A 57,671-nucleotide genomic window follows, 5' to 3' on the forward strand; every position below is an offset into this window, starting at 1 on the left:
GTTCCGTGTCAGTGGTGGCGCATTATAGGGAGTTATTTCTGCCTGACAAGAGGAAATTTAAAATAATTTTCTGAGTGTCTCTTTTTTCATCAACGGCGTGCTTAACGTGCCATAAAATAAGCAAATTGCCGTTATTGCAACTGCAATCACACTTCCAGGTGGCATACTAATAACCAAACGAAAGAGAAAGGAAGAACATTCATGCCTTTAAGCGCACAACAATTAGCCGCACAGAAAAATCTATCCTATGTTCTGGCTGAAAAGCTGGCGCAGCGGATATTAAAGGGTGACTACGCCCCCGGTACGATTCTTCCCGGCGAAATAGAACTGGGCGAGCAGTACGGCGTAAGTCGAACGGCAGTTCGCGAAGCGGTGAAAACGTTGACGGCTAAAGGTATGGTGCTACCCCGTCCGCGCATTGGTACGCGGGTGATGCCGCAGGGAAACTGGAACTTTCTGGATCAAGAGCTGCTGACCTGGTGGATGACGGAAGAAAATTTTCATCAGGTGGTAGATCATTTTCTGGTGATGCGTATTAGCCTGGAGCCGCAAGCCTGCCTGCTGGCGGCGACTCTTGGCACACCGGAGCAGAAAGCGCGGCTTAATGCCTTAATGGAAGAGATGGTCGCGCTGAAAAAGCATTTTAAGCGTGAACGATGGATTGAAGTGGATATGGCATGGCACGAGCATATCTACGAAATGAGCGCCAATCCCTTTCTAATCTCTTTTGCGACGCTATTTCATTCGGTTTATCACACTTACTTTACCTCAATCACCTATAACGAGGTGGTAAAGCTGGATTTGCACCAGGCCATTGTTGATGCCATCGCTGATGGCGACGGCGAACGCGCTTTCCAGGCCTGCCAGGCGTTGTTAATAGCGCCCAATGAAAGACCAGATAATTAACAGGATATTGAATGACCAGCAAAAAAGCGCGCAGTATGGCTGGCCTGCCGTGGATCGCGGCGATGGCCTTCTTTATGCAGGCGCTAGACGCCACCATTTTGAATACCGCTTTACCGGCTATTGCGCATAGTCTTAACCGTTCACCACTCGCCATGCAGTCCGCTATTATCAGTTATACCCTAACAGTAGCTATGTTAATTCCGGTAAGCGGCTGGCTGGCTGACCGCTTCGGTACGCGTCGCGTCTTTATGGTTGCCGTAAGTCTGTTTACGTTAGGCTCGCTGGCCTGCGCGCTCTCCAGTTCACTATCTGAATTGGTTATTTTTCGCGTCGTACAAGGCGTCGGCGGAGCGATGATGATGCCAGTGGCGCGGCTGGCGTTATTGCGAGCCTATCCGCGTAGTGAGCTGCTGCCTGTTCTTAACTTTGTCACTATGCCGGGGCTGGTAGGTCCGATTCTGGGGCCGGTATTAGGCGGCGTACTGGTGACCTGGGCAAGCTGGCACTGGATCTTCCTGATTAATATTCCCATTGGTGTTGCAGGCATTCTGTATGCCCGCAAATATATGCCCAACTTCACCACGCCGCGTCGCAAGTTTGACATGACCGGCTTCTTTCTTTTTGGGTTAAGTCTGGTTTTATTTTCCAGCGGAATGGAACTGTTTGGCGAAAAGATTGTGGCGACATGGATCGCATCCGCCATTATTTTTTGCAGTATCGTTCTACTATTGGCCTATATCCGCCACGCCCGCCGTCATCCGACACCGTTAATATCACTATCGCTGTTTAAGACACGCACATTTTCCGTCGGTATTGCCGGCAACCTCGCCACGCGTCTGGGGACAGGCTGCGTACCTTTTTTGATGCCGTTAATGCTACAGGTTGGTTTTGGCTACCCGGCTCTGATCGCCGGCTGCATGATGGCGCCGACAGCTTTGGGTTCTATTATCGCGAAATCGACCGTAACGCAGGTTTTGCGACGTTTGGGATACCGGAAGACTCTGGTCGGCATTACGGTATTTATCGGTCTGATGATTGCCCAGTTTTCGTTTCAATCTCCCGCCATGCCGATCTGGATGCTCGTACTGCCGCTATTCATTCTTGGAATGGCGATGTCCACTCAATTTACGGCAATGAATACAATTACTCTTGCGGATCTGACGGACGATAACGCCAGCAGCGGCAACAGCGTTCTGGCGGTTACGCAGCAATTGTCTATCAGTTTAGGCGTGGCGATCAGCGCGGCGGTGTTACGTATTTATGAAGGTTTTGCGGGCACCAGTACCGTGGAACAGTTCCACTATACCTTTATCACGATGGGGGCGATCACTATCGTGTCCGCGCTGATGTTTATGCTGCTAAGAGCCAAAGACGGCAACAATCTGATTAAAGAACGGCATAAATCTAAACCGACCCACGCACCGTCAAAACCGGAGTAAGCTGAAGTCGCTGTTGTTGCAAGGCGGGCTGCGCCATCCGATGAATCAACACATCAATAGCCAGCTCGCCCAATTCATCTTTCGGCTGATGGATAGTCGTCAGCGGCGGCGTCATATAGCGCGCCAGCTCAATATCATCATAGCCAATGACTGCCATATCTTGCGGGATACGAAGCCCCGCCTGATATAGCGCCTGATAGGCGCCGACAGCCATCGCATCGTTTCCGGTAAAAACCGCTTGCGGTCGCTGTTGATGGGCGAGTAACGCCTGCATGGCGTCAAAGCCGCCGCCAAATTCAAAATCGCCGGTGATCTCATAGCCTTGCGGAATAGCCAGCCCTGCGCGTTTCATCGCCGCCCGATACCCTTCCAGCCGCAAACGCGCTGGCGTTTTGTCCAGCGGGCCGGTAATACAGGCTATTCGGGTAAATCCTTTATCGATAAGGTGTTGGGTGGCAAGATCGCCGCCTAACAACGAATTATCCTGAATGAGATCGCTATCGCCCTCACCATCAAACGGCGACCAGTCCATCATGACGGTAGGAATAGACGGATAACGCTCCATGATTTCACGAGAAGGCTGATGCGTTTCGGTACACAGCAGCAGTAAACCGTCTACCCGTTTTTGCATCAGCGTCTCCAGGTTACGGTTCATCCGTTGCTCGTCGCCTTCGGTATTGCACAGCACCAGACTATAACCGCGCTCAAAACAGCTTCGCTCAACGCCGCGCACCAGTTCGGAATAAAAAGGGTTGGTACTGGCGGTAATTAGCATACCAATCGTGCGGGTCTGGTTTAACTTGAGGCTTCGCGCCAGCGCGGAAGGCGCATAGTTAAGTGATTTAATCGCCGCTTCAACTTTTTCGGTTATCGTCTCACTCACAAAGCGATCTTTGTTAATAACGTGAGAGACCGTCGATGTAGAGACTCCCGCCAGGCGGGCAACATCTTTCATAGTAGCCAAGCGTTACCCCTGCTGATGTAAAAACGCTTCTATCTCTTCGCGCCACGGAACGGAAGGTTGCGCGCCTTTACGCGTTACGGCAATCGCGGCGGCGGCATGAGCAAAGCGAATCGCTTCCGGCAACGGCGTCTCCTCCAGTATCGCGGTGATAAAGGCGCCGTTAAACGTGTCTCCGGCGGCAATGGTATCGACAGCCTCAACGCTAAATCCAGGAACGCGGCGGCCCTCGCCGTTTACGCTGGCCCAGACGCCACGGCTTCCTAAGGTAATTAATACGGTTCGAATGCCTTTATCATGCAAAACCTGCGCAGCTTTCGCGGCATCGTCGTCATTTTCCACACGCACGCCCGTCAGCTTTTCAGCTTCCGTTTCATTTGGCGTGATGATGTCCACCAGCGCCAGCAGTTCATCCGGTAGCTCACGGGCAGGCGCCGGGTTAAGCGCAACAGTAGTATGATGTTGATGGGCGATTTTAGCCGCCGCCAGTACGCTTTCCAGCGGCGATTCCAGCTGCATCAGTAACGCATCCGCCTGCGCGATACGTTCACGTTGCGCATCAACCAACGCCGGCGATAACGCGGCATTCGCTCCGGCATGAATACCGATGACGTTCTCGCCTTCGCCGTTAACGAAAATCAGCGCCACCCCGGTAGACTCGCCTTTAATGACGCTAACTGGCGTGATATCAATACGATCGCTGACTAATTGTTTACGAATACTGTCGCCAATATCGTCATCGCCTGTGCAGGCAATAAACGCAATATTTGCCCCGCTACGCCCCGCAGCAACCGCCTGATTCGCGCCTTTCCCGCCAAACGCGACCTGATAATGGCTACCGGTTACCGTTTCACCCGGGGTAGGGAAGGACTCAAGATTAAGGATATGATCGGCATTAATGCTGCCAAGGACGATGAGATTACCTGCGGTTTTCATATTCGGGGTTCCACGTCAAAGTGCGCCACCGGTTAGGGTGGCGCGTGCCCTGCTTTTCTTTTTTTACGTTCACCTCAGCGGAGGCTCGCGTATTTCTGTCGCCATCAGGCCATAGTTGACCCGTGTCGTTTATTACTGCTTGATGACCAGTTTCAGGTCAACCGGATATTTGGCCTGAACTTTTTCGCCTTTCAGCACCTTATCCGCCACTTCAACGCCTTTGGCGCCGATTTGATCCGGTAACTGAGCGATAGTCGCTGCCAGTTTGCCATCTTTTACGGCCTTTTCGCCATCCGGCGTACCGTCAAATCCAACCACCATCACATCTGCTTTACCGGCAGTTTGCAGCGCGCGCAGTGCGCCCAGCGCCATTTCATCGTTCTGGGCGAAGACAGCCTGAACATCCGGATGCGCGGTCAGCAGGTTCTGCATGACGTTCAGACCCTTAGTACGGTCGAAATCGGCAGGCTGGCTGGCCAGGACATTAAATTTGTGGGCGGCTACCGCCTGCTGGAAACCTTCGCCACGCTCACGCGCCGCGGATGTTCCGGCAATGCCTTGCAGCTCAATCACTTTGGCGCCTTCACCAGCTTTTTTCGCGATATAGTCGCCAGCGATCTTACCGCCCAGCACGTTATCAGACGCGATATGGCTGACGACATCACCTTTGGTTGCCTGGCGGTCAAGTGTGATAACCGGAATCTTCGCCTGGTTAGCCATCTTCACCGCGTTACCCACCGCATCGGAGTCAGTCGGGTTGATCAGCAAAATTTTGGTCCCGCGAACGGTTAAATCCTGCACGTTCGCCAGCTCTTTGGCAGGGTTGTTCTGGGAGTCCAGCACCACCAGGTTATAACCCAGTTTATCCGCCTCTTTTTGCGCCCCGTCTTTTAACGACACGAAGAAGGGATTATTGAGGGTAGAGATCACCAGCGCAATGGTGTCCTTCGCCATTGCATTCGCGCTCACGGTGGCGCTCAGCGCAACAGCAGATACCAGGGTAGCCAGTTTTTTCATGTTCATATTTCAGATGTCCTGTAGTCGTTGTTACTGCTTTTTGTTGTCTACCAGTACCGCCAGCAAAATCACCACCGCTTTGACGATCATCTGGTAATAGGAGGAAACACCTAACAAATTCAAACCATTATTAAGGAAGCCGAGAATCAATGCGCCGATCAATGTCCCAACAATGCGTCCTTTACCGCCAGCAAGGCTGGTGCCGCCCAGCACCACGGCGGCAATAGCATCCAGCTCATAGCCGGTACCCGCCGTCGGCTGCGCGGAAGAGAGGCGCGCCACTTCAATGATGCCCGCCAGCGATGCTGTCAGGCCGCAAAGTGAATAGACGATAATTTTCACTTTGCTCACGCTAATGCCAGACAGACGCGTCGCCGCTTCGTTACCGCCCAGCGCGTAGATATAGCGTCCCAGACGGGTGTGATGCAGCATATACCAGGCGGCGATAAAGACGATGGCCATGATCCAGACCGGCGTAGGAACGCCCAGCGGACGGCCGATACCGAACCAGCCAAACAGATCGGCGTTATCGGTAAAGCCGGTGTTGACCGGGCTACCGTCGGTGTAAACCATCGTCACGCCGCGCAGTAGCAGCATCATCACCAGCGTAGCGATAAACGCCTGTACGCGGCCTTTCGCGACGATAACGCCAGTAACGGCGCCAATCGCAGCGCCCAGCGCCAGCGCGGCGGCAACCGCGACCAGCGCATTCACTTCAACGCCGACGATTGAAGCGGCAACCGCGCCGGTGAGCGCCAGCAGGGAACCGACGGACAGATCGATCCCCGATGTCAGAATCACCAACGTCATCCCCACCGCCATAATGGCGTTGACGGAGGTCTGTTGAAGAATATTGAACAGATTATTAACGGTAAAAAAGTTGGGGCTCAACGTCGAAACAATCGCGATCAACACCAGCAGGGCAATGAGCGACTTCTGCTCAAGAAGCCACGCTTTAGTGAAATAACGGCGACCAGAAACAGCCTGGGTTGTCATCTTTTTTACTCCTGATTCACGCGATTAAGCTTGCCCACTGCGGCAGCCATTAACACTTCCTGGGTGGCCTGCTCGCGAGTAAATTCACCGCTGAGATGCCCTTCATGCATGACGATGATGCGATCGCTCATGCCTAATACTTCTGGCATCTCAGATGAGACCAGAATGATGCTCAGGCCGTCGGCCTTAAACTGGTTGATAAGCTGGTAAATCTCTTTCTTGGCGCCGACGTCCACGCCGCGGGTCGGCTCGTCGAGAATGAGCACTTTCGGGCGCGTCATCAACCCGCGGGCAATCGCCACTTTTTGCTGATTACCGCCAGAAAGCAGGCCTATCGCCTGTTCCATTGACGGTGTCTTGACGTTGAACAGACGGATAAAATCCCCCACCGCCTGTTGCTCATCTTTGTGTTTCAGGCTTCCGCCAGCGCGGCTGAAATAGTCCAGCGCCGTCAGCGACATATTCTCTTTAACTGACATGCCGAGCACCAGTCCATCGCGCTTACGGTCTTCAGAGATATAAACGATGCCATTGGCCAGCCCGTCCTGCGGAGAACGCGTCACCACTTCGTGTCCATCAAGCGTCACGTAACCGCTGGTTCGCGGCATCGCGCCGTACAATACTTTCATCAGCTCGGTGCGACCGGCGCCCATCAGGCCGGAAATGCCAAGAATCTCGCCTTTTCGCAGCACAAAAGAGACATCATTCACGCCCGGTCCGCACAGATTATCGACCTTGAGGCGAATCTCACCCGGCGCGTTATCCAGATGCGGGTACTGATCTTCCAGCTTACGTCCCACCATCATTTCGATAAGAGAATCTTCGGTCAACGTGGCCACTTCACGCTCGGCGATAAATTGCCCATCGCGGAAGACCGTCACGTCATCGCAAATTTCGAAGATCTCTTTCATACGGTGGGAGATATAGACAATGCCGCGCCCCTGCGATTTTAATTCGCGGATAACGCGGAACAGAGAGTCGGTTTCAGTGTCGGTCAGCGCATCGGTCGGTTCATCCATAATGATGACTTTGGATTCGAAGCTCAGCACTTTGGCGATTTCCACCATTTGCTGATCGCCGATAGAGAGTTCGCCCACCAGCTTATCGCTCTTAAAGCGCAGATTGAGTTTGTCTAAGAGGTGGTCGGCTTCGGCATACATCTTTTTCCAGTCGATTTTGCCAAAGCGATTCACAAACTCACGGCCCAGGAAGATGTTTTCCGCAATGGTCAACTGCGGGATCAGGTTCAGTTCCTGATGAATAATGCCGATCCCGGCTTCCTGAGACGATTTAGGCCCGTTAAAGGTGGTCTCTTTACCCAGCCATAACAACGATCCTGCATCTCGCGTATAGATGCCGGTTAATACTTTCATCATGGTGGATTTTCCGGCGCCGTTTTCCCCCACCAGCGCCATAACGCGGCCAGGATAAACGTTTAACGCGGCGCCGGAGAGAGCCTTCACGCCGGGGAACGCTTTATCGATCCCTTTGAGTTGCAGTAATGCGTCCATAGCGGCCTCAGAAAGTGACGCCAGCGCAAAGAATGACGTTCGCATACGGGGAACACTCCCCGCTGCGAATCACCGCCTGACTGTCTGCAGTCAATTTTTTGAATTGTTCGTGTGTCGTATAACTAATTTTTATGGTGTTTCCCTGGTGTTGCTGCAGTTGCTCAAGGTGAGTGAGCAACGTTTCGTGGAGCTGCGGATTCTGTTGTTTGATTTCCGTTGCAAGAATCGCCGCCTCAACCTGCATTTCCCGGGTCACAACATCCACCACCTGCATAAAAGAAGGTACGCCCTGGGTTAGTGCCATATCGATACGCGCGGTGCTATTCGGGATAGGTAAACCCGCATCACAGACCACCAGAGTATCAGTATGCCCCAGACGGGAAATGACCGACGAGATTTCAGAGTTGAGTACGGTGCCTTTCTTCATTTTTCTGCTCCACTAGCGAAACGTTTCGCTGGCCGCAGTGTAACCCTGGATGTGTTCATAAAACCATCATGACGTAACAGAATTGTGATCGCCGTCGAAACGTTTCGCTAGCGGAAATCAGGCGATTATCGTGTGGGAATCTACGGATTGGCCAAGCCGGGCAAGCCAACGCGGCCCCCGGCATGGTGATGGGAGGTTAAATCTCGACCTGAGTTCCTAACTCAATCACGCGGTTAGGCGGGATCTCGAACTGATCCGGCGCGCGCAGGGCGTTGCGTTGCAGCAACAAATACAGCTTGCCGCGCAGACGCAAATACCACGGGCGTTTGCCGACAATCAACGACTCGTGCGACATAAAGAACGACGTTTCCATCATCCGACAGCTAAGCCCTTCCAGACCGCAGCGGTGGAACACCTCTTCAACGTTTGGCGTTTCGCGCCAGCCGTAGCTGGCCACCACGCGCCAGAATGTCGGAGACAACTGCTCAATCTGCACCCGGCGAACGTTATGCACATAAGGCGCATCTTCCGTACGCAACGTCAGTAAGATTACGCGCTCATGCAACACTTTGTTGTGCTTCAGGTTATGCAATAAAGCAAAAGGGATCACACTGAGCGCGCGCGACATGTATACGGCAGTACCCGGCACCCGAACCGGCGGTGACTTCTCCAGTGAAGCAATCATCGCTTCCAGCGAATTACCGTGTTCATGCATACGACGCAACAGGCGGAAACGCTCGCTCTTCCAGGTGGTCATGATCGTGAACATGATCAGGCCCAGGCTCAGCGGCAGCCAACCACCGGACAACAATTTGTCGAGGTTAGCCGAGAACAGCGGGATATCCACGCACAGGAACGCGATGAGGATCAGCGCGACAAAATATTTGTTCCAGTGCCAGTTCTTACGCGCCACGGTCGTAGAAAGAATAGACGTCAGCACCATCGTGCCGGTCACGGCGATACCATAGGCCGCCGCCAGGTTGCTGGAGTGCTCAAAGCTAACAATAACAACCACGACCGCGAAATAAAGCAGCCAGTTAACGAAAGGGATATAGATCTGACCGGACTCCATCTCGGAGGTATGGATAATGCGCATTGGCGACAAATAGCCAAGACGCACGGCCTGACGCGTCAGCGAAAAGACGCCGGAAATGACCGCCTGGGAGGCGATCACCGTCGCCAGCGCGGCCAGAATCAGCAGCGGAATTAACGCCCAGTCCGGCGCCAACAGGAAGAAGGGATTTTTAATCGCTTCCGGATGCTTTAGTAGCAATGCGCCCTGACCAAAGTAGTTCAGTACTAACGACGGCAGTACCACGGTAAACCACGCCAGGCGAATCGGGAACTTACCGAAGTGTCCCATATCGGCGTACAACGCCTCTACGCCGGTAATCGACAGCACCACCGCGCCCAACGCAATAAATGATACGGTTTTATATTCAAGGAAAAAACGTACCGCCCAGACAGGATTCAGCGCATGTAACACTTCGGGATTGGCGATAATACTGCGCAGGCCAAGTACCGCCAGGATTAAAAACCAGGTCAGCATAATCGGCGCAAAGAGTTTCCCTACCATTCCCGTACCGTGCTTCTGAATCATAAACAACAGAGTCAGCACAATAATGGAGAGCGGGACAATCCAGGTATCCAGCTGCGGCGCGACAATCTCCAGGCCTTCAATCGCCGACATCACCGAAATCGCCGGCGTAATGACCACTTCGCCATAGAAAAAGCTGCCGCCTATCAGTCCCATGATAACTAACATGGATGTAGTGCGCGCCGAGGTATTACGCCCGGCAAGCGACATCAGCGTCAAAATTCCACCTTCACCCGCGTTATCGGCGCGCATCACGAAGGTGAGATATTTGATGGAAACCACAAAGATGAGTAGCCAGAAGATCAGCGACAGAAAACCAAACACGGCATCTCGTTCAACGCCAAAACCAAACTGACCGGACAAACATTCACGAAGCGTATAAAGCGGGCTGGTACCAATATCACCGTAGACAACCCCAATAGCTGCGAGGGTAATCGCAGGCAACGATTGCTTATTATCAGTGCTCATAGACTCATCTTTCGTTTATACACGTCACCCTTCACGCTACCTCCTTGTCGGCTGCATTCGCTTACCCCAGTCACACGTTTAAGTCAGTGCCAGGGGATTCACTCCTTTGCCGCCTTGATGTAGTTTGAATGAATGAGTGTATAGATATGAAATGTGTGCTTAGTCCCTTGGCCCACAAAAAAGCGCACAGTATGCACGATTAATCATAAAATCGTACCCCTAAATGAAGCCAGATTAACCTGGCTCAAAGAAAAATAAACAGCGCATCAGACGATTATAGCCCCGGTGGTGAAACGTCTATACTCGCAATTAGCATGATCCATTTGTCGAAAGGACGCCTCTTTATTATGGCTCACCCACATTTATTAGCGGAAAGAATTTCCCGTCTGAGCAGCGCCCTTGAGAAGGGGCTGTATGAACGTAGTCACGCCATACGCCTGTGCCTACTGGCGGCGTTAAGCGGTGAAAGCGTCTTTTTGTTGGGCCCGCCCGGTATCGCCAAGAGTCTGATTGCCCGCCGCCTGAAGTTTGCTTTCCAGCGCGCCCGCGCTTTTGAATATCTGATGACACGCTTTTCCACGCCGGAAGAGGTTTTTGGCCCGCTCTCTATTCAGGCGCTGAAAGATGAAGGTCGCTATGAACGCTTAACGACCGGCTACCTTCCCGAAGCCGAAATCGTTTTTCTGGATGAAATCTGGAAAGCCGGGCCCGCTATCCTGAACACATTGCTGACCGCCATTAACGAACGCCATTTCCGCAACGGCGCGTTTGAGGAAAAAATTCCGATGCGGCTGCTGGTGGCGGCCTCTAACGAACTGCCCGAAGCGGACAGCAGCCTGGAAGCCTTGTACGACCGAATGTTGATTCGCCTGTGGCTGGATAAAGTTCAGGATAAAGCCAATTTCCGCTCCATGCTGGTTAGTCAGCAGGATGAGAGCGATAACCCGGTCCCCGCCTCGTTACAGGTTAGCGACGAAGAATATCAACAGTGGCAAAAAGATATCGGCGCGATTTCACTCCCTGATCCGGTCTTTGAGCTGATATTTACTCTGCGCCAACAGCTGGATAATTTGCCGAATGCGCCTTATGTCTCCGACCGTCGCTGGAAGAAAGCCATCCGCCTGTTACAGGCCAGCGCCTTCTTTAGCGGACGCGACGCGGTTGCGCCGATTGACCTTATCCTGCTAAAAGATTGCTTGTGGTATGACGCGCAGAGTCTGAATCTCATGCAACAGCAACTGGAAATATTGATGACCGGACACGCCTGGCAGCAGCAGGCCATGCTGACTCGCCTCGGCGGTATCGTCCAGCGTCGCCTCCAGTTGCAGCAACAGCAAAGCGATAAAACCGCTTTCACCGTCATTAAAGAAGGCGGTATATTCAGCCGCCGCCCGCATTACACTTTACCGCCGGAAGCCAGCGCGTCAACGTTGACGTTATTGCTACAAAAACCGCTAAAACTGCATGATATGGAAGTGATCCATATTACCTTTGACCGCAGCGCGCTGGAACTTTGGCTGACCAAAGGCGGCGAGATCCGCGGCAAACTGAACGGGATCGGCTTTGCCCAAACGCTGAATATGGAAGTCGATAACGCTCAACATTTGGTGGTGCGCGACATCAGTCTACAAGGTACCCGTCTGGCGTTACCGGGAGCGGCTGAAGACAGTATGCCTGCGGAGATCAAACAGCAGCTGGAAACGTTAGAAAACGACTGGCGCCAGCAACATACCCGCTTCAGCGAGCAGCAACATTGCCTGTTTATTCACAGCGACTGGTTAGGGCGCATTGAGGCCAGCCTGCAGGATGTAGGAGAACAGATCCGCCAGGCGCAACAATGCTGACGCTGGATACGCTAAATACCATGCTGGCCGTCAGCGAAGAGGGAATGGTCGAAGAGATGATCCTCGCGCTACTGGCTTCCCCACAGCTGGTCATTTTCTTTGAAAAGTTTCCGCGTTTAAAAAACGCCGTGACCGCCGATCTCCCGCGCTGGCGGGAAGCGCTACGCAGCCGTCTTAAAGACGCACGCGTTCCGCCGGAACTCACGGAAGAGGTCATGTGTTATCAGCAAAGCCAACTTCTCTCTACACCACAGTTCATCGTGCAACTGCCGCAAATACTGGCGTTGCTTCATCGCCTGCATTCACCGTATGCCGCGCAGGCGAAGCAGTTGACGGAGAGCAACAGTACATTTACCCCTGCGCTACACACGCTTTTTTTGCAACGCTGGCGGTTAAGTCTGGTCGTGCAGGCCACCACGTTAAACCAGCAACTACTGGAAGAAGAGCGCGAGCAGTTGCTGAGTGACGTTCAGGAACGGATGACGTTGAGCGGGCAACTGGAACCGACGCTGGCGGAAAATGATAATGCCGCAGGCCGCCTGTGGGATATGAGCGCGGGACAGCTTAAACGTGGTGATTATCAACTGATCGTCAAATACGGCGAATTTCTCGCCGCCCAGCCGGAGCTAATGCAACTGGCGGAACAACTGGGACGTTCGCGGGAAGCCAAATCGGTACCGAAAAAAGACGCGCCGATGGAAACCTTTCGTACACTGGTACGCGAACCCGCTACGGTGCCGGAGCAGGTTGACGGTATTCAGCAAAGCGATGATATTCTGCGCCTGTTGCCGCCAGAGCTGGCGACGCTCGGCATCACCGAGCTGGAATATGAATTTTACCGCCGGTTAGTGGAAAAACAGCTCCTCACCTATCGCCTGCATGGCGAAGCGTGGCGTGAGAAAGTGACCGAACGGCCGGTAGTACACCAGGATGTCGACGAGCAGCCGCGCGGACCGTTTATTGTCTGCGTCGATACTTCAGGCTCGATGGGGGGATTTAACGAGCAGTGCGCAAAAGCGTTCTGCCTGGCGTTGATGCGCGTTGCGCTGGCGGATAACCGCCGCTGCTTTATTATGCTGTTTTCCACTGACGTTGTGCGCTATGAACTCTCCGGCCCGGAAGGTATCGAGCAGGCCATCCGCTTTTTAAGTCAACGTTTTCGCGGCGGCACGGATATCGCCAGCTGTTTTCGCGCCATTATTGAAAGAATGCAGGGACGGGAATGGTTTGATGCCGATGCGGTGGTCATTTCGGATTTTATCGCCCAGCGCTTGCCGGATGACGTGGTGAGCAAAGTGGGAGAGTTGCAGCGTCTTCACCAGCATCGATTCCATGCGGTGGCGATGTCGGCGCACGGCAAACCCGGCATCATGCGCATTTTCGATCATATCTGGCGCTTTGACACCGGGATGCGAAGCCGCCTGCTGAGACGCTGGCGGCGCTAACGGCTTATAAAATAGCAGGAATGCTTTCGCGAACCTGCGCGGGCCATACGCCGCACTGCACCTGACCAATATGCGGCAATTGCAGCAGCAACATCGTCAGACGCGACTGCCCAATCCCGCCGCCGATGGTCTGCGGCATTTCGCCGCGCAGCAGCGCCTGATGCCACTCCAGTTGCAAACGATCTTCATCACCGGTCAACGCCAGCTGGCGCATCAGCGTATCGGCATCTACGCGGATACCCATAGAGGAAAGCTCAAACGCATCTTCCAGCACCGGGTTCCACACCAGGATATCGCCGTTCAGACCGGCGTAGCCCAGCTCAGATGCGGAGCTCCAGTCATCATAATCCGGCGCGCGTACATCATGGCGGTGGCCATCGCTCAGTTTACCGCCGATCCCCACCAGGAAAACGGCGCCAAGTTCTTTGGCGATCGCGCGTTCGCGCCCTTTCGCATCCAGATCCGGATAGCGAGACAACAGCTCCTGGCTGTGAACAAACTGAATTTGCTCTGGCAGGAACGGCGCCAGACCAAACTGTTTATGCACTTCCGCTTCCGTCGCCTTAATACCTGCCCATATAGCCTCTACTGTGCTTTTCAGGGTGGAAAATTGGCGCTCGCCATCGCCCATGACACGCTCCCAGTCCCACTGATCCACATAGACCGAGTGGAGCGGAGAGAGTCGGTCTTCATCGGGGCGAAGGGCTTTCATGTGCGTGTACAGCCCTTCGCCCGCGCTGAAGTCATGCTGCCCCAGGGTTTGACGTTTCCACTTCGCCAGTGAATGCACCACTTCGAACTGGGCGTCAGGCAATGCTTTCACTTTTACCTGCACCGCTTTTTCACAGCCGGACAAATTATCCTGCGTACCATCTCCTACGCGACTCAGGATCGGCGCCTGGACCTCAATCAGACCCAGACGCTCCTCCAGCTGGCGAGAGAAATGTGATTTCACGAAGCTAATTTGACGTTGTTTGGCAATGTAAGCGGTTTTCATTTTTTTACTCCTGCGTCCTGTTGCCTATGATTAAGCAACAAAACGAGAGCACTATTCAATAATCAACAGACAAAAAGCTAACTTAGATTTTGATTCGTTAAAAATAATGGCTAAAATAGAGATAATCATTAATCTGCATAAGAAAAAGCGATGGAAAATTATCAGATCGACAATCTGGACCGCGGCATACTTGACGCCTTAATGGAAAATGCCCGCACCGCCTACGCCGAACTGGCCAAACAATTTGGCGTTAGCCCTGGAACCATTCACGTTCGCGTCGAGAAAATGAAGCAGGCCGGGATCATTACGGGCGCACGGATTGACGTCAGCCCTAAACAACTGGGCTACGATGTGGGCTGCTTTATTGGCATCATCCTCAAAAGCGCCAAAGACTATCCCTCCGCACTGGCCCGGCTGGAAAGCCTGGATGAGGTGACGGAAGCGTATTACACCACCGGTCACTACAGCATCTTTATAAAAGTGATGTGCAAATCAATCGACGCGCTTCAGCACGTACTTATCAACAAGATCCAAACAATTGATGAAATTCAGTCCACTGAGACACTGATCGTCTTGCAGAACCCGATCATGCGCACTATCAAGCCATGATCGGCTTTTTTAATCCCACATTTTTCCACAGGTAGATCCCAGCTCGTTCACAGAGTACAATGCAGCCTCTTTACCTGAGCGAGCGATCAATGGCAGACATTACTCTTATCAGCGGCAGCACCCTGGGCGGCGCCGAATACGTCGCGGAACATCTGGCGGAAAAGCTGGAAGCTGCCGGTTTTTCAACCGAAACGGTGCACGGTCCGTTATTAGAGGATCTGTCAACTTCCGGGATCTGGCTGATAATCAGCTCAACGCACGGTGCCGGAGACATTCCGGACAACCTGACCCCTTTCTATGAAGACCTTCAGACGCAGAAACCCGATCTTTCCGCGGTACGTTTCGGCGCAATTGGCATTGGTAGTCGAGAATACGACACGTTTTGCGGCGCGATTGAGAAAATAGAAGCGGAACTGAAAGACGCTGGCGCAAAACAGGTTGGGGAAACACTGAAGATCAACATCCTTGAACATGAGATTCCGGAAGATCCAGCGGAGATTTGGCTCGGATCCTGGATTAATTTACTCAAATAAGTGTAAAGATCGTGCGATCCATTGTGGATAAATCTGGTGGAAAGCTTGGATCAACCGGTAGTTATCCAAAGAATAACCGTTGTTCACTTTTTGAGTTGTGTATAAGCACCCGTTTTGATCCCAGCTTATACGGACCACGATCACCGATCATTCACAGCTAGTGATCCTTTCCAACGCATTGATCTTTATTACAGGATCCGGGTTATCCACAGCCTGGCGCGATCCTAATAAGAGATCACAATAGAACAGATCTCTAAATAAAAAGATCTTCTTTTTAATAGCCCGGATCCCGGGGCTTTCTCCATCGGCTAAAGTTGAGTAGAATCCACCGCCCGGGCTTCAATCCATTTTCACACCGCGTTATGCGAGGCAATTACCATGTTTTATCAGGATCCTTTTGACGTCATTATTATTGGCGGGGGTCATGCAGGCACTGAGGCCGCGATGGCCGCGGCGCGTATGGGTCAACAGACTCTGCTTTTGACACACAATATTGACACGTTGGGACAGATGAGCTGCAACCCGGCGATCGGCGGTATTGGAAAGGGACATCTGGTAAAAGAGGTGGATGCGCTCGGCGGTCTGATGGCGAAAGCGATTGATCAGGCAGGTATTCAGTTTAGGATACTAAACGCCAGCAAAGGTCCGGCCGTTCGCGCTACCCGGGCTCAGGCGGATCGAGTCTTATATCGCCAGGCGGTGCGTACCGCGCTGGAGAACCAGCCGAACCTGATGATCTTCCAGCAAGCGGTTGAAGATCTGATTGTCGAAAACGATCGCGTTGTCGGCGCCGTGACCCAAATGGGGCTCAAATTCCGCGCGAAAGCGGTGGTGCTGACCGTCGGAACCTTCCTGGACGGCAAAATTCATATTGGTCTGGATAACTACAGCGGCGGTCGTGCTGGCGATCCGCCATCCATCCCGCTATCTCGCCGTCTGCGTGAGCTTCCGCTACGCGTCAGTCGCCTGAAAACCGGCACACCGCCGCGTATTGATGCGCGTACTATCGATTTCAGCGTGTTGGCTCAACAGCATGGCGATAACCCGATGCCGGTTTTCTCGTTTATGGGGAATGCTTCTCAGCATCCGCAACAGGTGCCGTGTTACATCACGCATACCAATGAGAAAACCCATGACGTGATTCGTAATAACCTCGATCGTAGCCCAATGTACGCTGGCGTGATCGAAGGGATCGGCCCACGCTACTGTCCTTCGATCGAAGACAAGGTGATGCGTTTTGCCGATCGTAACCAGCATCAGATCTTCCTTGAGCCGGAAGGACTGACCTCTAACGAGATTTACCCTAACGGTATCTCCACCAGCCTGCCGTTTGACGTGCAGATGCAGATTGTCCGTTCCATGCAGGGTATGGAGAACGCGAAGATCGTTCGCCCTGGTTACGCGATTGAGTACGATTTCTTCGACCCGCGCGATCTGAAACCGACTCTGGAAAGTAAATTTATTCACGGCCTGTTCTTTGCTGGTCAAATCAACGGTACTACCGGCTATGAAGAGGCTGCGGCGCAGGGCTTGCTCGCTGGTCTGAATGCCGCGCGTCTTTCCGCCGACAAAGAGGGCTGGGCGCCTGCGCGCTCTCAGGCTTATCTCGGCGTGCTGGTGGACGATCTCTGTACGCTGGGCACCAAAGAGCCGTATCGCATGTTTACCTCCCGCGCCGAATATCGCCTGATGCTGCGTGAGGACAATGCCGATCTGCGTCTGACCGAAATGGGCCGCGAGCTGGGTCTGGTGGATGATGAACGCTGGGCGCGCTTCAACGAGAAGCTGGAAAATATCGAACGAGAACGTCAGCGGCTGAAATCGACATGGGTAACGCCGTCTGCGGAATCCGCCGATGAAGTGAATGCGCATTTGACCACGCCTCTCTCCCGTGAGGCCAGCGGCGAAGATCTGTTGCGTCGTCCGGAAATGACCTACGCGCAGCTCACTTCGCTTGCCGCATTCGCGCCTGCGCTTGAAGATGAGCAAGCCGCTGAGCAGGTGGAAATCCAGGTCAAATACGAAGGGTATATCGCTCGCCAGCAGGATGAGATTGAAAAACAACTACGTAACGAGAATACGTTGCTGCCTGCCACGCTGGATTATCGTCAGGTTTCCGGTCTGTCGAACGAAGTTATCGCCAAGCTGAACGATCATAAACCGGCGTCTATCGGTCAGGCATCGCGTATCTCCGGCGTTACGCCAGCGGCAATCTCCATTCTGCTGGTATGGCTGAAAAAACAAGGTATGCTGCGTCGTAGCGCTTGATAACACTAATTTGGCGGGGGCGCTTCGCTTGCCCGCCCTACAAATTTGTAGGCCCGATAAGCGAAAGCGCATCGGGCATTTGATTATTAACAGGTAATGACCGTGCTCAACAAACTCTCTCGTCTGCTGGCTGATGCCGGTATTTCTCTTACCGATCACCAGAAAACGCTGCTGGTCGCCTACGTTGATATGCTGCATAAATGGAACAAAGCATACAACCTGACGTCAGTGCGGGATCCCAACGAAATGTTGGTACGCCATATTCTCGACAGCATAGTCGTTGCGCCGTATCTTCAGGGACAGCGTTTTATCGATGTAGGAACAGGACCGGGGCTGCCGGGCATCCCGCTGGCTATTGTTCTCCCTGACGCGCATTTCACCTTACTCGACAGCCTGGGCAAGCGGGTACGTTTTCTGCGTCAGGTCCAGCACGAACTGAAACTGGAAAACATCACGCCGGTTCAAAGCCGCGTTGAAGCCTATCCCTCCGAACCGCCGTTTGATGGCGTTATCAGCCGCGCTTTCGCATCGTTGAATGATATGGTGAGCTGGTGTCACCATCTGCCGGGAGAGAAAGGGCGTTTTTATGCCTTAAAAGGGCAATTGCCAGGGGATGAAATTGCCTCACTACCTGACAATTTTAGCGTCGAATCTGTTGAAAAATTACGCGTTCCGCAACTGGAAGGCGAGCGGCATCTGGTGATTATTAAGTCAAACAAAGTTTAATTTTTATCAAAAAAAATAGAAAAAAAACGACGCGGCTTGTGTTAAAAATCGACAGGTATAACGCATTTCAGCGTTGTTGCATTTAACTCTGGATTTACGGTTTCGTTTCAACATGACAACGTCGCTTCTTTTGTTAAAACAGAGAGTAATCAACTTTGTAAATATCAGTCTGCTAAAAATCGAATCGAAAAATCACTTTTGCTTGTTAAATTTTTATTATAAATGTCAATGGGGCGTTTTTAAGGTGTAAGCTGGTATTTTTAAAACAGTACCTGGTTTTACGCTTAAATATCAAAAAGATGAAAAGGCATGAATTGACACGTAAATGAATTGCGTAAGCATGAATATGTTTAATGTGTGATCTGGTGCACGCTTTATCGCCAGTGTTTTCGCGCTATTTGCAGTTTTGTACGATCGTTCACACTTTGGCTAAAAGTTAAAAATGCGGGCCAGAGAAAAATATTTAAACATTTATTCACCTTTTGGCTACTTATTGTTTGAAATCACGGGTGCGCACCGTATAATTTGACCGCTTTTTGATGCTTGACTCTAAGTCTTAAAGAACGTTTTATACGACACGCGGCATACCTCGAAGTGAGCAGGAGTAAAAACGTGATGTCTGTGTCGCTCGTGAGTCGAAACGTTGCTCGTAAGCTTCTGTTCATTCAGTTTCTGGCGGTAATAGCAAGTGGATTGCTGTTTTGCCTCAAAGACCCCTTCTGGGGCATCTCCGCAGTATGTGGGGGATTGGCAGTGGCACTGCCTAATATGTTGTTTATGATATTTGCCTGGCGTCACCAGGCGCATACACCTGCTAAGGGCCGCGTGTCCTGGACTTTCGCCTTCGGTGAAGCCTTCAAGGTGTTAGCGATGCTGGTTTTACTGGTGGTGGCGTTGGCGGTTTTAAAGGCGGTGTTTTTGCCGCTGATCGTTACGTGGGTTTTGGTGCTGGTGGTTCAGATACTGGCGCCGGCTGTAATTAACAACAAAGGGTAAAAGGCATCATGGCTTCAGAAAATATGACGCCGCAGGAATACATAGGACACCATCTGAATAACCTTCAGCTGGACCTGCGTACTTTCTCGCTGGTGGATCCGCAGAACCCCCCAGCCACCTTCTGGACGCTCAATATTGACTCCATGTTCTTCTCGGTGGTGCTGGGTCTGTTGTTTCTGGTGATGTTCCGTAGCGTTGCTAAAAAAGCGACCAGCGGCGTGCCAGGCAAGTTTCAGACCGCGATTGAGCTGATAGTCGGCTTTGTGCATGGCAGCGTCAAAGACATGTACCATGGCAAAAGCAAGCTGATTGCGCCGCTGGCCCTGACGATTTTCGTCTGGGTATTCCTTATGAACCTGATGGACTTACTGCCTATCGACCTGCTGCCGTATATCGCTGAGCATTGGCTGGGTCTGCCAGCAACGCGCGTGGTGCCGTCTGCTGACGTCAACATCACCCTGTCGATGGCGCTGGGCGTATTCATCCTTATTCTGTTCTACAGCATCAAAATGAAAGGCATCGGCGGCTTCGCTAAAGAGTTGACGCTGCAGCCGTTCAATCACTGGGCGTTCATTCCTGTCAACTTAATCCTTGAAGGGGTAAGTCTGCTGTCCAAACCGGTTTCTCTCGGTCTGCGACTGTTCGGCAACATGTATGCCGGTGAGCTGATTTTCATTCTGATTGCTGGTCTGTTGCCGTGGTGGTCACAGTGGATTCTGAATGTGCCGTGGGCCATTTTCCACATCCTGATTATTACGCTGCAAGCCTTCATTTTCATGGTTCTGACGATTGTCTATCTGTCGATGGCGTCCGAAGAGCATTAATTTACCAACACTACTACGTTTTAACTGAAACAAACTGGAGACTGTCATGGAAAACCTGAATATGGATCTGCTGTACATGGCTGCCGCTGTGATGATGGGTCTGGCGGCAATCGGTGCTGCGATCGGTATCGGCATCCTCGGGGGTAAATTCCTGGAAGGCGCGGCGCGTCAACCTGATCTGATTCCTCTGCTGCGTACTCAGTTCTTTATCGTTATGGGTCTGGTGGATGCTATCCCGATGATCGCTGTAGGTCTGGGTCTGTACGTGATGTTCGCTGTCGCGTAGTAAGCGTTGCTTGAATTAAGAGCAATATCAGAAGGTTAACTAGATAGAGGCATTGTGCTGTGAATCTTAACGCAACAATCCTCGGCCAGGCCATCGCGTTTATTCTCTTTGTCTGGTTTTGCATGAAGTACGTATGGCCGCCGTTAATGGCAGCCATCGAGAAACGTCAGAAAGAAATTGCTGACGGTCTCGCTTCTGCTGAACGAGCACATAAGGATCTTGACCTTGCAAAGGCCAGCGCGACCGACCAGCTGAAAAAAGCGAAAGCAGAAGCTCAGGTAATCATCGAGCAGGCAAACAAACGCCGCGCTCAGATCCTGGACGAAGCCAAAACTGAAGCAGAACAGGAACGTACTAAAATCGTGGCGCAGGCGCAGGCGGAAATTGAAGCCGAGCGTAAACGCGCCCGTGAAGAGCTGCGTAAGCAAGTTGCTATCCTGGCTGTTGCTGGCGCCGAGAAGATCATCGAACGTTCCGTGGATGAAGCTGCTAACAGCGACATCGTGGATAAACTTGTCGCTGAACTGTAAGGAGGGAGGGGCTGATGTCTGAATTTGTTACGGTAGCTCGCCCCTACGCCAAAGCAGCTTTTGACTTTGCCGTTGAACACCAAAGTGTAGAGCGCTGGCAGGATATGCTGGCGTTTGCCGCCGAGGTAACCAAGAACGAACAAATGGCAGAGCTTCTCTCTGGCGCGCTGGCGCCGGAAACGCTCGCTGAGTCGTTTATCGCAGTCTGCGGTGAGCAGTTAGACGAAAACGGTCAGAACCTGATTCGGGTGATGGCTGAAAATAATCGTCTGAACGCGCTCCCGGATGTTCTGGAGCAGTTTATTCATCTGCGTGCCGCCAGTGAAGCTACCTCCGAGGTAGAAGTTACGTCGGCAACCGCATTGAGTGAAGAGCAGCTTTCGAAAATCAGCGCCGCGATGGAAAAACGTCTGTCACGCAAAGTGAAGCTGAATTGCAAAATCGATAAGTCTGTAATGGCAGGCGTTATCATCCGGGCGGGTGATATGGTCATTGATGGCAGCGTACGCGGCCGTCTTGAGCGCCTTGCAGACGTCTTGCAGTCTTAAGGGGACTGGAGCATGCAACTGAATTCCACCGAAATCAGCGAACTGATCAAGCAGCGCATTGCTCAGTTCAATGTGGTGAGCGAAGCTCACAACGAAGGTACTATTGTTTCTGTCAGTGACGGTGTTATCCGCATTCACGGCCTGGCCGATTGTATGCAGGGTGAAATGATCTCCCTGCCGGGTAACCGTTACGCTATCGCACTGAACCTGGAGCGCGACTCCGTGGGTGCGGTAGTCATGGGTCCATACGCTGACCTTGCCGAAGGCATGAAGGTTAAATGTACGGGTCGTATCCTGGAAGTTCCGGTTGGCCGCGGCCTGCTGGGACGTGTGGTAAACACCCTGGGTGCGCCAATCGACGGTAAAGGTCCGGTTGATAATGACGGCTTCTCTGCCGTTGAAGCGATTGCGCCGGGCGTTATCGATCGTCAGTCTGTCGATCAGCCGGTGCAGACCGGCTATAAAGCCGTTGACTCCATGATCCCAATCGGTCGTGGTCAGCGTGAACTGATCATCGGTGACCGTCAGACCGGTAAAACCGCGCTGGCTATCGACGCCATCATCAACCAGCGCGATTCCGGCATTAAATGTATCTATGTCGCTATCGGCCAGAAAGCGTCCACCATCTCTAACGTGGTGCGCAAACTGGAAGAACACGGCGCGCTGGCTAACACCATTGTTGTGGTGGCGACCGCGTCCGAATCCGCTGCGCTGCAATACCTGGCGCCATATGCCGGTTGCGCAATGGGCGAATACTTCCGCGACCGCGGTGAAGATGCGCTGATCATTTACGATGACCTGTCTAAACAGGCTGTTGCTTACCGTCAGATCTCCCTGCTGCTCCGTCGTCCGCCAGGACGTGAAGCATTCCCGGGCGACGTATTCTACCTCCACTCTCGTCTGCTGGAGCGTGCTGCGCGTGTTAACGCCGACTACGTCGAAGCCTTCACTAAAGGTGAAGTGAAAGGGAAAACCGGTTCACTGACTGCGCTGCCGATTATCGAAACGCAGGCAGGTGACGTTTCCGCGTTCGTTCCGACCAACGTAATTTCCATTACCGATGGTCAGATCTTCCTGGAATCTAACCTGTTTAACGCCGGTATTCGTCCTGCGGTTAACCCGGGTATCTCGGTATCCCGTGTAGGTGGCGCAGCCCAGACCAAGATCATGAAGAAACTGTCCGGTGGTATTCGTACCGCGCTGGCGCAGTATCGTGAACTGGCGGCGTTCTCTCAGTTTGCATCCGACCTTGACGATGCCACCCGTAAACAGCTTGACCACGGTCAGAAAGTGACCGAACTGCTGAAACAGAAACAGTATGCGCCGATGTCCGTCGCGCAGCAGTCTCTGGTTCTGTTCGCAGCAGAACGTGGTTATCTGGCGGATGTCGAACTGGCGAAAATCGGTAGCTTCGAAGCCGCACTGCTGGCTTACGTCGACCGTGATCACGCTCCGCTGATGCAAGAGATCAACCAGTCCGGTGGCTATAACGACGAAATCGAAGGCAAGCTGAAAGGCATCCTCGATTCCTTCAAAGCAACCCAGTCCTGGTAACGTCTGGCGGCTTGCCTTAGGGCAGGCCGTAAGGCATTGAGGAGAAGCTCATGGCCGGCGCAAAAGAGATACGTAGTAAGATCGCAAGCGTCCAGAACACGCAGAAGATCACTAAAGCGATGGAGATGGTCGCCGCTTCCAAAATGCGTAAATCGCAGGATCGCATGGCGGCCAGCCGTCCTTATGCAGAGACCATGCGCAAAGTGATTGGTCACCTTGCGAACGGTAATCTGGAATATAAGCACCCCTACCTGGAAGAGCGCGACGTTAAACGCGTGGGCTACCTGGTAGTGTCGACCGACCGTGGTTTGTGCGGTGGCTTGAACATTAACCTGTTCAAAAAGCTGCTGGCGGATATGAAGGCATGGTCCGATAAAGGCGTTCAGTGCGAACTCGCAATGATCGGCTCTAAGGGCGTGTCATTCTTTAATTCCGTAGGCGGCAACGTTGTCGCTCAGGTGACAGGTATGGGGGATAACCCTTCTCTGTCCGAACTGATCGGTCCGGTTAAAGTGATGTTGCAGGCCTACGACGAAGGCCGTCTGGACAAGCTTTACATTGTCAGCAACAAATTTATTAACACCATGTCTCAGGTACCGACGATCACTCAACTGCTGCCGCTGCCGGCGTCAGAAGATGATGATCTGAAGCGTAAAGCCTGGGATTACCTGTATGAACCCGACCCGAAAGCGTTGCTGGATACTCTCCTGCGTCGTTATGTGGAGTCTCAGGTTTATCAGGGCGTGGTAGAAAACCTGGCCAGCGAGCAGGCCGCGCGAATGGTGGCGATGAAAGCCGCAACCGATAATGGCGGCAGCCTGATTAAAGAGCTGCAGTTGGTATACAACAAAGCTCGTCAGGCCAGCATTACTCAGGAACTCACCGAGATCGTCTCGGGGGCCGCCGCGGTTTAACCAGGTTATTTCGTAGAGGATTTAAGATGGCTACTGGAAAGATTGTCCAGGTAATCGGCGCCGTGGTCGACGTCGAGTTCCCTCAGGATGCCGTACCACGCGTGTACGATGCCCTTGAGGTGCAGAATGGTAATGAGAAGCTGGTGCTGGAAGTTCAGCAGCAGCTTGGCGGCGGTATTGTGCGTACCATCGCGATGGGGTCTTCTGACGGTCTGCGTCGCGGTCTGGATGTAAAAGATCTCGAACACCCGATCGAAGTCCCGGTAGGTAAAGCCACGCTGGGTCGTATCATGAACGTTCTGGGCGAACCGGTCGACATGAAAGGCGAGATCGGCGAAGAAGAGCGTTGGGCGATTCACCGCGCAGCGCCTTCTTACGAAGAGTTGTCAAACTCTCAGGAACTGCTGGAAACCGGTATCAAAGTTATCGACCTGATGTGTCCGTTCGCGAAGGGCGGTAAAGTCGGTCTGTTCGGTGGTGCGGGTGTAGGTAAAACCGTAAACATGATGGAGCTTATCCGTAACATCGCGATCGAGCACTCCGGTTACTCTGTGTTTGCGGGCGTAGGTGAACGTACTCGTGAGGGTAACGACTTCTACCACGAAATGACCGACTCCAACGTTATCGATAAAGTATCCCTGGTGTATGGCCAGATGAACGAACCGCCGGGAAACCGTCTGCGCGTTGCACTGACCGGCCTGACCATGGCGGAGAAATTCCGTGACGAAGGTCGTGACGTACTGCTGTTCGTCGATAACATCTATCGTTACACCCTGGCCGGTACGGAAGTATCCGCACTGCTGGGCCGTATGCCTTCCGCAGTAGGTTATCAGCCGACTCTGGCGGAAGAGATGGGCGTTCTGCAGGAACGTATCACCTCCACCAAAACCGGTTCTATCACCTCCGTACAGGCGGTATACGTACCGGCGGATGACTTGACTGACCCGTCTCCAGCCACCACCTTTGCGCACTTAGATGCAACCGTGGTACTGAGCCGTCAGATCGCATCCCTGGGTATCTACCCGGCCGTTGACCCGCTGGACTCCACCAGCCGTCAGCTGGATCCGCTGGTTGTTGGTCAGGAACACTACGACACCGCGCGTGGCGTTCAGTCCATCCTGCAGCGTTATCAGGAACTGAAAGACATCATCGCCATCCTCGGTATGGATGAACTGTCTGAAGAAGATAAACTGGTGGTAGCTCGCGCGCGTAAAATTCAGCGCTTCCTGTCCCAGCCGTTCTTCGTGGCGGAAGTATTTACCGGTTCTCCGGGCAAATACGTTTCCCTGAAAGACACCATCCGTGGCTTTAAAGGCATTATGGAAGGCGAATACGATCACCTGCCGGAGCAGGCGTTCTACATGGTCGGTTCCATCGACGAAGCCGTGGAAAAAGCCAAAAAACTTTAACGCCTTAATCGGAGGGTGATATGGCAATGACTTACCACCTGGATGTCGTCAGCGCGGAGCAACAAATGTTCTCCGGTCTGGTCGAGAAAATCCAGGTTACGGGTAGCGAAGGCGAACTGGGGATTTACCCGGGGCACGCGCCGCTGCTCACCGCCATTAAGCCTGGTATGATTCGCATCGTTAAGCAGCACGGTCATGAAGAGTTTATCTATCTGTCCGGCGGCATTCTGGAAGTGCAGCCTGGCAGCGTGACCGTTCTGGCGGATACCGCGATTCGCGGTCAGGATCTCGACGAAGCGCGAGCCCTGGAAGCGAAGCGTAAAGCCGAAGAGCACATTAAGAGCTCGCACGGTGACGTGGATTACGCTCAGGCGTCTGCGGAACTGGCCAAAGCGATCGCTAAACTGCGCGTTATCGAGTTGACCAAAAAAGCGATGTAACACCGGCTTGAAAGCATAAAACCAGTCTGATTGCGGACTGGTTTTTTTTTATCCTCTCAATTTTTATTCGATAAACTAGCAACGACAAAAACAAGCGGCTGAAGGCGACGCGTTTTCAGCGACAGCGCTGTTTTCATTAAATCCTTCTTTCTGGCATTGGCATCTGCACATTGTGCGAAGAAGGAAGGAATGGATGCGTTTTTATTGCATAAAATGAGGGATTATTACTATGTCATTTCAGCCATCCTTTGCGGGTCCACAACCCGACTCAAGGATTGATCGTACTACCTTTATTCGTCGCGCTTATCTTCATCTCGCCGTCGCCATCGTCGGTTTTATCGTGTTGAGCGCGGCGTGGAGTTTTATAGGGGTCGGGGAGTATGCGCTTGATGTGCTGCTGGCTGGTGGAAGATATAGCTGGTTGGTTGTTCTCGGCGCTTTTATGCTGGTGGGAATGCTGGCGACCCGTCTGGCGGATAATGCGGGGACTAATCAAACGCAACTTATCGGGCTGGGGATTTATGTGTTGGCAGAATCCCTGATTTTTGCCCCCTTGTTAACGGTGGCGGCGTATATTAACCCGTCGAGTATTGGCGCGGCGGCAATAACGACTCTGTTGCTGGTCGGCGGCCTGACGTTTACCGCTTTTTCCATAAAAAAAGACTTTTCTTTTCTGCGCTCGTTTCTGACTATGGCTGGGTTCATTGCTTTTGGCGCGATTATTGCCAGCGTCATCTGCGGCTTCTCGCTGGGCGTCTGGTTTTCTGCGCTAATGGTACTGCTGTGCGCCGGGTTTATACTTTACGACACTTCTAACATTATTCACCATTACCCTACCGATCGCCCTGCTGGCGCGGCATTACATCTGTTTGCTTCTATCGCGACCATGTTCTGGTATATTTTGCGGATTTTTATGTCGCGTAATTAAGTAAAAAATACGCGCAACGGAAAACCAGCGGCCTCTGTCGCTGGTTTTTGCTTTTCTGACTCCCCTGCGCTTTATTACGTTATCTTCTTTATTTATGGAGTAAAAAAACAGCAAAAACATCGGACTACGTTGCCAATACGCGGGTATTTTTACTTTTCAGGAGACAAGAGGCGCGGTAATGAACGAAAATGATTCATTAGCAGGCGGGGATGTTATCCCGGTGAGCGTTTTATCCTTCTTCCATTTTACGATGAAAAAAATGTAGTATTTTCAACGTGAAACAGTATAAATTCGTTCTCAAATTACAGTCAGGACGCGTATGTTAAATAGTGCTATGAGCGTAGTGATCCTTGCCGCAGGTAAAGGCACGCGCATGTATTCCGATATTCCTAAAGTGCTGCACACGCTGGCGGGTAAACCCATGGTGCAGCATGTCATTGATGCAGCAACTAAATTAGGGGCCGCACAGGTTCATCTGGTCTATGGCCACGGTGGTGAGTTGTTAAAACAGACCCTGAAAGATGACAAGCTGAACTGGGTGCTTCAGGCGGAACAGTTGGGAACAGGTCACGCAATGCAGCAGGCCGCGCCCTTCTTTAGCGACGATGAAGATATTTTAATGCTTTACGGCGACGTGCCGCTGATTTCGGTTGAAACCTTACAGCGCCTGCGCGATGCCAAACCGCAGGGTGGTATTGGTTTATTAACCGTGAAGCTGGACGATCCGAGCGGCTATGGCCGTATTACGCGTGAAAACGGTAAAGTGACCGGCATCGTTGAACATAAAGACGCCACTGATGAACAGCGTCAGATCCAGGAAATTAACACCGGTATTCTGATCGCCAACGGCGCGGACCTGAAACGCTGGTTGTCTAAGCTGACTAACAATAATGCGCAGGGTGAATATTACATCACAGATATCATCGCGCTGGCTTATCAGGAAGGACGGGAAATCGCCGCGGTGCATCCGGCTCGCATCAGCGAAACGGACGGCGTGAATAACCGTCTACAGCTTTCTCGTCTGGAGCGTATTTACCAGGCCGAACAGGCGGAGAAACTGCTGTTATCCGGCGTTATGTTGCGCGATCCGGCTCGTTTTGATCTGCGCGGTAATCTGGCTCACGGACGTGATGTGGAAATTGACGCTAACGTTATCATCGAAGGTAACGTGACGTTCGGTCATCGTGTGAAGATCGGCGCGGGCTGCATTATTAAAAACAGCGTCATTGGCGATGACTGTGAAATTAGCCCATACAGCGTGGTGGAAGATGCGCATCTGGAAGCGGCCTGCACCATCGGCCCGTTTGCTCGCCTGCGTCCAGGCGCGGAGCTGTTAGCGGGCGCTCACGTCGGCAATTTTGTTGAGATGAAAAAAGCGCGTCTGGGTAAAGGTTCTAAAGCCGGTCATCTGACCTACCTGGGCGATGCGGAAATTGGCGACAACGTGAATATCGGCGCGGGGACCATCACCTGTAACTATGATGGCGCGAACAAATTCAAAACGGTTATTGGCGACGATGTGTTTGTCGGCTCCGATACCCAACTGGTGGCGCCGGTTACTGTTGGTAAAGGTGCCACCATCGCCGCAGGGACTACCGTCACCCGTAATGTAGCCGACAATGAACTGGTATTAAGCCGCGTGCCGCAGGTACATAAGCAAGGCTGGCAGCGTCCGGTGAAGAAAAAGTGATTTTGTAAGCCGGATAAGCGTCAGCGCCATCCGGCAGACCGGAGATGAGAGGATAAAATAATCCTCCGCTCCATGAGCAGTACTTATAAAAATAACCCCACTCTCTACAAGGCTCGGGGCGCCCGCAACAACGGGCATACAGGTCAGCGACAACGCATGGCGTAATGCCATAATCAGGAAATAAAACTATGTGTGGAATTGTTGGCGCTATCGCGCAGCGTGATGTAGCTGAAATCCTTCTTGAAGGTTTACGTCGTCTGGAATACCGCGGATATGACTCTGCCGGTCTGGCCGTGGTTGATGCAGAAGGTCATATGACCCGCCTGCGTCGCCTCGGTAAAGTCCAGATGCTGGCTCAGGCAGCGGAAGAACATCCTCTGCATGGCGGTACCGGTATTGCTCACACTCGCTGGGCGACGCACGGTGAACCTTCAGAAGCTAACGCGCATCCGCATGTTTCTGAACACATTGTGGTGGTGCATAACGGCATCATCGAAAACCATGAACCGCTGCGTGAAGCGTTAAAAGCGCGTGGCTATACCTTCGTTTCTGAAACCGACACCGAAGTGATTGCACACCTGGTAAACTGGGAACTGAAACAGGGCGGTACTCTGCGTGAGGCTGTTCTGCGTGCTATCCCGCAGCTGCGTGGTGCGTACGGTACAGTGATCATGGATACCCGTCACCCGGATACCCTACTGGCGGCACGTTCTGGTAGCCCGTTGGTGATTGGCTTGGGTATGGGCGAAAACTTTATCGCTTCTGACCAGCTGGCGCTGTTGCCAGTGACTCGTCGCTTTATCTTCCTTGAAGAGGGCGATATCGCTGAAATCACTCGCCGTTCGGTAAATATCTTCGATAACACCGGCGCGGAAGTAAAACGTCAGGATATCGAATCCAATCTGCAATATGACGCGGGCGATAAAGGTATTTACCGCCACTACATGCAGAAAGAGATCTACGAACAGCCGAACGCGATTAAAAACACCCTTACCGGGCGCATCAGCCACGGTCAGGTGGATTTAAGCGAGCTGGGGCCGAACGCCGACGAACTGCTGTCGAAGGTTGAGCATATTCAGATCCTCGCCTGCGGTACGTCTTACAACTCCGGTATGGTTTCCCGTTACTGGTTTGAATCGCTGGCAGGTATTCCGTGCGACGTTGAAATCGCCTCTGAATTCCGCTATCGCAAATCTGCCGTGCGCCGTAATAGCCTGATGATCACACTCTCCCAGTCTGGCGAAACGGCAGATACCTTAGCGGGCCTGCGTTTATCCAAAGAATTGGGCTACCTCGGATCGCTCGCCATTTGTAACGTGCCCGGCTCTTCGCTGGTACGTGAATCCGATCTGGCGCTGATGACCAACGCGGGTACGGAAATTGGCGTAGCATCTACCAAAGCCTTCACCACCCAGTTAACCGTGCTGTTGATGCTGGTGGCGAAACTGTCTCGCCTGAAAGGTCTGGATGCGTCCATTGAGCATGATATCGTGCATGGCCTACAGGCGCTGCCGAGCCGTATTGAGCAGATGCTGTCGCAGGACAAACGCATCGAGCTGCTTGCAGAAGATTTCTCCGACAAGCATCACGCGTTATTCCTCGGTCGTGGCGATCAATATCCGATTGCGCTGGAAGGCGCGCTGAAGCTGAAAGAGATCTCTTACATTCACGCGGAAGCCTATGCTGCAGGCGAGCTGAAACACGGGCCGTTGGCGCTGATTGACGCCGATATGCCGGTGATTGTGGTGGCGCCGAACAACGAACTGCTGGAGAAACTGAAATCCAACATCGAAGAAGTTCGCGCGCGTGGCGGTCAGTTGTACGTCTTCGCCGACCAGGATGCGGGTTTCGTCAGCAGCGACAACATGCACATCATTGAGATGCCGCATGTAGAAGAAGTGATCGCGCCTATCTTCTACACCGTTCCGCTGCAACTGCTGGCGTATCACGTGGCGCTGATTAAAGGCACCGACGTTGACCAGCCGCGTAACCTGGCGAAATCGGTTACCGTAGAGTAAGTCAAATGTAGTACCAGGCAGAAGGCCGTCGATAGACGGCCTTTTTTTGTGCACCGTGACAGGCGCTGTTCTTTCTCTATGGTGGCTGAAGAGCGACTAAGAGGTGCTACGCCGGCCTGCGCTACGGGCACCCGGTCACATTCTCTTCTTTAAGGCCCTGGCTCAATCCAGGTGGATCGGAAATCAAACCACCCCAGGTTATTCAGGTGGATCCCCCTGGCCCGGTCGGGGCCTTTGAGTCGCATCCAGTGGTGAAAAAGCGGTTGTAGCCAGCCTGAACGGGTGGTTTCCCTGACCAGTTGTTCCGCGCTGATTGTTTCGGCATGCCACTGGGTTTCCCATTGGGCCAGCAGCGCATCATCCCCACCGCTGATGGCGTGGCGCAGTAAAGGGGAGCCCAGCAGCCATGTACCGACGTTCCACTCTTCGGGAATGGGGAAATTAACTGTCCCCAGCCAGAGATCAACCTCGGCCTTGCCGCTTGCCCAGTCATCATAATTCAGTGCAACGCCCTCAAGTAAAATGCCCTGCTGGCGCATGATCTTTTGCATGATATCCAGAAGCATTGGAAATTCAGGGTGCTGATCGTGATAGGCCAGACGCAGTTTCGCGTAGGGCGACGACGAGATAAAAGGTGAACAGGCCGGGCCCGCCTCAATAGTATGAAACCAGGAGGACAGCAGGCTGCCGCCCGGTACCCAGAAGGGGCGAATTGCCTCACTCAGATGCTGGAGTATGGCGTAAGGGCTGAGTGTTTCCCGCAGCCAGCGGCGATGTTCGGCGGTATGCCAGTGCGGGGAGCGGCTGTCGCATAATAAAAAATAGCCTCCACGCTCAAGAAACATCTCGCGCAGGTTGTCAGAAGGTTTGCCCGCTACCTGGCTAAGCCGTCCGGAAACGTAATCCTCATCGCTCAGGCTGGAGCTGAGCCAGGCTGCCGTGTCGTTATCCGACAGCGATTCCGCCAGGTTGTCTGTCTCCGTTAAATTCGGCCAGATAAAGACCTCCACTTCATCCAGCAGCCCGCGCAGACCGAAATAGTGGTCAAAGGCCTTCATTTGCAGATGAAAGCCATTGTTTTCCACCACCTCATAAGGGCCAGTCCCCACAGGATGTGCCGGGAAATCAGCGCGTTGTGTATGGTTAGGCGGTAGGATCATGGCATCAATATGGCTGAGCAGCAGCGGCAGTCGGTTATCCGGGTGCGCCAGCGTAATTTCAAGGCTCAGCGGCCCGGTGGCCTGAATGGTCTGCAAGTGCGAGAACAACGGCAGCTTAGCGCTGCGGGTCAGTGAAGCGATAACCGCGTCGATCGTCAGCTCCTGACCATCATGCCAGAGGACGGCGGGGCGCAGATAAAAACGCCAGCGCAGTGGATCAATCTGCCGCCAGTGGTGGGCAAGATCGGCTTCGACTTCACCTTTTTCCTCATTTATGCGCGTCAGGCCGCTAAAAATCTGCCTGACCAGATGCTGTTCAGAGCGACGCAGCGGCGTGCCGGGGCACAGCGACGGCATTGTCCGGTAATAGGGGATGCACAGCCGCTGATAGTCTGCCCGCACGCTATAGCCCAGTTTTGAGCGCAGCAGTTGCGCCACCTGGTGCTTATTTTTACCCAGCAGTTGAATGGCCTGATCAACATGACCAGACTCCAGTAACTGCTCCGCCTTTTCGCTTAACAGCTGTTCTGGTTTATAGCGCAGGTGAAGCCGGGCGCGATGCCCACGTCCGGCCTGTGATTGCCAGATGAGCCACTTTGCCTCCTGCATCTGAAGCAACAGATTACGCATATGCCGCCGGGTGCAGAACAACACATCCGCCAGCTCCTGTAGCGTCACGCTAACGGGCTTGTCGCCATAGTGCTGGAGTAGCTTTAAGTATTTTTGTTCAGTGTGCCGGGTTGCCATAAAAGGTGAAATTTCCCGAACGGGAATGAGCAATTTTTAATATCCCCTTTTTAGCCGATGATTTTCTCTATCGCAACTTCTATGAGGATTCATCATGACAAAGCGCATTAATAAAGACACTCAGGTCTGCATGTCCCTGGCGGCACGCCCAAGTAACTTCGGTACACGCTTTCACAACTATCTGTACGAAGCGCTGGATCTCAATTATCTCTACAAAGCCTTTTCGCCGACCAATCTTACGCAGGCCATTAGCGGCGTGCGCGGTCTGGGGATCCGTGGGTGCGCGATCTCTATGCCGTTTAAAGAAGCCTGCATTCCGCTGGTGGATGAACTGGATGCTTCTGCTCAGGCCATTCACTCAGTTAATACCATTGTGAATACCAATGGCCATCTGAAGGCGTACAACACCGATTACATTGCAATAGCTCGCTTGCTGGCGAATTACAAGGTCTCTCCCGACCTGGTATTTGCTTTGCGTGGCAGCGGTGGTATGGCAAAGGCGGTGGCCTGCGCGCTGAAGGATGCGGGGTTTACCCGTGGTTATATTGTCGCGATTGATGAAGCGTCAGGTAAACAACTGGCCGAACTCTATGGCTATGAATGGCGCCCGGATACCGACGGTATTGAAGCCGATTTGTTAATTAACGCCACGCCTATCGGAATGGCTGGCGGTAATGATGCCGACAAACTCTCTTATTCCGAACAGGAAGTGGATAAGGCGAGCGTTATCTTTGATGTGGTGGCGCTACCGCCCGTCACGCCGCTAATCCGCTACGCCCGTGAACGCGGTAAAACCGTGATTACCGGTTCCGAAGTGTTTGCTATTCAGGCCGTGGAGCAATTTGTCCTTTATACCGGGATTCGCCCGGATGACGCGCTGTTCCAGAAAGCCGCGGCCTGGTCACGTCTGTAACATTTTTTCCCGCTTTTTCTTTAAATTAAAAGAACAGGGTACCCTACTATGACTAAAAAAATTGTTGCTGTGACGGCCTGTCCGACGGGCGTCGCCCATACCTTTATGGCGGCAGAAGCGTTGGAAATTGAAGCCCGCAAGCGTGGTGACTGGATCAAGGTTGAAACCCGCGGTTCCGTCGGGGCGAAGAACACGCTGACCGCGGAAGAGATAGCGCAGGCGGATGTGGTGATTATCGCGGCGGATATTGAACTGGATCTGTCAGGCTTTGTTGGCAAAAGACTCTATCGCACCAGTACCGGCGCGGCGTTAAAAAAGAGTGCGCAGGAAATGGATAATGCTTTCAATAGCGCCGAGGTCTATCAGGGGAGTGCCGGGCGCTCTTCTTCAGCTGGTAAAACAGAGCTACCCGGCGTTTATAAGCATTTAATGACCGGCGTATCCCATATGCTTCCTTTGGTGGTGGCGGGAGGGTTGTGTATCGCGCTCTCTTTTGTCTTCGGTATCCAGGCTTTCAATGAGCCGGGCACGCTGGCGGCTGCGTTATTTCAAATCGGCGGTAAGGCGGCCTTTGCGCTGATGGTGCCGGTACTGGCTGGGTTTATTGCCTTCTCAATTGCCGATCGTCCGGGTCTGGCCCCGGGGCTTATTGGCGGGATGTTGGCCAGCCTGTGCGGCGCTGGTTTCCTGGGTGGGATTGTGGCCGGTTTTCTGGCCGGTTACAGCGTACGGTTTCTTGCGCAAAATATTAAGCTGCCGGCGTCAATGGAAGCGCTTAAGCCTGTGCTGGTTTTGCCGCTACTGTCTACGCTGGTTACCGGCCTTATCATGATTTACGTGGTGGGTGGCCCCGTTTCTGCGGTGATGGAAGGGCTGACGACGTTCCTGGGGAATATGACCTCTACGAATGCTATCTTGCTGGGAATGTTGCTGGGCGCAATGCAAGGTTTTGACCTTGGCGGGCCGGTGAATAAAGCTGCGTATACCTTCGGCGTTGGTTTACTGGCTTCTCATTCTTATATGCCAATGGCGGCTATTATGGCGGCAGGGATGGTACCGGCATTAGGAATGGGCGTCGCAACCTGGGCGGCCAGAGCGAAATTCAATGCCGCTGAGCATGAAGCGGGTAATGCATCTTTTATCCTGGGGCTGTGCTTTATCTCTGAAGGGGCGATTCCCTTCGCCGCGCGAGACCCGATGCGCGTCATCCCTTCCACGATGGTCGGTGGCGCAATCGCCGGGGGTCTGTCCATGTATTTCGGTTGTACACTGATGGCGCCACACGGCGGCCTCTTTGTCCTGGCGATCCCGCATGCGGTGGAACATGTGATGCAGTACCTGCTCTCGATTGCCCTGGGCACGATTGTCTGCGGCCTGATGTACGCGCTATTGAAACCGTCTGTGGTTGCGCAAACAGTTTAATTCATCTCCCCCTGCAGGCTGGTCTGGTGTCTCCCCGGGCCAGCTTTTTTATTTCCATTGTCATCAAACCGTCATAATCAAGACATATAACTGTCATCAATTTGTCCTATTTTGCTCATCGTAGCAACTCAAACAATGATTTACCGAAACCGTGCAGGAGACATTATGAAAGTTATGCGTACCACTGTCGCAACTGTTGTCGCCGCGACCTTATCGATGAGCGCGTTCTCTGCCTTTGCAGCAGCAAGCCTGACAGGTGCCGGTGCAACGTTTCCTGCACCGGTGTATGCCAAATGGGCGGATACCTACCAGAAAGAAACCGGTAACAAAGTCAATTACCAGGGGATAGGCTCTTCCGGCGGCGTGAAACAAATCACCGCGAATACCGTTGATTTTGGCGCTTCCGATGCGCCGCTGTCTGACGAAAAACTGAATCAGGAAGGCCTGTTCCAGTTTCCGACTGTGATCGGCGGCGTGGTGCTGGCGGTGAATATTCCAGGCCTCAAATCCGGCGAACTGGTGCTGGATGGTAAAACGCTGGGTGACATCTACCTCGGTAAAATCAAGAAGTGGGATGATGAAGCCATCACCAAATTGAACCCAGGCGTGAAGCTGCCTTCTCAGAATATCGCTGTGGTGCGTCGCGCTGACGGTTCCGGTACCTCCTTCGTGTTCACCAGTTACCTGGCGAAAGTCAACGAAGAGTGGAAATCCAAAATTGGTGCGGGCTCTACCGTAAACTGGCCGACTGGTCTGGGCGGTAAAGGTAACGACGGTATCGCGGCATTTGTACAGCGTCTGCCAGGCGCTATTGGCTACGTTGAGTATGCGTATGCCAAGCAGAACAACCTGGCCTACACCAAACTGGTTTCTGCCGACGGCAAACCGGTAAGCCCGACGGAAGAGAGCTTCTCTAATGCGGCGAAAGGCGCAGACTGGAGCAAAACCTTCGCGCAGGATCTGACCAACCAGAAAGGTGACGATGTGTGGCCAATCACCTCCACCACCTTTATCCTGGTCCACAAAGCGCAGAAGAAACCTGAGCAGGGTGCTGAAGTGTTGAAGTTCTTCGACTGGGCCTACAAAAATGGCGCTAAGCAGGCGAATGATCTGGACTACGCCAGCCTGCCGGATAACGTTGTTGAGCAGGTTCGTACCGCCTGGAAGACCAGTATAAAAGACAGCAACGGTAAGGCGCTGTATTAATTAACGAATTGGCGGATGGCGCTACGCTTATCCGCCCTACGGTTTCGACCGCAGGCCCACGTTGTAGGCCGGATAAGCGTAGCGCCATCCGGCAGGGGCAACGTCGTAAAACGCGTTTAATGGAAAGAGTAATTTATGGCTGCAACCAAGCCTGCTTTTAACCCGCCGGGTAAAAAAGGCGACATGATTTTCAGCGCGCTGGTAAAACTGGCTGCGCTGATTGTGCTATTGATGTTGGGCGGTATTATCGTCTCATTGATCATCTCCTCCTGGCCAAGTATTCAGAAATTTGGTTTCTCATTTCTTTGGACTAAGGAATGGGACGCGCCAAACGATATCTACGGCGCTCTGGTGCCCATTTATGGCACGCTGGTGACCTCCTTTATCGCACTGCTGATCGCCGTTCCGGTCAGTTTCGGCATTGCCCTGTTTTTAACCGAGCTGGCGCCAGGCTGGCTAAAGCGTCCGCTCGGCATCGCCATTGAACTGCTGGCGGCAATTCCCAGTATCGTGTACGGCATGTGGGGGCTGTTTATCTTCGCGCCGCTGTTTGCGACGTACTTCCAGGAGCCGGTCGGCAATATTCTTTCCAACATTCCGTTTGTCGGCGCGCTGTTCTCCGGCCCGGCGTTTGGTATCGGCATTCTGGCGGCGGGCGTCATCCTCGCCATCATGATCATCCCCTACATTGCGGCGGTTATGCGCGACGTCTTCGAGCAAACGCCGGTAATGATGAAAGAGTCCGCTTACGGTATAGGCTGTACTACCTGGGAAGTTATCTGGCGCATCGTGCTACCGTTCACCAAAAATGGCGTGATCGGCGGCATTATGCTGGGGCTGGGCCGTGCTCTGGGTGAAACGATGGCGGTCACTTTTATCATCGGCAACACCTACCAGCTCGACAGCGCGTCGCTGTATATGCCGGGCAACAGCATCACTTCCGCGCTGGCGAACGAATTCGCTGAGGCGGAATCGGGTCTGCACGTGGCAGCGTTGATGGAACTGGGGCTGATTCTGTTTGTGATCACCTTTATCGTCCTGGCGGCGTCTAAGTTCATGATTATGCGTCTGGCGAAGAACGAGGGAGCACGTTAATGGCTACGCTTGATATGCAGAACACCGCGCAGCTCGCGGAATCCCGTCGCAAGATGCAGGCGCGTCGCCGCATGAAGAACCGTATCGCACTAACGCTCTCAATGGCGACGATGGCATTTGGCCTGTTCTGGCTGATCTGGATTTTGATGTCCACCATCACGCGCGGCATTGATGGTATGTCGCTGGCGCTGTTTACCGAAATGACGCCGCCGCCGAACACGGCGGGCGGCGGGCTGGCGAACGCCCTGGCAGGGAGTGGATTATTGATTCTCTGGGCTACCGTATTGGGTACGCCGCTGGGGATTATGGCCGGGATCTATCTGGCGGAATATGGCCGTAAATCCTGGCTGGCGGAAATCATTCGCTTTATTAACGACATTCTGCTTTCCGCGCCGTCAATTGTTGTGGGGCTGTTTGTTTACACCATCGTGGTGGCGCAGATGCAGCACTTCTCCGGTTGGGCAGGGGTGATTGCGCTGGCGCTGTTGCAGGTACCGATCGTTATCCGTACCACTGAAAACATGCTCAAGCTGGTGCCGGATAGCCTGCGTGAAGCCGCCTACGCGCTGGGTACGCCGAAGTGGAAGATGATCTCCGCGATTACGCTGAAAGCCTCTATCTCCGGCATTATGACCGGTATTCTGCTGGCCATTGCCCGTATCGCCGGGGAAACGGCGCCATTGTTGTTTACCGCGCTCTCGAACCAGTTCTGGAGCACCGACATGATGCAGCCGATCGCCAACCTGCCGGTGACCATCTTTAAATTCGCGATGAGCCCGTTTGCCGAATGGCAACAATTAGCCTGGGCGGGCGTGCTGATTATTACCCTGTGCGTACTGCTGCTGAATATTCTGGCGCGTGTTGTTTTCGCGAAGAAAAAACACGGTTAAAGACATTGTAGGCCTGATAAGCGTAGCGCCATCAGGCATTATTTTACGGCGTGGCGGATGCGGCGCTGGATGAGGAAAAGAGTGAAATGAGTATGGTTGAAACTGCCCCGAGTAAGATTCAGGTTCGTGATTTGAACTTCTACTACGGCAAATTCCATGCCCTGAAGAACATTAATCTGGATATCGCGAAGAATCAGGTAACGGCATTTATCGGGCCATCCGGCTGCGGTAAATCAACGCTACTGCGTACCTTCAATAAAATGTATTCGCTTTATCCGGAGCAGCGCGCGGAAGGTGAAATTCTGCTGGATGGCGACAATATTCTCACCAACACCCAGGATATCGCGCTGCTGCGCGCAAAAGTGGGGATGGTATTCCAGAAGCCGACGCCGTTCCCGATGTCCATCTATGACAATATCGCCTTTGGCGTGCGTCTGTTTGAGAAGCTGTCTCGCGCCGATATGGACGAACGCGTGCAGTGGGCCTTGACCAAGGCCGCATTATGGAACGAAACCAAAGATAAACTGCACCAGAGCGGGTACTCTCTCTCCGGTGGTCAGCAGCAGCGCCTGTGCATTGCGCGCGGTATCGCCATTCGCCCGGAAGTGCTGCTGCTGGATGAGCCATGTTCAGCTCTGGACCCGATCTCTACCGGGCGGATTGAAGAGCTGATCACCGAGCTGAAACAGGATTACACCGTGGTGATCGTGACCCACAACATGCAGCAGGCGGCACGTTGTTCCGATCATACGGCGTTTATGTACCTGGGCGAGTTGATTGAGTTCAGCAACACGGACGATCTGTTCACCAAGCCCGCGAAGAAACAAACAGAAGACTATATCACCGGTCGTTACGGTTAATTCAGGAGTGCGTAATGGACAGTCTGAACCTTAATAAACATATTTCCGGCCAGTTCAATGCCGAACTGGAAAGCATCCGCACTCAGGTAATGACCATGGGCGGCATGGTGGAGCAGCAGCTTTCTGACGCTATCACCGCCATGCACAACCAGGACAGCGAGCTGGCGAAGCGCGTGGTAGAAGGCGATCATCAGGTTAATATGATGGAAGTCGCCATCGATGAAGCCTGTGTGCGTATTATCGCCAAGCGCCAGCCGACGGCGAGCGATCTGCGTCTGGTAATGGCGATTATCAAAACCATCGCCGAACTGGAGCGCATTGGCGACGTGGCGGATAAAATCTGCCGTACCGCGCTGGAGAAATTCTCCCAGCAGCACCAGCCGCTGCTGGTCAGCCTGGAGTCGCTGGGTCGCCACACCGTGCAGATGCTGCACGACGTGCTGGATGCGTTCGCGCGGATGGATCTCGACGAAGCGGTGCGTATCTACCGTGAAGACAAGAAAGTTGACCAGGAATATGAAGGCATCGTGCGTCAGCTGATGACCTACATGATGGAAGACTCGCGCACCATTCCCAGCGTGCTGACCGCGTTATTCTGCGCGCGCTCTATCGAGCGTATCGGTGACCGTTGCCAGAATATTTGCGAATACATCTTCTACTTCGTGAAGGGGCAGGATTTCCGTCACGTGGGCGGAGATGAGCTGGATAAGCTGCTGGCGGGGAAAGATCCGAAAGAGTAAATCTCATTCTTTTGCCCGGTGGCGCTGCGCTTACCGGGCCTACAGGTACAGATGCTGTAGGCCGGATAAGCGTCAGCGCCATCCGGCATTTCAGTTAACGCGTAATCTCCCACCCGCGCGCTTTCCACAATCCCGGCAACTGCGCCAAATCGGTAAACGTCGTCACGTTAGGGTGATCGATCGGCTTGTTATGCGGATCGGCGCAGAAATAAAACACTTCCATTCCCGCTGCAATTCCTGACTGCGCGCCTGCGCTGGAATCATCCACCAGAATACACTTCTCAACATTGACCTTCATGGCGTTCGCCGCATGGAGCATCAGCGCCGGATCGGGCTTCCAGCGTTGAATATCGTAACCGCTAAACAGCAAATCGGGAAAATGATGCAACATGCCCAGTTTACCCAGCGAATGCTGCATCTTACTGACCGGCCCGTTGGATACCACGCACATCGGCGTCTTAATGCTCTCCAGCAGGGTATTTGCGCCCGCGATCGCTTCCAGTTCGGTATCGAACAGGCGCGCAACCTCGGCGCGATACACGGGTTCCAGCTCCGCCTTTGCCAGCGCAACGCCATGCTCTTTACTGATGGTATCGATAATTTCGTAGAGCTTTACGCCTTTAAAGCGTCTGAATACTTCCGTGAGCTCAAGCGTAATGCCGAACTGCCGGAACATAGTGACATAGGCGCGCGAGCAAATCACTTCACTGTCGACCAGCGTGCCGTCACAGTCAAAAAACACCGCTTCGATTTGGGACATGTCATTTCCATTTTAACAAGTTTAACGTTTACGTAATGCTGAATGAGGGGACGCAATCGTTGCCGTACTAACAAATTGAGTGAAAAAAATTACCACACAACTGCGCCAGGTGTCGCATTTTGGTATAGGATAACGGCGAATTTTCCCTCCTTTCTCCGGAAATTGATAATGAGTCAACAACACACCACCCAGGCTTCTGGTCAGGGTATGCTGGAACGCGTGTTTAAACTGCGCGAACATGGCACGACGGCACGAACCGAAGTGATCGCCGGTTTTACCACTTTCCTGACGATGGTTTATATCGTTTTTGTTAACCCGCAAATTCTGGGCGTAGCTGGCATGGATACCAGCGCCGTCTTTGTGACCACCTGTCTGATTGCGGCCTTTGGCAGTATTCTGATGGGCCTGTTCGCTAACCTGCCGGTGGCGCTGGCGCCCGCGATGGGGCTGAATGCGTTCTTTGCCTTCGTGGTTGTGCAGGCAATGGGACTGCCGTGGCAGGTAGGCATGGGCGCCATTTTCTGGGGCGCTGTTGGTCTTTTATTGCTGACTATCTTCCGCGTGCGTTACTGGATGATCGCCAACATTCCGGTCAGCCTGCGCGTGGGCATCACCAGCGGCATCGGCCTGTTTATCGGCATGATGGGGCTAAAAAACGCCGGCGTGATTGTCGCCAATCCAGAAACGCTGGTCAGCATCGGCAACCTGACCTCGCACAGCGTGCTGCTGGGGGTTCTCGGATTCTTTATTATTGCGATTCTCGCTTCGCGCAACATTCATGCGGCGGTGCTGGTGTCCATCATCGTCACGACGCTGCTTGGCTGGATGATGGGCGATGTGCACTACAACGGCATTGTCTCCGCGCCGCCAAGCGTCACCAGCGTGGTCGGGCATGTCGATTTGGCAGGCTCGTTCAATCTTGGCCTGGCGGGGGTTATTTTCTCCTTCATGCTGGTAAACCTGTTTGACTCCTCCGGTACGCTGATTGGCGTGACCGATAAAGCCGGCCTGGCGGATGAGAAAGGCAAATTCCCGCGCATGAAGCAGGCGCTGTTTGTTGATAGTATCTCTTCCGTCACTGGCGCATTTGTCGGAACCTCTTCTGTGACCGCTTATATTGAATCGTCTTCCGGCGTTTCGGTGGGCGGTCGCACCGGTTTGACGGCAGTAGTGGTCGGTATTTTGTTCCTGCTGGTTATCTTCCTGTCGCCGCTGGCGGGCATGGTGCCGCCTTACGCGGCGGCGGGCGCGCTGATTTACGTCGGCGTGCTGATGACCTCCAGCCTGGCGCGGGTAAACTGGCAGGATTTAACCGAATCGGTCCCGGCGTTTATTACGGCGGTAATGATGCCGTTTAGCTTCTCGATCACCGAAGGTATCGCGCTGGGCTTTATCTCTTACTGCGTGATGAAGATTGGTACCGGTCGCCTGCGCGACCTTAGCCCGTGCGTAGTGATTGTCGCGCTGTTATTCGTGCTGAAGATTGTGTTTATTGACGCACACTGATGAAATGAACCCTCGCCCCATCGGGGGGAGGGTTTTTAACGAACTTACGCTTTAACGCGCTGAATATACTCGCCAAATGCGGTCAACTGACCGGTCAAATGATCTAACGTTCCCTGCTCAATCACTTCGCCCAGTTGCGGGTCGACTTTATTCTGAATCACGCCGCCCATAAATTCCGGTTTATTCATCACCATCGCATCAAGGAACACCAGAATCTGGCGCAGATGATACTGGCAGCGCGCGCCGCCAATCGCCCCCATTGAACTGGTCTGGATAAGAACGGGTTTACCCGCCAGCGGCTGCTCAGGCAGACGGGATAGCCAGTCGATGGCATTCTTCAGGCCGCCGGGAACGGAATAGTTATATTCCGGCGTCACAATGACGACGCCGTCGGCGTTGCGAATCTGCTCCGCCAGCGCCTCTACGCTGGCTGGAAATCCCTCTTCCTGCTGGATATCGGCGTCATACAGCGGAATATCCCCGATCGAAGGCAGCGGCGATACCGTCATTCCTGCCGGCGCGACTTTAGGCAGCGTACGCGCCACCATCCCGTTAAAGGAACCTTTGCGTAAACTTCCCAGCAATGTAACCACATTCAGCGTTTCAGACATACGTGCCCCTTTTTTCATTATGAACGATTAAGCGTATACGATTTGGCGGCGGGGAGTTGGGCGAATCGCATCAGACGACCGGTTGGCTCATTGGCGCGCGTCTGGATATCGGGCAGGCTTTTCCAGCCCAGTTTGCCATCGAACTCCCACACTTTTAATTTTTCTATCGCTGGCGTAACGGTTACGGACCATACCAGCACATCTTCCGCATCGCATACGGCTTCAAGCTGTGTGACATGCGCGCACTTCAGGCGTCCGGCAACGGGTAAAAGTTGCAGCTCCCGCGGATCGTCATTCATGACATCGCCGGTGAGTTTTAACACGCTCTGGCGCAATGTGATGAGTTGCGCTCGCGCTTCGTTGGGATCGTTTTGATTGGCTACCCATAAGTTTTCATTACGGGAGAAAGGGTGGCGTTCGAGCGAATGCGGATGGTGAAAGCCGCGGGAGGTGCGCTGTAATTCCATATCCAGCCCGCACTCTCCTTCGGTGGTCAACGCCACGCCAACCATATTTCCGGCGTAGGAGATAGAAAAACCTGGCAGATTTTTGTCACGAAACGCGGGTTTACCTTTCGCCTGAATAATGATTTCCGGCAGCTCGCTAATTCCGTACAGCATAAACATCAGTTCGGCAAGAAGGCCTCTGGAGGCGAGAAAACGCGTTCGTCGGTGAGCAGGCAGGTTTCTGGCTTCAATATGGCAAGACGAAGAGAGACGAATTGAAACCAACTGTCCCTCCGTAAGTATCCCTCTGGCAAAGTGAGTCGCCATTTTTCGCTCCGTGATTAATGGGCCGTGATAATGACGAGAGTAACATTAACGTAAATTATGGACAGGTTTTACGCGCTAAAAATTCAATTTCAGAACGTTCTTTAATCAGACGGTGACATTTCTGGTAAGAGGAAGGTTAATTTATCAACGCAGGTGGTCAGATAAGGCGACGGCAGAGCGTGTTGATAGCCTGTCGTAGCCACACAATCTTGGGATTATGACTATTACGTTTGTGCCATAATAGGGTAAACGGCACCATCAGCTTTTCCCGCTGTTGCGCATCAAAAGGCAGGGGGCGCGCCACTAACGGTAGCTGGTGGAGCTGATTGTAGTGCTGGCAATAGCGCGGCGCGGTTGCTATCAGGGTGTGATCCGGCTGGGCGGCCATAAAGAGCGACTGCTCGAACCCCGGCAGGCTCAACGCGATATGACGTTTGCGTCCCATTTCTTGCAGGACATCATCCAGCGCCCAGGTATCGCTTTGCTCCCAGCAAATACTGATATGCGGGTAGCGCAGAAATGTGTCCAGATCCCACGCTTCGCGCAGCGCCGGATGATCTTCCCGCAGCCAGACCCACGGCAAATCGCTAAACAACACCTCAAAATCAATCGCGAGCGGCAACAGACTGAGCAATTCTCGCGAGCGGGGATGGCTTTCGCGTCCGGTAAATCCGATATCGACTTCCCCACGCGTAATCGCCTCCAGCGAGTCATAATCCCAGTTGCGAACCTTAATGGTAGCCTGCGGATAGCGCTGATAAATCTGCTGCGACAGTGAATTAAACATAATCATCATCAGCGGCGACTCTGCCGCCAACTCAAATTTTAAACCGCGCGGCGTTTGATGATGCGGCTTATCAAGCAGTTGGTTCCCCATCTGCATCCAGTCCGCCAGACTTTGCTCCATACTGACCATCAGCGGCGTCGGCGCCAGGCCCAGCGGCGTATTGACGAACAGCGGATCGTCAAACCATGCCCGGAGTTTCGCCAGCGATTTGCTGACCGCAGAGGGCGTTACGTTCATCCGTTTTGCAGCTTTAGTGACGCTGCGCTCCTGCATGAGTAACTGTAGGCATAACAGCAGATTAAGATCGAGATTGGTAAGGGATTTCTTCATGCTCGGCTACGGACCTGTTGGGCGTGACGGAGAAGATCAGCAGAATACTCACTATGCTACAACCAATCAGAATCCCGATCAGCATATTCATCGCGCTGATACCGAGTATTGCCGCCAGCCAAATCCACAGTGATGAACCGCAAACCTGCGCGATACCCAGCGTGGAACTGGCCACTCCGGCGCGCAGCGAAAACGGCCCCAGCGCCTGGCTCATCGCGACGCCAAAACCAACCGAGAATCCGGCGCAGATAAGCGTCAGGCCAAAGAGCGTGACGGTATTGGTATTAGCAAGGCTTAACGTCACGCCAGCCGTCAAAAACAGCCCCTGTGAGACGAGCATTAAGGTTCGCGGCTTAAATAACCCAAGCGCAAAAGGGGTAGAAAAAGAGACGACCATGCTGACGCCTGCGGTGAGCGCCATGGTAATGGCATAGTCGCCACGGCTAAATCCCATCACCTCCATCAGCAGCACTGGAGAGGCATTGACGAAGGTCAGGATCACCGACACGCTAAGGGTGGTGATCGCCAGTCGACTGACGAAAAAACGGTTAACCAGCGACTCGGCGGCGGGCGACGATCGTGATAAATCGCGTGGAGCCAGCCTTGCCGGGCGCGTCTCGCGCAGGATAAACAGTGATAACAGGCCCACAATAATGCCCATCGCGGACATCGTATAGAACAGACTTTGCCAGGGGAAACGAAGCATAATCAAATGCCCCATCACCGGGGCGAGTACCGGCACAATACAGGTAATCCCATTCAATAATGACAGCACTTTCGCCCGACGATGCTCGTCGAGCGTGTCGCGCAGAATGGCGAACGCCACCACATAGCAGCCGCCTGCTCCTACCCCCTGAAGAAAACGCCCACTCAGAAATAGCGAGCCTTCCGACGCCCGTGAACAAAGCAGTGAGGCTATCATAAAGACGAGCGCGCCGACGATCGCGACCGGCTTGCGGCCTGACTGGTCGGCTATCTTCCCGGCAAACAGCATGGCCGTCGCCATTCCGGCCAGGTAAACGGAGAAGGCGATATGCAACTGCGCCTCGCTGGCGTTCAGATCGGCGGCTATACGCGGTAAACCGACCAGATACATATCAATACCGGCAGGATAGAGTAAAACCAGGGCAAAACTACACAGTAGAAAACGTTTCATAGCGGCCTCACGAAAAGTGTGGCGCTAAGAATACGGGGCGACGTTGCGCGAGACGAGTTGCCATTTGGACAACAGTGATTTCCGCATGGGAAATCACTGCTGCCGGATGGCAGCATAAACGCCTTATCCGGCTTACGGGGTTTGTAGGCCCGGTAAGCATCGCGCCACCGGGCAACATAACGTTATTTGCCGATACAGAAGCTGGAGAAAATCCGTCCCAGCAGGTCGTCGGAGGTAAACTCGCCGGTAATCTCGCTTAAGCTTTGCTGCGCCAGGCGCAACTCTTCCGCCAGCAGTTCCCCCGCCCACGCGCCTAATAGCTGTGCTTTGCCCTGCTCAAGATGTTCAGCGGCTTCCGCCAGCGCCTGCAGGTGACGGCGGCGGGCCAGGAAGCCGCCTTCCATATTGGTATCAAAACCCATGCTCTGCTTGAGGTGGTTACGCAGCACGTCGACGCCTTCGCCGGTACGCGCCGAGAGGCGAACCAGTGAGTGACCATTTACTTCACTAATACCCAGCGTTTCGCCGGTGATATCCGCCTTGTTACGTACCACGGTAATCGGTAGATTTTTGGGCAGACGGGCGATAAAGTCCGGCCAGATGTCGGCAGGGTCAACGGCGTCCGTCGTGGTGCCATCCACCATAAACAGCACGCGATCGGCCTGTTCAATCTCCTGCCAGGCACGTTCGATGCCGATACGCTCAACTTCGTCGCTGGCGTCGCGCAGTCCGGCGGTATCGATGATATGCAGCGGCATCCCGTCGATGTGAATATGCTCGCGCAACACGTCGCGCGTGGTACCGGCGATATCGGTGACAATGGCCGCTTCACGGCCTGCCAGCGCATTCAGCAGGCTGGATTTCCCGGCATTCGGGCGTCCGGCAATCACTACCTTCATCCCTTCGCGCAGCAGGCTGCCCTGGCGCGCTTCGGTGCGCACGGCGTCAAGATCGGCGATGACGCCATTGAGCTGCGCTTCGATTTTGCCGTCAGAGAGAAAGTCGATCTCCTCATCCGGAAAATCAATAGCCGCTTCGACGTAGATTCGCAGGTGAGTAAGTGCTTCCACAAGGTGGTTAACGCGGGCGGAAAATGCCCCCTGTAACGAGTTTAGCGCCGAACGCGCCGCCTGTTCGGAACTGGCATCGATCAGGTCGGCAATGGCTTCTGCCTGGGCTAAATCGAGCTTATCGTTGAGGAACGCTCGCTCGGAGAACTCGCCCGGTCGGGCAATGCGCACGCCTGGAAGCGTCAGGATACGTTTTAACAGCAGGTCCAGGATCACCGGACCGCCGTGCCCTTGTAGCTCCAGCACATCTTCACCGGTGAAGGAGTTTGGGCCGGGGAACCACAGCGCAATACCCTGATCCAGCGCGCTGCCGTCAACGTCTTTAAACGGCAGGTAGTCGGCATAGCGCGGCTTCGGCAGCTTGCCCAGCACCTCTTGCGCAACGTCGCGCGCCTTCAGACCAGAGATACGCAGGATACCCACGCCACCGCGTCCCGGTGGGGTTGCCTGGGCGACGATAGTGTCGTTATGGCTCATGGTTAGTCTCAACTTTGTTGCAATAAAAAAAGGCGGTCATATGACCGCCTTTTGATTGTAGGCCTGATAAGCGTTAGCGCCATCAGGCTGACCGGCGCGCCTTGCCGGATGGCGGCTTCGCCTTATCCGGCCTACACCGAATCAGGATTTTTTCTTCTCGCGGCTATGCAGGCCACGCTTCTCCAGACCACGGTAAATCAGCTGCTGCTGAATGATGGTGACCAGGTTGCTGACGATATAGTACAGCACCAGACCTGACGGGAACCACAGGAAGAACACCGTAAAGATGACCGGCATAAAGGTCATGATCTTCTGCTGCATCGGGTCGGTCACGGTGGTCGGCGACATCTTCTGAATGAAGAACATCGTTACGCCCATCAGGATCGGCAGAATGTAGTACGGGTCCTGTGCGGACAGGTCATGAATCCACAGCGCGAACGGCGCATGACGCAGTTCAATGGAACCCATCAGCATGTAGTACAACGCCAGGAAGATAGGCATCTGGATGATCAGCGGGAAGCAGCCGCCCAGTGGGTTAACCTTCTCCGCTTTGTACAGGGCCATCATCTCCTGGCTTTGGCGCTGTTTATCATCGCCAAGACGTTCGCGCATCGCCTGAATTTTCGGCTGCAGCATACGCATCTTCGCCATTGATGTGTACTGCGCTTTGGTCAGCGGGTACATGATACCGCGAACGATAAAGGTAATGATGATAATGGAGAAGCCCCAGTTGCCCACAAAGCTGTGGATCCACTTCAGCAACTTGAACAGTGGCTGAGAGATGAACCACAACCAGCCGTAGTCCACGGTCAAATCCAGGTGCGGTGCAACAGCCGCCATTTTATCCTGAATTTCCGGGCCGACCCACAGGGTGCTGGTCATCGCGCCAGTCTGGCCTGGCTGTACCAGTACCGGCTGCGCTTTATAGCCGATAGCGACAATGCCGTTACCCAGATTGGCGGTGTAGAAATTGTTGGTGCCGTCGTTACGCGGAATCCATGCGGTAGCGAAATACTGCTGCAACATTGCCACCCAACCGCCTTTGGAGCTGACGTTGAGGTTTTCGTTATCGGCAATAGTGTCGAATTTGTATTTCTCATACTTCTCATCCGGCGTGGAGTACGCTGCGCCGCGGAACGTATGCAGCGCAAAGTTGCTGCTGCCGGTGTCGCGATGAGGAGGCAGGTTGACGGATTGTTTTAACTGACCAAAGGTGGAAACTTCCAGCGGTTTTTCGCCGATGTTCTGCACGCTATAGTTCACGTTAACCGCATAATCGCCACGCTTAAAGACAAACGTTTTGGTAAACGTGTTGCCTGCGGCGTCAGTATAAGTCATCGGAACCTGCAGTTCGTTCTGACCGTCGGCCAGTACAAACGCCTCTTTCTCGACGTTGTACAGCGGACGCGGGCCGTTCGCCGGGTTATCCGGGCCGTCGCGGCCTGTCAGGCCGCTTTGCGCCTGATAGATAAACTGCGGGGTGGTTTCCAGCAGCTGGAACGGTTCGTTGGAACCCAGTTCTTTCGGGTAAGCCGGGAGCAAGGCCTGCTCGACATCACCACCACGGGTGTTGATAGTCAAATCAAGCACATCGGTTTTCACCGTAATCATTTTCCCCTGGCCACTGGCTGGTACGCCCTGGTCGGCGGCGCTACCCGCTGCGGTGGTCGTTGTCTGCGTGGTCTGTTGAGTCTGAGGTTGCGGATTTTTATCCTGCTCCCAGGCTTGCCAGATCATGAAAGACACGAACAGCAAAGCGATGACTAAAAGATTGCGTTGCGAATCCATCGTTAGTGTTCTCTGGTATCAAATGGTCCGGGCGGGACGGGATCGTCACCACCAGGGTGTAAAGGGTGGCATTTTAATACGCGTTTCACCGTCAACCAACTGCCTTTTATCACTCCAAACCTGCGCAATGCCTCAATTCCGTAGCTTGAGCACGTTGGCGTGAAACGACAATGCGGCCCAAGCAGCGGACTGATCAGGCGTTGATAGACCCGAATAAGGGCTATCAGGACCCGCGAGCCAGGCGACAGTGGCGGCGCCATAATTTTTCCAACGCTTCCGAGAGAGCACGGTTATCGAGGTCGGCAACCCCTTTTTTCGCCACCACCACGAAATCCATTGCAGGAAGTTCATGCTGGCGCAGACGGAAGCTTTCACGCGTCAGACGTTTAATCCGGTTGCGTTCATGCGCACGTCGAACGTTTTTCTTGGCGACGGTAAGACCGATACGGGGATGCCCCAGCGAATTCAGGCGGCCGAGGATGGTGATTTGCGGCGTGCCAGCCCGTTGAGGTTGCTGGAAGACGAATGTGAAATGAGCGGGAGTTAACAAACGTAACTCCCTGGGAAATGCGAGCTTAACCACTCAGGGGTTAGCTTTATTACTTGGAAACGGTCAGACGAGCGCGGCCTTTAGCACGACGACGTGCCAGAACCTGACGACCATTTTTAGTAGCCATACGAGCACGGAAGCCGTGAGAACGGTTGCGCTTCAGTACAGACGGTTGAAAAGTGCGTTTCATGGCGATTTCTACCTAAACTTGAATAAATTCACTGACTTTTGCGTATACCCGAACAAACTTTGAACGACTTACGCCACAGTGTGGGTGATTAAAGAGGCCGGATTGTAATAATTGTACACTCCGGAGTCAATTCTCTTTCCTTATTTTCCCGCGATTTTCCACGCCTTTTTGTGCGGAAAATAAGCAGCGTTGACGCCATATGACGGGCATTGCGCGACGGGTGGAGAATTATACGGACTGCCAGGTAAAGCGCAAGGATCGCCCTGGATCTTTATGCGATCTTTTAGGCGTCTGCTCACCTTTACCTATTAATTTTTTCAATATGCGCGCGAAAGCGTACAGGAGTTCCCCAGGATCGATTACACTTATCTTTTCCTGGAAAGTCCTGTGGATAAATCGGGAAGAATCTGTGAGAAACAGAAGATCTCTTGCTCAGTTTAGGCTATGATCCGCGGTCCTGATCGTTTCAAACGATCCTGGTCAGGCATGAACACGAAATCTTTCAGACTGCGTGAAGTCGCGATCGTTTGAAAGATCCGTGAAAACCGCAGACAGCGGTTCGTGCGTCACCCTTCATGCAGGGTCTTATCGACGTGCGCCAACAATCATTAATGTATCAGCCTTTGTCATTTATCGACTTTTGTTCGAGTGGAGTCCGCCGTGTCACTTTCGCTTTGGCAGCAGTGTCTTGCCCGATTGCAGGATGAGTTACCAGCCACAGAATTCAGTATGTGGATACGCCCGTTGCAGGCGGAACTGAGCGATAACACGCTGGCTTTGTATGCGCCAAACCGTTTTGTGCTCGATTGGGTAAGAGATAAGTACCTCAACAATATCAATGGATTACTCAACACATTCTGCGGCGCGGATGCCCCACAACTGCGTTTTGAAGTGGGAACAAAGCCCGTTACGCAAACGCTAAAAACGCCTGTGCATAACGTTGTCGCGCCTGCGCAGACAACGACGGCGCAGCCGCAGCGCGTAGCGCCTGCGGCCCGTTCGGGCTGGGACAACGTACCAGCGCCGGCGGAGCCGACCTACCGCTCCAACGTCAATGTTAAACATACATTTGATAACTTCGTCGAAGGTAAATCCAACCAACTGGCGCGCGCGGCGGCACGTCAGGTGGCGGATAATCCTGGCGGCGCCTATAACCCGTTATTCCTCTATGGCGGCACCGGTCTGGGTAAAACTCACCTGCTGCACGCGGTGGGTAACGGCATTATGGCGCGCAAACCCAATGCGAAAGTCGTGTATATGCACTCCGAGCGCTTTGTGCAGGACATGGTAAAAGCCCTGCAAAATAACGCCATCGAAGAGTTTAAACGCTACTACCGCTCCGTTGACGCATTGCTGATCGACGATATTCAATTCTTCGCCAATAAAGAACGATCCCAGGAAGAGTTTTTCCATACCTTTAACGCTCTGCTGGAAGGCAATCAGCAGATCATTTTGACGTCGGATCGCTATCCGAAAGAGATCAACGGCGTTGAGGATCGTCTCAAGTCCCGCTTTGGTTGGGGGCTAACAGTGGCGATCGAACCGCCAGAACTGGAAACCCGCGTGGCGATCCTGATGAAAAAAGCGGACGAAAATGATATTCGTCTGCCAGGCGAGGTAGCGTTCTTTATCGCCAAGCGTCTACGCTCTAACGTACGTGAACTGGAAGGCGCGCTGAACCGGGTAATCGCCAATGCCAACTTTACCGGCCGGGCGATTACTATCGACTTTGTGCGCGAAGCGCTGCGCGATTTACTGGCGTTGCAGGAAAAACTGGTCACCATCGACAATATTCAGAAGACGGTGGCGGAGTATTACAAAATCAAAATTGCGGATCTGCTTTCTAAGCGTCGATCTCGCTCGGTAGCACGTCCGCGCCAGATGGCTATGGCGCTGGCAAAAGAGCTCACCAACCACAGTCTGCCGGAAATCGGCGATGCGTTTGGCGGGCGCGACCACACTACCGTACTTCATGCCTGTCGTAAAATTGAGCAACTGCGTGAAGAAAGCCACGATATCAAAGAAGATTTTTCGAATTTAATCAGAACACTATCGTCGTGATCCTATGAAATTTACCGTTGAACGTGAACATTTATTAAAACCGCTTCAGCAGGTCAGCGGCCCGCTGGGTGGTCGTCCTACGCTGCCGATTCTCGGTAACCTGCTCCTCCAGGTAGCGGACGGTACGCTTTCTCTGACCGGCACCGATCTTGAAATGGAGATGGTCGCGCGCGTTACGCTTTCTCAGCCGCATGAGCCAGGCGCCACTACCGTGCCGGCGCGGAAATTCTTTGATATCTGCCGCGGCCTGCCGGAGGGCGCGGAGATTGCCGTTCAGTTGGAAGGCGATCGGATGCTGGTGCGTTCTGGCCGTAGCCGCTTCTCGCTGTCTACACTGCCTGCCGCCGATTTCCCGAATCTTGACGACTGGCAAAGCGAAGTTGAATTTACGCTGCCGCAGGCCACGATGAAGCGCCTGATTGAAGCGACCCAGTTTTCGATGGCCCATCAGGATGTGCGCTACTACTTAAACGGTATGCTGTTTGAAACGGAAGGTAGCGAACTGCGCACTGTCGCGACCGACGGCCACCGTCTGGCGGTGTGCTCAATGCCGCTGGAAGCGTCTTTACCCAGCCACTCGGTGATTGTGCCGCGTAAAGGCGTGATTGAACTGATGCGTATGCTCGACGGCGGCGAAAACCCGCTGCGCGTGCAGATTGGCAGTAATAATATCCGCGCGCACGTCGGCGACTTTATCTTTACCTCGAAGCTGGTGGATGGTCGCTTCCCGGATTACCGTCGCGTTCTGCCGAAGAATCCGGATAAACATCTGGAAGCGGGCTGCGATATCCTCAAGCAGGCGTTTGCCCGCGCGGCAATCCTCTCGAATGAGAAATTCCGCGGCGTGCGTCTGTACGTCAGTGAGAATCAGCTCAAAATCACCGCCAATAACCCGGAGCAGGAAGAAGCGGAAGAGATTCTGGACGTGAGCTACGGCGGGACGGAGATGGAAATCGGCTTTAACGTCAGTTACGTGCTGGACGTGCTCAATGCGCTGAAGTGCGAAACCGTGCGCATTATGCTGACGGATTCCGTATCCAGCGTACAGATTGAGGATGCGGCGTCACAGTCGGCTGCCTATGTTGTTATGCCAATGCGCTTGTAAAGAATATCGGGCTATCTTACTTGTTATTCTGGCTCCGGGCAGTGCTCGCACAAAATACGAAGTATTTTGGACGTCTTATGGACGGCCCGAAGGGCGAGCGCAGCGAGCAATCCTCACGTACTCCAGTACGCTCCGGTTGCTGTGCGCTGGCCGTAACCAGACTAACTGCGCCGATAACGCCCTGGTTATGAGTTGATATGTCGCTATCCAGACTGCTAATCAAAGACTTCCGCAACATAGAAAATGCGGATCTCGCTTTATCCCCCGGCTTTAACTTCCTGGTTGGCGCCAACGGCAGCGGCAAAACCAGCGTGCTGGAAGCTATCTATACGCTTGGCCACGGTCGGGCGTTTCGCAGTTTGCAGCCTGGCCGCGTGATTCGTCATGAGCAGGAAGCGTTTGTTCTCCACGGGCGATTACAGGGCGAAGAGCGTGAGACGTCGATTGGCTTAACTAAAGATAAGCAGGGCGACAGCAAAGTCCGTATCGATGGTACCGACGGTCACAAGATCGCGGAGCTGGCGCATTTAATGCCGATGCAGTTGATTACGCCGGAGGGGTTTACTTTACTCAACGGCGGCCCCAAATACAGAAGAGCGTTCCTTGACTGGGGATGCTTTCACAACGAAGCCGGATTCTTCACCGCCTGGAGCAACCTGAAACGATTGCTGAAACAGCGTAATGCTGCGCTGCGCCAGGTGAGTCGTTATGAGCAATTGCGCCCGTGGGATAAGGAGCTGATTCCGCTGGCGGAACAAATTAGTACCTGGCGGGCGGAGTACAGTAGCGCTATCGCACAGGACATGGCGGATACCTGTCAGCAGTTTTTACCTGAATTTTCCCTGACGTTCTCTTTCCAGCGCGGCTGGGAGAAAGAGACAGACTATGCGGACGTGCTGGAGCGAAGCTTTGAGCGTGACCGTATGTTGACCTACACCGCGCACGGGCCGCATAAAGCGGACTTTCGCATTCGCGCTGACGGCGCGCCGGTGGAAGATACCCTGTCGCGCGGGCAGCTAAAGTTATTGATGTGCGCCTTACGTCTGGCGCAGGGCGAGTTCCTCACCCGCGAAAGCGGGCGGCGCTGCCTGTACCTGATAGATGATTTTGCCTCTGAACTTGACGATGCGCGTCGCGGACTGCTGGCCAGCCGCTTAAAAGCCACGCAATCGCAGGTCTTTGTCAGCGCAATTAGCGCTGAACACGTTATAGACATGTCGGATGAAAATTCGAAGATGTTTACCGTGGAAAAGGGTAAAATAACGGATTAACCCAAGATTAAATGAGCGAGAAACGTTGATGTCGAATTCTTATGACTCCTCCAGTATCAAAGTCCTGAAAGGGCTGGATGCGGTGCGTAAGCGCCCGGGTATGTATATCGGCGACACGGATGACGGCACCGGTCTGCACCACATGGTATTCGAGGTGGTAGATAACGCTATCGACGAAGCGCTCGCAGGTCACTGTAAAGATATCGTCGTGACTATTCACGCCGATAACTCCGTGTCCGTAACGGATGATGGCCGTGGCATTCCGACCGGGATTCACCCGGAAGAAGGCGTCTCGGCGGCGGAAGTGATCATGACCGTTCTGCACGCGGGCGGTAAATTTGACGATAACTCCTATAAAGTCTCCGGCGGTCTGCACGGCGTGGGCGTCTCGGTAGTCAACGCTCTGTCGCAAAAACTGGAACTGGTTATCCAGCGAGATGGCAAAATTCACCGTCAGATCTACGAGCACGGCGTGCCGCAGGCACCCCTGGCCGTCACTGGCGATACCGATAAAACCGGCACGATGGTACGTTTCTGGCCGAGCCACGAAACCTTCACCAACGTCACTGAATTTGAATATGAGATCCTGGCGAAACGCCTGCGTGAACTGTCATTCCTGAACTCAGGCGTCTCCATCCGCCTGCGCGACAAGCGCGATGGCAAAGAAGATCATTTCCACTACGAAGGCGGCATCAAGGCGTTTGTTGAATATCTGAACAAGAATAAAACGCCGATCCACCCGAATATCTTCTACTTCTCCACCGAAAAAGACGGTATCGGCGTGGAAGTAGCGCTGCAGTGGAACGATGGTTTCCAGGAAAATATCTACTGCTTTACCAACAACATTCCGCAGCGCGACGGCGGTACTCACCTGGCAGGCTTCCGTGCGGCGATGACCCGCACGCTGAACGCCTACATGGACAAAGAAGGCTACAGCAAAAAAGCTAAAGTCAGCGCCACCGGCGATGATGCCCGTGAAGGTCTGATTGCGGTGGTTTCCGTAAAAGTGCCGGACCCGAAATTCTCCTCACAGACCAAAGATAAGCTGGTCTCTTCCGAGGTGAAATCGGCGGTAGAACAGCAGATGAACGAATTGCTGAGCGAATACCTGCTGGAAAACCCATCTGACGCGAAAATTGTCGTCGGCAAAATTATCGATGCCGCGCGTGCGCGTGAAGCGGCGCGTCGCGCCCGTGAAATGACCCGTCGTAAAGGCGCGCTCGATTTAGCCGGTCTGCCGGGCAAACTGGCGGACTGCCAGGAACGCGACCCGGCGCTGTCCGAACTGTACCTGGTGGAAGGGGACTCCGCGGGCGGCTCTGCGAAGCAGGGGCGTAACCGCAAGAACCAGGCGATTCTGCCGCTGAAGGGTAAAATCCTTAACGTCGAGAAAGCGCGCTTCGACAAGATGCTCTCCTCTCAGGAAGTGGCGACGCTGATTACCGCGCTGGGCTGCGGTATCGGTCGTGACGAGTACAACCCGGACAAGCTGCGCTATCACAGCATCATCATCATGACCGATGCGGACGTCGACGGCTCGCACATCCGTACGCTGCTGTTGACCTTCTTCTATCGTCAGATGCCGGAAATCGTTGAACGCGGCCACGTCTACATTGCGCAGCCGCCGCTGTACAAAGTGAAGAAAGGCAAGCAGGAACAGTACATTAAAGACGACGAAGCGATGGATCAGTACCAGATTTCCATCGCGCTTGACGGTGCGACTCTGCACGCGAACGCTCATGCGCCGGCGCTATCCGGCGAAGCGTTAGAAAAACTGGTCTCTGAATATAACGCCACGCAGAAAATGATTGGTCGTATGGAGCGTCGCTTCCCGAAAGCGCTGCTCAAAGAGCTGGTGTATCAGCCAACTCTGACCGAAGCCGATCTTTCTGATGAGCAGACTGTAACGCGCTGGGTGAATGCGCTGATTACCGAGCTGAACGAGAAAGAGCAGCACGGCAGCCAGTGGAAGTTCGATGTTCATACTAATACGGAACAGAATCTGTTCGAGCCGATTGTTCGCGTGCGTACGCATGGCGTGGATACCGATTATCCGTTGGATCACGAGTTTGTGACCGGCGCGGAATATCGTCGTATCTGCACGCTGGGCGAGAAGCTGCGCGGTCTGATTGAAGAGGATGCGTTTATTGAACGCGGCGAGCGTCGCCAGCCGGTAACCAGCTTCGAGCAGGCGCTGGAGTGGCTGGTGAAAGAATCACGTCGCGGTCTGGCTATCCAGCGTTATAAAGGTCTGGGTGAAATGAACCCGGATCAGCTGTGGGAAACCACCATGGACCCGGAAAGCCGCCGTATGCTGCGTGTGACCGTCAAAGATGCGATTGCTGCCGACCAGCTGTTCACCACGCTGATGGGTGATGCCGTTGAGCCGCGTCGTGCCTTTATCGAAGAGAACGCCCTGAAAGCGGCGAATATCGATATTTAACCTGCCTTAATCCCCGGCCTACCGCTGGTTGGCCGGGGCATCATGATGTTCATCGACATAGCTGAATAAAAAATCTCTAAAGCGCTGCGTGGCGGGCGTTTGTGCGCGCCACGCATGGTAATACACGTTCATATTGCGCCGCAGCGGCGGCGTGAGCGAACAGGTCGCTAATTGGTAGCTTTTGGCGTAATGGCGGGAAAAGGTTCCGGCGATCACCACGCCTTCACACTGCGCCGCCAGCGACATGGCGGTCGCCATATGTTCCACCGTCATTTTGGGCTTAATGCGCACGCCAGCGGTCGCGGAGATCATCGGAACGGATTCGTTGCCGACAGCAATCAGCTCTTCACTCTGAATCTCTTCCCAGCGTACCGCTTTTTTATGCAGCCGATAGTCCGGATGGCAGTACAGGGCGATTTCCGTTGTGAACAGCGTTTGTTTATCGATTTCCGGTTCCAGCGGTCGCTCAGGGCCGATACCAAAATCGGCTTCTCCCAACATAATGCTTTTTTGTAATTGCGACATGGGCTTATCAATAAGCTGTACGTGGGTATGCGGATGCTGCCGCTTAAAGGCATGGATGATTTGCGGCAGAAAAGCACAGGCTATTAATGGTGCGCCAACAACCCGCACCAGGGATTTTTTGATCTCTTTCAGGTCGCGGGCATAATTTTCGGCTCGTTGAAACTCTTCAACAACCCGCATGGCGGCGGGTAAAAACTTTTCGCCGTCGGGCGATAGCTTCACCACGCGCGAAGTGCGGTCGAAAAGGGAAACCTCCATCTGGCTTTCCATTTCGTTGATTAAACCGCTAACGGCGCCCTGCGTGATGCACAGATATTTGCTGGCGGCGGTAAAACTACGCAAATCCGCGACGGCCAGAAACGCGCGAAATTGCCGGATAGTTAAATTCATTTGCCACCTGTCTTACCCCTTTACAGAG

52 protein-coding genes are annotated in these 57,671 nt (G+C 53.5%); 32 read left to right on the forward strand and 20 right to left on the reverse strand.

All coding sequences use genetic code 11. The features are described from left to right. The first annotated feature begins 201 nt into the window (after positions 1–201). The gene (locus ACLJPE_RS21915) at positions 202–906 is read left to right on the forward strand and encodes a FadR/GntR family transcriptional regulator (protein ID WP_001131144.1); all 705 of its coding nucleotides are present in this window, start codon (positions 202–204) and stop codon (positions 904–906) included. A gap of 11 nt (positions 907–917) precedes the next feature. Further along, the gene (gene mdtD, locus ACLJPE_RS21920; RefSeq protein ID WP_000202071.1) at positions 918–2,345 is read left to right on the forward strand and encodes a multidrug transporter subunit MdtD; all 1,428 of its coding nucleotides are present in this window, start codon (positions 918–920) and stop codon (positions 2,343–2,345) included. On the opposite strand, the gene rbsR is transcribed toward mdtD, so the two are convergent. The 7 genes from rbsR to kup form a co-directional block, all read right to left on the reverse strand. Then, positions 2,311–3,309: a ribose operon transcriptional repressor RbsR gene (rbsR, locus tag ACLJPE_RS21925; protein WP_000224487.1), complete on the reverse strand. Its 999-nt coding sequence runs from the start codon at positions 3,307–3,309 to the stop codon at positions 2,311–2,313. The two genes, mdtD and rbsR, sit on opposite strands and share 35 nt — an antisense overlap. 3 nt (positions 3,310–3,312) lie before the next feature. Next, positions 3,313–4,242, reverse strand: a complete 930-nt coding sequence (gene rbsK / locus ACLJPE_RS21930) for a ribokinase (RefSeq protein ID WP_001646884.1) — start codon at positions 4,240–4,242, stop codon at positions 3,313–3,315. A gap of 132 nt (positions 4,243–4,374) precedes the next feature. Continuing rightward, the gene (rbsB, locus tag ACLJPE_RS21935) at positions 4,375–5,265 is read right to left on the reverse strand and encodes a ribose ABC transporter substrate-binding protein RbsB (RefSeq protein WP_001056260.1); all 891 of its coding nucleotides are present in this window, start codon (positions 5,263–5,265) and stop codon (positions 4,375–4,377) included. Positions 5,266–5,289: 24 nt separating this feature from the next. After that, the gene (gene rbsC, locus ACLJPE_RS21940; protein ID WP_000211345.1) at positions 5,290–6,255 is read right to left on the reverse strand and encodes a ribose ABC transporter permease; all 966 of its coding nucleotides are present in this window, start codon (positions 6,253–6,255) and stop codon (positions 5,290–5,292) included. 5 nt (positions 6,256–6,260) lie between these two features. After that, positions 6,261–7,766, reverse strand: coding sequence for a ribose ABC transporter ATP-binding protein RbsA (gene rbsA / locus ACLJPE_RS21945; RefSeq protein WP_000339364.1), 1,506 nt, complete (start codon positions 7,764–7,766; stop codon positions 6,261–6,263). Between the two features lie 7 nt (positions 7,767–7,773). Beyond that, entirely contained in the window at positions 7,774–8,193 is a 420-nt protein-coding gene (gene rbsD, locus ACLJPE_RS21950) for a D-ribose pyranase (protein ID WP_000715944.1), read from the reverse strand. Between the two features lie 196 nt (positions 8,194–8,389). After that, positions 8,390–10,258 (reverse strand): low affinity potassium transporter Kup, encoded by a 1,869-nt coding sequence (gene kup / locus ACLJPE_RS21955; RefSeq protein WP_000102338.1) that lies wholly within the window; start codon positions 10,256–10,258, stop codon positions 8,390–8,392. 347 nt (positions 10,259–10,605) lie between these two features. Here kup and ravA point away from each other — a divergent pair, with 347 nt between their 5' ends. Both ravA and viaA read left to right on the forward strand, forming a co-directional pair. After that, positions 10,606–12,102: an ATPase RavA gene (gene ravA, locus ACLJPE_RS21960; RefSeq protein ID WP_039514921.1), complete on the forward strand. Its 1,497-nt coding sequence runs from the start codon at positions 10,606–10,608 to the stop codon at positions 12,100–12,102. Further along, positions 12,096–13,547 (forward strand): ATPase RavA stimulator ViaA, encoded by a 1,452-nt coding sequence (viaA, locus tag ACLJPE_RS21965; protein ID WP_000956592.1) that lies wholly within the window; start codon positions 12,096–12,098, stop codon positions 13,545–13,547. The genes ravA and viaA overlap by 7 nt, the downstream gene beginning before the upstream one ends. A gap of 4 nt (positions 13,548–13,551) precedes the next feature. On the opposite strand, the gene asnA is transcribed toward viaA, so the two are convergent. Then, positions 13,552–14,544 (reverse strand): aspartate--ammonia ligase, encoded by a 993-nt coding sequence (asnA, locus tag ACLJPE_RS21970; RefSeq protein WP_000845123.1) that lies wholly within the window; start codon positions 14,542–14,544, stop codon positions 13,552–13,554. A 150-nt stretch (positions 14,545–14,694) separates the two neighbouring features. On the opposite strand from asnA, the gene asnC reads away from it, so the two are divergent. From asnC to glmS, 16 genes are all read left to right on the forward strand, one after another. Then, positions 14,695–15,153: a transcriptional regulator AsnC gene (asnC, locus tag ACLJPE_RS21975; RefSeq protein ID WP_000433016.1), complete on the forward strand. Its 459-nt coding sequence runs from the start codon at positions 14,695–14,697 to the stop codon at positions 15,151–15,153. 89 nt (positions 15,154–15,242) lie between these two features. Then, complete coding sequence (mioC, locus tag ACLJPE_RS21980) at positions 15,243–15,686, forward strand: FMN-binding protein MioC (RefSeq protein ID WP_001518982.1); 444 nt, start codon at positions 15,243–15,245, stop codon at positions 15,684–15,686. A 378-nt stretch (positions 15,687–16,064) separates the two neighbouring features. Continuing rightward, positions 16,065–17,954 (forward strand): tRNA uridine-5-carboxymethylaminomethyl(34) synthesis enzyme MnmG, encoded by a 1,890-nt coding sequence (gene mnmG / locus ACLJPE_RS21985; protein WP_000499872.1) that lies wholly within the window; start codon positions 16,065–16,067, stop codon positions 17,952–17,954. A gap of 102 nt (positions 17,955–18,056) precedes the next feature. Continuing rightward, complete coding sequence (gene rsmG, locus ACLJPE_RS21990) at positions 18,057–18,680, forward strand: 16S rRNA (guanine(527)-N(7))-methyltransferase RsmG (RefSeq protein ID WP_001519938.1); 624 nt, start codon at positions 18,057–18,059, stop codon at positions 18,678–18,680. A gap of 615 nt (positions 18,681–19,295) precedes the next feature. Further along, the gene (atpI, locus tag ACLJPE_RS21995; RefSeq protein ID WP_000116685.1) at positions 19,296–19,676 is read left to right on the forward strand and encodes a F0F1 ATP synthase subunit I; all 381 of its coding nucleotides are present in this window, start codon (positions 19,296–19,298) and stop codon (positions 19,674–19,676) included. An 8-nt stretch (positions 19,677–19,684) separates the two neighbouring features. Beyond that, positions 19,685–20,500: a F0F1 ATP synthase subunit A gene (gene atpB / locus ACLJPE_RS22000; protein WP_000135632.1), complete on the forward strand. Its 816-nt coding sequence runs from the start codon at positions 19,685–19,687 to the stop codon at positions 20,498–20,500. A gap of 46 nt (positions 20,501–20,546) precedes the next feature. Next, entirely contained in the window at positions 20,547–20,786 is a 240-nt protein-coding gene (gene atpE / locus ACLJPE_RS22005) for a F0F1 ATP synthase subunit C (protein ID WP_000429386.1), read from the forward strand. Between the two features lie 59 nt (positions 20,787–20,845). Beyond that, the gene (gene atpF, locus ACLJPE_RS22010) at positions 20,846–21,316 is read left to right on the forward strand and encodes a F0F1 ATP synthase subunit B (RefSeq protein WP_001052212.1); all 471 of its coding nucleotides are present in this window, start codon (positions 20,846–20,848) and stop codon (positions 21,314–21,316) included. 14 nt (positions 21,317–21,330) lie between these two features. Then, entirely contained in the window at positions 21,331–21,864 is a 534-nt protein-coding gene (gene atpH, locus ACLJPE_RS22015) for a F0F1 ATP synthase subunit delta (protein WP_001288957.1), read from the forward strand. A 12-nt stretch (positions 21,865–21,876) separates the two neighbouring features. Continuing rightward, the gene (gene atpA, locus ACLJPE_RS22020; protein WP_001176751.1) at positions 21,877–23,418 is read left to right on the forward strand and encodes a F0F1 ATP synthase subunit alpha; all 1,542 of its coding nucleotides are present in this window, start codon (positions 21,877–21,879) and stop codon (positions 23,416–23,418) included. A gap of 50 nt (positions 23,419–23,468) precedes the next feature. Then, the gene (gene atpG / locus ACLJPE_RS22025) at positions 23,469–24,332 is read left to right on the forward strand and encodes a F0F1 ATP synthase subunit gamma (RefSeq protein ID WP_000896506.1); all 864 of its coding nucleotides are present in this window, start codon (positions 23,469–23,471) and stop codon (positions 24,330–24,332) included. Positions 24,333–24,358: 26 nt separating this feature from the next. Next, complete coding sequence (gene atpD / locus ACLJPE_RS22030; RefSeq protein ID WP_000190499.1) at positions 24,359–25,741, forward strand: F0F1 ATP synthase subunit beta; 1,383 nt, start codon at positions 24,359–24,361, stop codon at positions 25,739–25,741. A 20-nt stretch (positions 25,742–25,761) separates the two neighbouring features. Beyond that, positions 25,762–26,181 carry a F0F1 ATP synthase subunit epsilon gene (locus ACLJPE_RS22035; protein ID WP_001251971.1) on the forward strand — a complete coding sequence of 140 codons (420 nt, stop codon included), beginning with the start codon at positions 25,762–25,764 and terminating at the stop codon, positions 26,179–26,181. Positions 26,182–26,410: 229 nt separating this feature from the next. Then, a complete protein-coding gene (locus ACLJPE_RS22040; RefSeq protein WP_000009908.1) occupies positions 26,411–27,109 on the forward strand; it encodes a Bax inhibitor-1 family protein in 699 nt (232 codons plus the stop codon). Positions 27,110–27,428: 319 nt separating this feature from the next. Beyond that, positions 27,429–28,799 carry a bifunctional UDP-N-acetylglucosamine diphosphorylase/glucosamine-1-phosphate N-acetyltransferase GlmU gene (gene glmU, locus ACLJPE_RS22045; protein WP_000934846.1) on the forward strand — a complete coding sequence of 457 codons (1,371 nt, stop codon included), beginning with the start codon at positions 27,429–27,431 and terminating at the stop codon, positions 28,797–28,799. A 188-nt stretch (positions 28,800–28,987) separates the two neighbouring features. Next, on the forward strand, positions 28,988–30,817 hold the full coding sequence (glmS, locus tag ACLJPE_RS22050) for a glutamine--fructose-6-phosphate transaminase (isomerizing) (RefSeq protein ID WP_000334067.1): 1,830 nt from the start codon (positions 28,988–28,990) through the stop codon (positions 30,815–30,817). 149 nt (positions 30,818–30,966) lie between these two features. On the opposite strand, the gene ACLJPE_RS22055 is transcribed toward glmS, so the two are convergent. Continuing rightward, a complete protein-coding gene (locus ACLJPE_RS22055) occupies positions 30,967–32,724 on the reverse strand; it encodes an SgrR family transcriptional regulator (protein ID WP_023136903.1) in 1,758 nt (585 codons plus the stop codon). 94 nt (positions 32,725–32,818) lie between these two features. Here ACLJPE_RS22055 and ACLJPE_RS22060 point away from each other — a divergent pair, with 94 nt between their 5' ends. The 7 genes from ACLJPE_RS22060 to phoU all read left to right on the forward strand — a co-directional run bounded on the left by ACLJPE_RS22060 (position 32,819) and on the right by phoU (position 39,850). After that, positions 32,819–33,637, forward strand: a complete 819-nt coding sequence (locus tag ACLJPE_RS22060; RefSeq protein ID WP_001646865.1) for a shikimate 5-dehydrogenase — start codon at positions 32,819–32,821, stop codon at positions 33,635–33,637. 48 nt (positions 33,638–33,685) lie between these two features. Continuing rightward, positions 33,686–35,059, forward strand: a complete 1,374-nt coding sequence (locus ACLJPE_RS22065) for a fructose-specific PTS transporter subunit EIIC (protein WP_023213860.1) — start codon at positions 33,686–33,688, stop codon at positions 35,057–35,059. A 165-nt stretch (positions 35,060–35,224) separates the two neighbouring features. Beyond that, positions 35,225–36,265: a phosphate ABC transporter substrate-binding protein PstS gene (pstS, locus tag ACLJPE_RS22070; protein WP_000867132.1), complete on the forward strand. Its 1,041-nt coding sequence runs from the start codon at positions 35,225–35,227 to the stop codon at positions 36,263–36,265. A 135-nt stretch (positions 36,266–36,400) separates the two neighbouring features. Continuing rightward, a complete protein-coding gene (gene pstC / locus ACLJPE_RS22075; RefSeq protein WP_000741630.1) occupies positions 36,401–37,360 on the forward strand; it encodes a phosphate ABC transporter permease PstC in 960 nt (319 codons plus the stop codon). Beyond that, positions 37,360–38,250: a phosphate ABC transporter permease PstA gene (gene pstA, locus ACLJPE_RS22080; RefSeq protein WP_000212197.1), complete on the forward strand. Its 891-nt coding sequence runs from the start codon at positions 37,360–37,362 to the stop codon at positions 38,248–38,250. The genes pstC and pstA overlap by 1 nt, the downstream gene beginning before the upstream one ends. 86 nt (positions 38,251–38,336) lie before the next feature. After that, the gene (pstB, locus tag ACLJPE_RS22085) at positions 38,337–39,110 is read left to right on the forward strand and encodes a phosphate ABC transporter ATP-binding protein PstB (RefSeq protein WP_000063118.1); all 774 of its coding nucleotides are present in this window, start codon (positions 38,337–38,339) and stop codon (positions 39,108–39,110) included. Positions 39,111–39,124: 14 nt separating this feature from the next. Continuing rightward, positions 39,125–39,850 (forward strand): phosphate signaling complex protein PhoU, encoded by a 726-nt coding sequence (phoU, locus tag ACLJPE_RS22090; protein ID WP_000377800.1) that lies wholly within the window; start codon positions 39,125–39,127, stop codon positions 39,848–39,850. Between the two features lie 94 nt (positions 39,851–39,944). Here phoU and yieH read toward each other — a convergent pair whose 3' ends face one another. Continuing rightward, a complete protein-coding gene (yieH, locus tag ACLJPE_RS22095; RefSeq protein ID WP_000078081.1) occupies positions 39,945–40,610 on the reverse strand; it encodes a 6-phosphogluconate phosphatase in 666 nt (221 codons plus the stop codon). Between the two features lie 168 nt (positions 40,611–40,778). Between yieH and adeP the strand changes: the two genes are divergently transcribed. Continuing rightward, the gene (adeP, locus tag ACLJPE_RS22100) at positions 40,779–42,116 is read left to right on the forward strand and encodes an adenine permease AdeP (RefSeq protein ID WP_001519317.1); all 1,338 of its coding nucleotides are present in this window, start codon (positions 40,779–40,781) and stop codon (positions 42,114–42,116) included. Positions 42,117–42,160: 44 nt separating this feature from the next. Here the strand turns inward: adeP and ACLJPE_RS22105 are convergent, their stop codons facing one another. The 9 genes from ACLJPE_RS22105 to rpmH form a co-directional block, all read right to left on the reverse strand. Continuing rightward, positions 42,161–42,745 (reverse strand): NADPH-dependent FMN reductase, encoded by a 585-nt coding sequence (locus ACLJPE_RS22105; RefSeq protein ID WP_001608976.1) that lies wholly within the window; start codon positions 42,743–42,745, stop codon positions 42,161–42,163. Beyond that, positions 42,745–43,500 carry a 4'-phosphopantetheinyl transferase family protein gene (locus ACLJPE_RS22110; protein WP_000190678.1) on the reverse strand — a complete coding sequence of 252 codons (756 nt, stop codon included), beginning with the start codon at positions 43,498–43,500 and terminating at the stop codon, positions 42,745–42,747. Before ACLJPE_RS22110 ends, ACLJPE_RS22105 begins: the two co-directional genes overlap by 1 nt. Before the next feature lie 157 nt (positions 43,501–43,657). Next, entirely contained in the window at positions 43,658–44,617 is a 960-nt protein-coding gene (gene yidZ / locus ACLJPE_RS22115; RefSeq protein ID WP_000749365.1) for an HTH-type transcriptional regulator YidZ, read from the reverse strand. Next, the gene (locus ACLJPE_RS22120) at positions 44,586–45,773 is read right to left on the reverse strand and encodes an MFS transporter (RefSeq protein ID WP_039514679.1); all 1,188 of its coding nucleotides are present in this window, start codon (positions 45,771–45,773) and stop codon (positions 44,586–44,588) included. The genes yidZ and ACLJPE_RS22120 overlap by 32 nt, the downstream gene beginning before the upstream one ends. 182 nt (positions 45,774–45,955) lie before the next feature. Beyond that, positions 45,956–47,320: a tRNA uridine-5-carboxymethylaminomethyl(34) synthesis GTPase MnmE gene (gene mnmE / locus ACLJPE_RS22125; RefSeq protein ID WP_000019081.1), complete on the reverse strand. Its 1,365-nt coding sequence runs from the start codon at positions 47,318–47,320 to the stop codon at positions 45,956–45,958. 141 nt (positions 47,321–47,461) lie between these two features. Further along, positions 47,462–49,108: a membrane protein insertase YidC gene (gene yidC / locus ACLJPE_RS22130; protein ID WP_023136900.1), complete on the reverse strand. Its 1,647-nt coding sequence runs from the start codon at positions 49,106–49,108 to the stop codon at positions 47,462–47,464. Between the two features lie 2 nt (positions 49,109–49,110). Continuing rightward, on the reverse strand, positions 49,111–49,368 hold the full coding sequence (yidD, locus tag ACLJPE_RS22135; protein ID WP_001307474.1) for a membrane protein insertion efficiency factor YidD: 258 nt from the start codon (positions 49,366–49,368) through the stop codon (positions 49,111–49,113). After that, a complete protein-coding gene (rnpA, locus tag ACLJPE_RS22140) occupies positions 49,332–49,691 on the reverse strand; it encodes a ribonuclease P protein component (RefSeq protein ID WP_000239725.1) in 360 nt (119 codons plus the stop codon). Before rnpA ends, yidD begins: the two co-directional genes overlap by 37 nt. A 16-nt stretch (positions 49,692–49,707) precedes the next feature. Next, entirely contained in the window at positions 49,708–49,848 is a 141-nt protein-coding gene (gene rpmH, locus ACLJPE_RS22145; RefSeq protein WP_000831330.1) for a 50S ribosomal protein L34, read from the reverse strand. A 660-nt stretch (positions 49,849–50,508) separates the two neighbouring features. Between rpmH and dnaA the strand changes: the two genes are divergently transcribed. The 4 genes from dnaA (at position 50,509) to gyrB (ending at position 56,728) form a co-directional block, all read left to right on the forward strand. Continuing rightward, the gene (gene dnaA, locus ACLJPE_RS22150; RefSeq protein ID WP_000059093.1) at positions 50,509–51,909 is read left to right on the forward strand and encodes a chromosomal replication initiator protein DnaA; all 1,401 of its coding nucleotides are present in this window, start codon (positions 50,509–50,511) and stop codon (positions 51,907–51,909) included. 4 nt (positions 51,910–51,913) lie between these two features. Next, positions 51,914–53,014 carry a DNA polymerase III subunit beta gene (gene dnaN, locus ACLJPE_RS22155; RefSeq protein WP_000673474.1) on the forward strand — a complete coding sequence of 367 codons (1,101 nt, stop codon included), beginning with the start codon at positions 51,914–51,916 and terminating at the stop codon, positions 53,012–53,014. Positions 53,015–53,211: 197 nt separating this feature from the next. Further along, a complete protein-coding gene (recF, locus tag ACLJPE_RS22160; protein ID WP_000059373.1) occupies positions 53,212–54,285 on the forward strand; it encodes a DNA replication/repair protein RecF in 1,074 nt (357 codons plus the stop codon). A gap of 28 nt (positions 54,286–54,313) precedes the next feature. Beyond that, complete coding sequence (gene gyrB, locus ACLJPE_RS22165; protein ID WP_000072047.1) at positions 54,314–56,728, forward strand: DNA topoisomerase (ATP-hydrolyzing) subunit B; 2,415 nt, start codon at positions 54,314–54,316, stop codon at positions 56,726–56,728. Positions 56,729–56,746: 18 nt separating this feature from the next. Here the strand turns inward: gyrB and ACLJPE_RS22170 are convergent, their stop codons facing one another. Further along, complete coding sequence (locus ACLJPE_RS22170) at positions 56,747–57,643, reverse strand: LysR family transcriptional regulator (protein WP_023233452.1); 897 nt, start codon at positions 57,641–57,643, stop codon at positions 56,747–56,749. Positions 57,644–57,671 lie beyond the last annotated feature (28 nt).

This window comes from Salmonella sp. SAL04196 (assembly GCF_046550835.1).
Classification (GTDB): domain Bacteria; phylum Pseudomonadota; class Gammaproteobacteria; order Enterobacterales; family Enterobacteriaceae; genus Salmonella; species Salmonella enterica.

Bases quoted from the DNA above. Each gene is read 5' to 3' on its own strand.
- pstB (WP_000063118.1), top strand. From the start codon at position 38,337: ATGAGTATGGTTGAAACTGCCCCGAGTAAGATTCAGGTTCGTGATTTG.
- gyrB (WP_000072047.1), top strand. From the start codon at position 54,314: ATGTCGAATTCTTATGACTCCTCCAGTATCAAAGTCCTGAAAGGGCTG.
- pstA (WP_000212197.1), top strand. From the start codon at position 37,360: ATGGCTACGCTTGATATGCAGAACACCGCGCAGCTCGCGGAATCCCGT.
- atpI (WP_000116685.1), top strand. From the start codon at position 19,296: ATGTCTGTGTCGCTCGTGAGTCGAAACGTTGCTCGTAAGCTTCTGTTC.
- atpA (WP_001176751.1), top strand. From the start codon at position 21,877: ATGCAACTGAATTCCACCGAAATCAGCGAACTGATCAAGCAGCGCATT.
- atpE (WP_000429386.1), top strand. From the start codon at position 20,547: ATGGAAAACCTGAATATGGATCTGCTGTACATGGCTGCCGCTGTGATG.
- mnmG (WP_000499872.1), top strand. From the start codon at position 16,065: ATGTTTTATCAGGATCCTTTTGACGTCATTATTATTGGCGGGGGTCAT.
- ACLJPE_RS22035 (WP_001251971.1), top strand. From the start codon at position 25,762: ATGGCAATGACTTACCACCTGGATGTCGTCAGCGCGGAGCAACAAATG.
- asnC (WP_000433016.1), top strand. From the start codon at position 14,695: ATGGAAAATTATCAGATCGACAATCTGGACCGCGGCATACTTGACGCC.
- phoU (WP_000377800.1), top strand. From the start codon at position 39,125: ATGGACAGTCTGAACCTTAATAAACATATTTCCGGCCAGTTCAATGCC.
- ACLJPE_RS22170 (WP_023233452.1), bottom strand. From the start codon at position 57,643: ATGAATTTAACTATCCGGCAATTTCGCGCGTTTCTGGCCGTCGCGGAT.
- ACLJPE_RS22120 (WP_039514679.1), bottom strand. From the start codon at position 45,773: ATGAAACGTTTTCTACTGTGTAGTTTTGCCCTGGTTTTACTCTATCCT.
- ACLJPE_RS22055 (WP_023136903.1), bottom strand. From the start codon at position 32,724: ATGGCAACCCGGCACACTGAACAAAAATACTTAAAGCTACTCCAGCAC.
- ACLJPE_RS22105 (WP_001608976.1), bottom strand. From the start codon at position 42,745: ATGAAAAAAGGGGCACGTATGTCTGAAACGCTGAATGTGGTTACATTG.
- mdtD (WP_000202071.1), top strand. From the start codon at position 918: ATGACCAGCAAAAAAGCGCGCAGTATGGCTGGCCTGCCGTGGATCGCG.
- yieH (WP_000078081.1), bottom strand. From the start codon at position 40,610: ATGTCCCAAATCGAAGCGGTGTTTTTTGACTGTGACGGCACGCTGGTC.
- pstC (WP_000741630.1), top strand. From the start codon at position 36,401: ATGGCTGCAACCAAGCCTGCTTTTAACCCGCCGGGTAAAAAAGGCGAC.
- yidZ (WP_000749365.1), bottom strand. From the start codon at position 44,617: ATGAAGAAATCCCTTACCAATCTCGATCTTAATCTGCTGTTATGCCTA.
- mioC (WP_001518982.1), top strand. From the start codon at position 15,243: ATGGCAGACATTACTCTTATCAGCGGCAGCACCCTGGGCGGCGCCGAA.
- recF (WP_000059373.1), top strand. From the start codon at position 53,212: ATGTCGCTATCCAGACTGCTAATCAAAGACTTCCGCAACATAGAAAAT.
- atpG (WP_000896506.1), top strand. From the start codon at position 23,469: ATGGCCGGCGCAAAAGAGATACGTAGTAAGATCGCAAGCGTCCAGAAC.
- atpD (WP_000190499.1), top strand. From the start codon at position 24,359: ATGGCTACTGGAAAGATTGTCCAGGTAATCGGCGCCGTGGTCGACGTC.
- atpH (WP_001288957.1), top strand. From the start codon at position 21,331: ATGTCTGAATTTGTTACGGTAGCTCGCCCCTACGCCAAAGCAGCTTTT.
- viaA (WP_000956592.1), top strand. From the start codon at position 12,096: ATGCTGACGCTGGATACGCTAAATACCATGCTGGCCGTCAGCGAAGAG.
- ACLJPE_RS22065 (WP_023213860.1), top strand. From the start codon at position 33,686: ATGACTAAAAAAATTGTTGCTGTGACGGCCTGTCCGACGGGCGTCGCC.
- glmU (WP_000934846.1), top strand. From the start codon at position 27,429: ATGTTAAATAGTGCTATGAGCGTAGTGATCCTTGCCGCAGGTAAAGGC.
- ACLJPE_RS22040 (WP_000009908.1), top strand. From the start codon at position 26,411: ATGTCATTTCAGCCATCCTTTGCGGGTCCACAACCCGACTCAAGGATT.
- dnaN (WP_000673474.1), top strand. From the start codon at position 51,914: ATGAAATTTACCGTTGAACGTGAACATTTATTAAAACCGCTTCAGCAG.
- rbsB (WP_001056260.1), bottom strand. From the start codon at position 5,265: ATGAACATGAAAAAACTGGCTACCCTGGTATCTGCTGTTGCGCTGAGC.
- pstS (WP_000867132.1), top strand. From the start codon at position 35,225: ATGAAAGTTATGCGTACCACTGTCGCAACTGTTGTCGCCGCGACCTTA.
- ACLJPE_RS22060 (WP_001646865.1), top strand. From the start codon at position 32,819: ATGACAAAGCGCATTAATAAAGACACTCAGGTCTGCATGTCCCTGGCG.
- kup (WP_000102338.1), bottom strand. From the start codon at position 10,258: ATGAGCACTGATAATAAGCAATCGTTGCCTGCGATTACCCTCGCAGCT.
- ACLJPE_RS22110 (WP_000190678.1), bottom strand. From the start codon at position 43,500: ATGGCGACTCACTTTGCCAGAGGGATACTTACGGAGGGACAGTTGGTT.
- rpmH (WP_000831330.1), bottom strand. From the start codon at position 49,848: ATGAAACGCACTTTTCAACCGTCTGTACTGAAGCGCAACCGTTCTCAC.
- rbsD (WP_000715944.1), bottom strand. From the start codon at position 8,193: ATGAAGAAAGGCACCGTACTCAACTCTGAAATCTCGTCGGTCATTTCC.
- ravA (WP_039514921.1), top strand. From the start codon at position 10,606: ATGGCTCACCCACATTTATTAGCGGAAAGAATTTCCCGTCTGAGCAGC.
- mnmE (WP_000019081.1), bottom strand. From the start codon at position 47,320: ATGAGCCATAACGACACTATCGTCGCCCAGGCAACCCCACCGGGACGC.
- ACLJPE_RS21915 (WP_001131144.1), top strand. From the start codon at position 202: ATGCCTTTAAGCGCACAACAATTAGCCGCACAGAAAAATCTATCCTAT.
- glmS (WP_000334067.1), top strand. From the start codon at position 28,988: ATGTGTGGAATTGTTGGCGCTATCGCGCAGCGTGATGTAGCTGAAATC.
- yidC (WP_023136900.1), bottom strand. From the start codon at position 49,108: ATGGATTCGCAACGCAATCTTTTAGTCATCGCTTTGCTGTTCGTGTCT.
- rbsA (WP_000339364.1), bottom strand. From the start codon at position 7,766: ATGGACGCATTACTGCAACTCAAAGGGATCGATAAAGCGTTCCCCGGC.
- atpB (WP_000135632.1), top strand. From the start codon at position 19,685: ATGGCTTCAGAAAATATGACGCCGCAGGAATACATAGGACACCATCTG.
- yidD (WP_001307474.1), bottom strand. From the start codon at position 49,368: ATGGCGCCGCCACTGTCGCCTGGCTCGCGGGTCCTGATAGCCCTTATT.
- adeP (WP_001519317.1), top strand. From the start codon at position 40,779: ATGAGTCAACAACACACCACCCAGGCTTCTGGTCAGGGTATGCTGGAA.
- rbsC (WP_000211345.1), bottom strand. From the start codon at position 6,255: ATGACAACCCAGGCTGTTTCTGGTCGCCGTTATTTCACTAAAGCGTGG.
- rbsK (WP_001646884.1), bottom strand. From the start codon at position 4,242: ATGAAAACCGCAGGTAATCTCATCGTCCTTGGCAGCATTAATGCCGAT.
- asnA (WP_000845123.1), bottom strand. From the start codon at position 14,544: ATGAAAACCGCTTACATTGCCAAACAACGTCAAATTAGCTTCGTGAAA.